This window comes from Streptomyces sp. NPDC091272 (assembly GCF_044757485.1).
Classification (GTDB): domain Bacteria; phylum Actinomycetota; class Actinomycetes; order Streptomycetales; family Streptomycetaceae; genus Streptomyces.
In genome coordinates, this window is record NZ_JBIVVC010000002.1 from 516,437 (window position 1) to 573,131 (window position 56,695).

General features: G+C 71.9%; 50 protein-coding genes (1 of these 50 only partly in view). 26 read left to right on the forward strand and 24 right to left on the reverse strand.

The features are described 5' to 3' along the window. Positions 1–141 precede the first annotated feature (141 nt). From ACIQM4_RS07120 to ACIQM4_RS07140, 5 genes are all read right to left on the reverse strand, one after another. Positions 142–1,401 (reverse strand): Nramp family divalent metal transporter, encoded by a 1,260-nt coding sequence (locus ACIQM4_RS07120; protein WP_401588173.1) that lies wholly within the window; start codon positions 1,399–1,401, stop codon positions 142–144. Between the two features lie 267 nt (positions 1,402–1,668). After that, positions 1,669–3,174 carry a GntP family permease gene (locus ACIQM4_RS07125; RefSeq protein ID WP_401587159.1) on the reverse strand — a complete coding sequence of 502 codons (1,506 nt, stop codon included), beginning with the start codon at positions 3,172–3,174 and terminating at the stop codon, positions 1,669–1,671. 433 nt (positions 3,175–3,607) lie between these two features. Next, positions 3,608–4,021 carry a RidA family protein gene (locus ACIQM4_RS07130; protein WP_401587162.1) on the reverse strand — a complete coding sequence of 138 codons (414 nt, stop codon included), beginning with the start codon at positions 4,019–4,021 and terminating at the stop codon, positions 3,608–3,610. After that, the gene (locus tag ACIQM4_RS07135) at positions 4,018–4,806 is read right to left on the reverse strand and encodes an IclR family transcriptional regulator (protein ID WP_401587165.1); all 789 of its coding nucleotides are present in this window, start codon (positions 4,804–4,806) and stop codon (positions 4,018–4,020) included. The genes ACIQM4_RS07130 and ACIQM4_RS07135 overlap by 4 nt, the downstream gene beginning before the upstream one ends. Continuing rightward, positions 4,803–5,897, reverse strand: a complete 1,095-nt coding sequence (locus tag ACIQM4_RS07140; RefSeq protein ID WP_401587168.1) for a sugar kinase — start codon at positions 5,895–5,897, stop codon at positions 4,803–4,805. Before ACIQM4_RS07140 ends, ACIQM4_RS07135 begins: the two co-directional genes overlap by 4 nt. A 402-nt stretch (positions 5,898–6,299) precedes the next feature. On the opposite strand from ACIQM4_RS07140, the gene ACIQM4_RS07145 reads away from it, so the two are divergent. From ACIQM4_RS07145 to ACIQM4_RS07160, 4 genes are all read left to right on the forward strand, one after another. Further along, positions 6,300–7,595, forward strand: a complete 1,296-nt coding sequence (locus ACIQM4_RS07145; protein ID WP_401588176.1) for an alanine racemase — start codon at positions 6,300–6,302, stop codon at positions 7,593–7,595. Positions 7,596–7,653: 58 nt separating this feature from the next. Continuing rightward, entirely contained in the window at positions 7,654–9,273 is a 1,620-nt protein-coding gene (locus tag ACIQM4_RS07150; RefSeq protein ID WP_401588178.1) for an amidohydrolase family protein, read from the forward strand. 195 nt (positions 9,274–9,468) lie between these two features. Further along, positions 9,469–10,680 carry a pyridoxal phosphate-dependent aminotransferase gene (locus tag ACIQM4_RS07155; protein WP_401587170.1) on the forward strand — a complete coding sequence of 404 codons (1,212 nt, stop codon included), beginning with the start codon at positions 9,469–9,471 and terminating at the stop codon, positions 10,678–10,680. Positions 10,681–10,787: 107 nt separating this feature from the next. Next, entirely contained in the window at positions 10,788–11,186 is a 399-nt protein-coding gene (locus ACIQM4_RS07160) for a hypothetical protein (protein WP_401587173.1), read from the forward strand. Positions 11,187–11,486: 300 nt separating this feature from the next. Here the strand turns inward: ACIQM4_RS07160 and ACIQM4_RS07165 are convergent, their stop codons facing one another. After that, positions 11,487–13,322, reverse strand: a complete 1,836-nt coding sequence (locus tag ACIQM4_RS07165) for a phosphoenolpyruvate carboxykinase (GTP) (protein WP_401587175.1) — start codon at positions 13,320–13,322, stop codon at positions 11,487–11,489. Positions 13,323–13,591: 269 nt separating this feature from the next. Between ACIQM4_RS07165 and ACIQM4_RS07170 the strand changes: the two genes are divergently transcribed. Both ACIQM4_RS07170 and ACIQM4_RS07175 read left to right on the forward strand, forming a co-directional pair. Continuing rightward, positions 13,592–14,272 carry a hemolysin III family protein gene (locus ACIQM4_RS07170; RefSeq protein WP_401587178.1) on the forward strand — a complete coding sequence of 227 codons (681 nt, stop codon included), beginning with the start codon at positions 13,592–13,594 and terminating at the stop codon, positions 14,270–14,272. Positions 14,273–14,611: 339 nt separating this feature from the next. Further along, a complete protein-coding gene (locus ACIQM4_RS07175) occupies positions 14,612–15,259 on the forward strand; it encodes a TetR family transcriptional regulator (protein WP_401587180.1) in 648 nt (215 codons plus the stop codon). Positions 15,260–15,336: 77 nt separating this feature from the next. Here the strand turns inward: ACIQM4_RS07175 and ACIQM4_RS07180 are convergent, their stop codons facing one another. Further along, on the reverse strand, positions 15,337–17,376 hold the full coding sequence (locus tag ACIQM4_RS07180) for a thioredoxin domain-containing protein (protein WP_401587182.1): 2,040 nt from the start codon (positions 17,374–17,376) through the stop codon (positions 15,337–15,339). Positions 17,377–17,534: 158 nt separating this feature from the next. Between ACIQM4_RS07180 and ACIQM4_RS07185 the strand changes: the two genes are divergently transcribed. Next, positions 17,535–20,780, forward strand: coding sequence for a tetratricopeptide repeat protein (locus tag ACIQM4_RS07185; RefSeq protein WP_401587185.1), 3,246 nt, complete (start codon positions 17,535–17,537; stop codon positions 20,778–20,780). Positions 20,781–20,963: 183 nt separating this feature from the next. Here the strand turns inward: ACIQM4_RS07185 and ACIQM4_RS07190 are convergent, their stop codons facing one another. Together ACIQM4_RS07190 and mca are read right to left on the reverse strand one after the other, a co-directional pair. Then, positions 20,964–21,227, reverse strand: a complete 264-nt coding sequence (locus ACIQM4_RS07190) for a hypothetical protein (protein ID WP_401588181.1) — start codon at positions 21,225–21,227, stop codon at positions 20,964–20,966. 18 nt (positions 21,228–21,245) lie between these two features. Continuing rightward, positions 21,246–22,127: a mycothiol conjugate amidase Mca gene (gene mca, locus ACIQM4_RS07195; protein WP_401587188.1), complete on the reverse strand. Its 882-nt coding sequence runs from the start codon at positions 22,125–22,127 to the stop codon at positions 21,246–21,248. Between the two features lie 120 nt (positions 22,128–22,247). Here mca and ACIQM4_RS07200 point away from each other — a divergent pair, with 120 nt between their 5' ends. Both ACIQM4_RS07200 and greA read left to right on the forward strand, forming a co-directional pair. Continuing rightward, positions 22,248–22,679 carry a DUF4307 domain-containing protein gene (locus tag ACIQM4_RS07200; RefSeq protein ID WP_401587191.1) on the forward strand — a complete coding sequence of 144 codons (432 nt, stop codon included), beginning with the start codon at positions 22,248–22,250 and terminating at the stop codon, positions 22,677–22,679. A 201-nt stretch (positions 22,680–22,880) separates the two neighbouring features. Next, entirely contained in the window at positions 22,881–23,378 is a 498-nt protein-coding gene (gene greA, locus ACIQM4_RS07205; RefSeq protein WP_401587194.1) for a transcription elongation factor GreA, read from the forward strand. Between the two features lie 206 nt (positions 23,379–23,584). On the opposite strand, the gene ACIQM4_RS07210 is transcribed toward greA, so the two are convergent. The 3 genes from ACIQM4_RS07210 to ilvA form a co-directional block, all read right to left on the reverse strand. Continuing rightward, complete coding sequence (locus ACIQM4_RS07210; protein ID WP_401588184.1) at positions 23,585–24,397, reverse strand: ABC transporter permease; 813 nt, start codon at positions 24,395–24,397, stop codon at positions 23,585–23,587. Between the two features lie 56 nt (positions 24,398–24,453). Further along, positions 24,454–25,431, reverse strand: coding sequence for an ATP-binding cassette domain-containing protein (locus ACIQM4_RS07215; RefSeq protein WP_401587197.1), 978 nt, complete (start codon positions 25,429–25,431; stop codon positions 24,454–24,456). A gap of 295 nt (positions 25,432–25,726) precedes the next feature. Continuing rightward, positions 25,727–26,959: a threonine ammonia-lyase gene (gene ilvA, locus ACIQM4_RS07220; RefSeq protein ID WP_401587199.1), complete on the reverse strand. Its 1,233-nt coding sequence runs from the start codon at positions 26,957–26,959 to the stop codon at positions 25,727–25,729. 222 nt (positions 26,960–27,181) lie between these two features. Between ilvA and ACIQM4_RS07225 the strand changes: the two genes are divergently transcribed. The 3 genes from ACIQM4_RS07225 to ACIQM4_RS07235 all read left to right on the forward strand — a co-directional run bounded on the left by ACIQM4_RS07225 (position 27,182) and on the right by ACIQM4_RS07235 (position 28,579). Further along, on the forward strand, positions 27,182–27,685 hold the full coding sequence (locus tag ACIQM4_RS07225) for a MarR family winged helix-turn-helix transcriptional regulator (protein ID WP_401587202.1): 504 nt from the start codon (positions 27,182–27,184) through the stop codon (positions 27,683–27,685). Between the two features lie 88 nt (positions 27,686–27,773). Beyond that, positions 27,774–28,328, forward strand: a complete 555-nt coding sequence (locus ACIQM4_RS07230) for a sigma factor-like helix-turn-helix DNA-binding protein (protein ID WP_401587205.1) — start codon at positions 27,774–27,776, stop codon at positions 28,326–28,328. Beyond that, positions 28,325–28,579 carry a hypothetical protein gene (locus tag ACIQM4_RS07235; protein WP_401587207.1) on the forward strand — a complete coding sequence of 85 codons (255 nt, stop codon included), beginning with the start codon at positions 28,325–28,327 and terminating at the stop codon, positions 28,577–28,579. Before ACIQM4_RS07230 ends, ACIQM4_RS07235 begins: the two co-directional genes overlap by 4 nt. Positions 28,580–28,814: 235 nt before the next feature. On the opposite strand, the gene ACIQM4_RS07240 is transcribed toward ACIQM4_RS07235, so the two are convergent. Beyond that, positions 28,815–29,975 carry a cystathionine gamma-synthase gene (locus ACIQM4_RS07240; protein WP_401587209.1) on the reverse strand — a complete coding sequence of 387 codons (1,161 nt, stop codon included), beginning with the start codon at positions 29,973–29,975 and terminating at the stop codon, positions 28,815–28,817. 198 nt (positions 29,976–30,173) lie between these two features. Here ACIQM4_RS07240 and ACIQM4_RS07245 point away from each other — a divergent pair, with 198 nt between their 5' ends. The 3 genes from ACIQM4_RS07245 (at position 30,174) to ACIQM4_RS07255 (ending at position 33,318) form a co-directional block, all read left to right on the forward strand. Next, positions 30,174–31,277, forward strand: coding sequence for a hypothetical protein (locus tag ACIQM4_RS07245; protein WP_401587211.1), 1,104 nt, complete (start codon positions 30,174–30,176; stop codon positions 31,275–31,277). A gap of 158 nt (positions 31,278–31,435) precedes the next feature. Next, entirely contained in the window at positions 31,436–32,134 is a 699-nt protein-coding gene (gene msrA / locus ACIQM4_RS07250) for a peptide-methionine (S)-S-oxide reductase MsrA (RefSeq protein ID WP_401587214.1), read from the forward strand. A gap of 167 nt (positions 32,135–32,301) precedes the next feature. Next, the gene (locus ACIQM4_RS07255) at positions 32,302–33,318 is read left to right on the forward strand and encodes a hypothetical protein (RefSeq protein WP_401587216.1); all 1,017 of its coding nucleotides are present in this window, start codon (positions 32,302–32,304) and stop codon (positions 33,316–33,318) included. Positions 33,319–33,425: 107 nt separating this feature from the next. Here ACIQM4_RS07255 and ACIQM4_RS07260 read toward each other — a convergent pair whose 3' ends face one another. Beyond that, positions 33,426–34,994 carry an MFS transporter gene (locus ACIQM4_RS07260; RefSeq protein ID WP_401587219.1) on the reverse strand — a complete coding sequence of 523 codons (1,569 nt, stop codon included), beginning with the start codon at positions 34,992–34,994 and terminating at the stop codon, positions 33,426–33,428. A 156-nt stretch (positions 34,995–35,150) separates the two neighbouring features. On the opposite strand from ACIQM4_RS07260, the gene ACIQM4_RS07265 reads away from it, so the two are divergent. Further along, positions 35,151–36,074 carry a TetR/AcrR family transcriptional regulator C-terminal domain-containing protein gene (locus ACIQM4_RS07265; RefSeq protein WP_401587222.1) on the forward strand — a complete coding sequence of 308 codons (924 nt, stop codon included), beginning with the start codon at positions 35,151–35,153 and terminating at the stop codon, positions 36,072–36,074. A gap of 69 nt (positions 36,075–36,143) precedes the next feature. On the opposite strand, the gene ACIQM4_RS07270 is transcribed toward ACIQM4_RS07265, so the two are convergent. Beyond that, on the reverse strand, positions 36,144–37,418 hold the full coding sequence (locus tag ACIQM4_RS07270; protein WP_401587224.1) for an Ig-like domain-containing protein: 1,275 nt from the start codon (positions 37,416–37,418) through the stop codon (positions 36,144–36,146). A 382-nt stretch (positions 37,419–37,800) separates the two neighbouring features. On the opposite strand from ACIQM4_RS07270, the gene ACIQM4_RS07275 reads away from it, so the two are divergent. Then, positions 37,801–38,181 carry a cell wall protein gene (locus ACIQM4_RS07275; RefSeq protein ID WP_401587227.1) on the forward strand — a complete coding sequence of 127 codons (381 nt, stop codon included), beginning with the start codon at positions 37,801–37,803 and terminating at the stop codon, positions 38,179–38,181. Positions 38,182–38,233: 52 nt separating this feature from the next. Here the strand turns inward: ACIQM4_RS07275 and hutH are convergent, their stop codons facing one another. Continuing rightward, positions 38,234–39,808: a histidine ammonia-lyase gene (hutH, locus tag ACIQM4_RS07280; RefSeq protein WP_401588187.1), complete on the reverse strand. Its 1,575-nt coding sequence runs from the start codon at positions 39,806–39,808 to the stop codon at positions 38,234–38,236. 176 nt (positions 39,809–39,984) lie between these two features. Between hutH and ACIQM4_RS07285 the strand changes: the two genes are divergently transcribed. Then, positions 39,985–40,383 carry a RidA family protein gene (locus tag ACIQM4_RS07285; protein ID WP_401587229.1) on the forward strand — a complete coding sequence of 133 codons (399 nt, stop codon included), beginning with the start codon at positions 39,985–39,987 and terminating at the stop codon, positions 40,381–40,383. 56 nt (positions 40,384–40,439) lie between these two features. On the opposite strand, the gene ACIQM4_RS07290 is transcribed toward ACIQM4_RS07285, so the two are convergent. The 5 genes from ACIQM4_RS07290 to ACIQM4_RS07310 all read right to left on the reverse strand — a co-directional run bounded on the left by ACIQM4_RS07290 (position 40,440) and on the right by ACIQM4_RS07310 (position 46,278). Continuing rightward, the gene (locus ACIQM4_RS07290; protein ID WP_401587232.1) at positions 40,440–41,261 is read right to left on the reverse strand and encodes a class I SAM-dependent methyltransferase; all 822 of its coding nucleotides are present in this window, start codon (positions 41,259–41,261) and stop codon (positions 40,440–40,442) included. Positions 41,262–41,597: 336 nt separating this feature from the next. After that, positions 41,598–42,737 carry a diguanylate cyclase domain-containing protein gene (locus ACIQM4_RS07295; RefSeq protein WP_401587235.1) on the reverse strand — a complete coding sequence of 380 codons (1,140 nt, stop codon included), beginning with the start codon at positions 42,735–42,737 and terminating at the stop codon, positions 41,598–41,600. A gap of 175 nt (positions 42,738–42,912) precedes the next feature. Next, a complete protein-coding gene (locus ACIQM4_RS07300; RefSeq protein ID WP_401588190.1) occupies positions 42,913–43,710 on the reverse strand; it encodes an enoyl-CoA hydratase-related protein in 798 nt (265 codons plus the stop codon). A 154-nt stretch (positions 43,711–43,864) separates the two neighbouring features. Further along, positions 43,865–45,064: an adenylate/guanylate cyclase domain-containing protein gene (locus tag ACIQM4_RS07305; RefSeq protein ID WP_401587238.1), complete on the reverse strand. Its 1,200-nt coding sequence runs from the start codon at positions 45,062–45,064 to the stop codon at positions 43,865–43,867. A gap of 347 nt (positions 45,065–45,411) precedes the next feature. Beyond that, entirely contained in the window at positions 45,412–46,278 is an 867-nt protein-coding gene (locus tag ACIQM4_RS07310; RefSeq protein WP_401587241.1) for a biotin--[acetyl-CoA-carboxylase] ligase, read from the reverse strand. A gap of 140 nt (positions 46,279–46,418) precedes the next feature. On the opposite strand from ACIQM4_RS07310, the gene ACIQM4_RS07315 reads away from it, so the two are divergent. From ACIQM4_RS07315 to ACIQM4_RS07330, 4 genes are all read left to right on the forward strand, one after another. Beyond that, positions 46,419–48,014 carry an acyl-CoA carboxylase subunit beta gene (locus ACIQM4_RS07315; RefSeq protein WP_401587244.1) on the forward strand — a complete coding sequence of 532 codons (1,596 nt, stop codon included), beginning with the start codon at positions 46,419–46,421 and terminating at the stop codon, positions 48,012–48,014. A 38-nt stretch (positions 48,015–48,052) separates the two neighbouring features. Next, positions 48,053–48,259 carry an acyl-CoA carboxylase epsilon subunit gene (locus ACIQM4_RS07320; RefSeq protein ID WP_401588193.1) on the forward strand — a complete coding sequence of 69 codons (207 nt, stop codon included), beginning with the start codon at positions 48,053–48,055 and terminating at the stop codon, positions 48,257–48,259. 91 nt (positions 48,260–48,350) lie between these two features. Then, on the forward strand, positions 48,351–48,479 hold the full coding sequence (gene mmpB / locus ACIQM4_RS07325) for a morphogenic membrane protein MmpB (RefSeq protein ID WP_401587247.1): 129 nt from the start codon (positions 48,351–48,353) through the stop codon (positions 48,477–48,479). 41 nt (positions 48,480–48,520) lie between these two features. After that, positions 48,521–49,153, forward strand: coding sequence for a Maf family protein (locus ACIQM4_RS07330; protein WP_401587250.1), 633 nt, complete (start codon positions 48,521–48,523; stop codon positions 49,151–49,153). Here ACIQM4_RS07330 and ACIQM4_RS07335 read toward each other — a convergent pair. Beyond that, complete coding sequence (locus tag ACIQM4_RS07335) at positions 49,134–49,664, reverse strand: hypothetical protein (RefSeq protein WP_401587252.1); 531 nt, start codon at positions 49,662–49,664, stop codon at positions 49,134–49,136. The genes ACIQM4_RS07330 and ACIQM4_RS07335 overlap by 20 nt on opposite strands. A gap of 332 nt (positions 49,665–49,996) precedes the next feature. Between ACIQM4_RS07335 and ACIQM4_RS07340 the strand changes: the two genes are divergently transcribed. Together ACIQM4_RS07340 and ACIQM4_RS07345 are read left to right on the forward strand one after the other, a co-directional pair. Beyond that, entirely contained in the window at positions 49,997–51,751 is a 1,755-nt protein-coding gene (locus ACIQM4_RS07340; protein ID WP_401587254.1) for an acetyl/propionyl/methylcrotonyl-CoA carboxylase subunit alpha, read from the forward strand. 548 nt (positions 51,752–52,299) lie between these two features. Beyond that, entirely contained in the window at positions 52,300–52,983 is a 684-nt protein-coding gene (locus ACIQM4_RS07345; RefSeq protein ID WP_401587256.1) for a TetR/AcrR family transcriptional regulator, read from the forward strand. A gap of 9 nt (positions 52,984–52,992) precedes the next feature. On the opposite strand, the gene ACIQM4_RS07350 is transcribed toward ACIQM4_RS07345, so the two are convergent. Continuing rightward, entirely contained in the window at positions 52,993–53,973 is a 981-nt protein-coding gene (locus tag ACIQM4_RS07350) for a DeoR/GlpR family DNA-binding transcription regulator (protein WP_401587259.1), read from the reverse strand. Positions 53,974–54,121: 148 nt separating this feature from the next. Then, on the reverse strand, positions 54,122–55,558 hold the full coding sequence (locus ACIQM4_RS07355) for an NAD(P)H-quinone dehydrogenase (protein ID WP_401587261.1): 1,437 nt from the start codon (positions 55,556–55,558) through the stop codon (positions 54,122–54,124). A gap of 254 nt (positions 55,559–55,812) precedes the next feature. Here ACIQM4_RS07355 and ACIQM4_RS07360 point away from each other — a divergent pair, with 254 nt between their 5' ends. After that, the gene (locus ACIQM4_RS07360; RefSeq protein WP_266659360.1) at positions 55,813–56,250 is read left to right on the forward strand and encodes a gamma-glutamylcyclotransferase; all 438 of its coding nucleotides are present in this window, start codon (positions 55,813–55,815) and stop codon (positions 56,248–56,250) included. Positions 56,251–56,439: 189 nt separating this feature from the next. Next, positions 56,440–56,695, forward strand: partial view of a purine-nucleoside phosphorylase gene (locus ACIQM4_RS07365; protein WP_401587264.1) — the start only. Its footprint extends 554 nt past the window's final position; 256 of the gene's 810 nt are visible here — the first part of the coding sequence; the start codon lies at positions 56,440–56,442; the stop codon falls past the right edge of the window.

Genomic DNA, 56,695 nt, shown 5'->3' on the forward strand with positions numbered 1-56,695 from the left:
GGGGGGGGGGGGGGGGGGGGGGGGGGGGGGGGGGGGGGGGGGGGGGGCGGGGGGGGGGGGGGGCGGCCGGGGGCCCCCCCCCCCCCCGGCTCCGGGCCCGGCCCCGGCCCAGACCCCGACCCCGGCCCCCGCCTCGTACCACTAGAACAGCTCGACGACCTGCTTCACGCACAGCACCACGAACAGCAGTCCGCCCAGTGCCAGCATCAGGTTGCTCAGCCAGCCGTTGCGCCATTCGGCCGGGGTGCGCGAGGAGTTGAGCAGCCACACCAGGGTCAGGGCCAGGAACGGCATGAAGAACGCGCCCAGCACCCCGTAGACCACGACCAGGCCGAACGGCTGGTCCAGCCAGAGCAGCGCCATCGGCGGGAACGTCAGCCAGAGCAGGTACGCGCGGAACGGCAGCGACTTCTCCCGCTTGCCCGCCGCGACCTCCTCGACCATCCCGACCACCGGCTGCCCCGTCCTGCGCTCGCGCTGGAAGCGCTCCACGAAGTCCGCGAACATCAGGCTCACCCCGTGCCACACACCGACCAGCGCGCCGAACGAGGTGGCGAAGAAGCCGATCAGGAACAGCTTCGCGGTGACGACGCCGAACTTGTCCTCCAGCACACCGCCCAGGTCGATCAGGCCCTTGTCGCCCTTGCCGAGCGCGATGCCCGACGAGTGCAGCAGCTCCGCACCGATGATCAGCATCGCGACGACGAAGACGCCGGTGGTGATGTACGCGACGCGGTTGTCGAGCCGCATCACCTTCATCCAGCTGGCGTTCGTCCAACCCTTGGAGTTCACCCAGTAGCCGTACGCGGCCATGGTGATGGTGCCGCCGACGCCGCCGACCAGGCCGAGCGTGTAGAACAGCGAGCCGTCCGGGAGGGTCGGGACCAGGCCCTTGACGGCGTTGCCGAGGTCGGGGGCCACCCGGATCGCGACGTACACGACGACCAGGAACTTCAGGCCGATGACCACCGTCATGAACTTCTCGAACACGGCGTACCGGTTGAACCAGACGAAGGCGAGGCCGAGCAGGCCGCAGAGGATCGCCCAGAACTTGATGCTCGGGCCGTCCGGGAAGAGCGCGACGATCGGCAGCGCCGAGGAGGACATGGCGGTCGCGCCGTACACGAAGCCCCAGACGACCACGTAGACCGCGAAGTAGAGCGTCGTCCACTGGCCGAGGCTGCGCCAGCCCTCGAAGAGGGTCTTTCCGGTGGCCAGGTGCCAGCGGCCGGTCGCCTCGGCGAGCGAGATCTTGACGAGGCAGCCGATGACCGCCGCCCAGAGGAGGGTGTAGCCGAACTGACTTCCCGCGATCAGCGTCGCGACCAGGTCACCGGCGCCCACGCCGGTGGCCGCCACCACGATTCCCGGGCCGACGTACTTCCAACTGGCCTTGCGCATACCGGTTTCCGACAACTCCGGGGTCACCCCGCCACTGCCGTTGCTGCCCTGCGCGCTGTCCGACATGGTGCTTCCCTGCTTCCTGCTCGTCCCCCTGATGATCCGGATCACCAAAGCGGGGGCGGTGCGGGCGGCGCAAGGGGGCGGGCAGGATCGTCTCCGGATCGCAGCGTTACGGGCCGGGGAGGGGCGGGAGGACGCGGGGGGCGCGGCGGGGTTTGTCACGGGGCGCCTGGGGGGCGGCCCCGTGACGAACCGGGCTTGTCCCTAGACGACCAGGCTCAGCAGTGCCGCCACCGCGAAGCCGGCCACCGAGAGGACCGTCTCCAGGACCGTCCAGGACTTCAGCGTGTCGCGTTCCGAGATGCCGAAGTACTTGGCGACCATCCAGAAGCCGCCGTCGTTGACGTGCGAGGCGAAGATCGAGCCCGCCGAGATCGCCATGATGATCAGCGCGAGGTGCGCCTGCGACATGTCCTGGCCGTCGACCAGCGGCAGGACGATGCCCGCGGTGGTGACGATCGCGACCGTCGCCGAGCCCTGCGCCACGCGCAGGACCACCGAGATCAGCCAGGCGAGCAGGATGACCGGCAGGCCGACGTTGTTGAAGGCGTCCGCGAGGGCGTCCGCGATGCCGCTGCCCTTGAGTACCGCGCCGAAGATGCCGCCCGCGCCGACCACCAGCAGGATGTTGCCGACCGGCTTGAGCGAGGACGTCGATACCGCTTCGAGGGACTTGCGCGACCAGCCGCGGCGGATGCCGAGCAGGTAGTACGCCAGGAGCAGCGCGATCGTCAGGGCGACGAAGGGGTTGCCGAAGAACTCGATCACCGAGCGGAGGGTGGACTCGTCCAGTGCGATGGAGGAGAAGGTGGCGCAGAGGATCAAGATGAGCGGCGTGCCGATGATGGCGAGGACGGTACCGAGCGGCACCGGGTCCTCGCGGGGCTCGACGCCGGCCGCCTGCTGCTCGGCCACGACCGCGGCCTTGGCCTCCTCGGCCGCCTCCACCATGTCCTGCGGTACGGGTACGAAGATGCGCTTGCCGATCCAGGCCGCGTACACCCAGGCGGCGAGCACGGCCGGGATGCCGACGGCGAGGCCCATCACGATGACCCAGCCGAGGGAGACCTTGAAGAGTCCCGCCGCGGCGACCGGGCCCGGGTGCGGGGGCAGGAACGCGTGCGTCATGGAGAGGCCGGCGAGCAGCGGCATCGCGTACAGCAGTACGGACTTGCCGCTGCGCTTGGCCGCCGCGTAGACGATCGGCGCGAGGACGAAGATGCCGACGTCGAAGAAGACCGGGATGCCGAAGATCAGGCCGGTCAGACCCATCGCGAGCGGGGCGCGCTTCTCACCGAAGAGGTTCAGCAGGCGGGAGGCCAGGACCTGGGCGCCACCGCTGACTTCGAGTATCGCGCCGAGCATCGTGCCGAGGCCGATGATGATCGCGACGTGGCCGAGGATGCCGCCCATGCCGGTTTCGATCACCGACGGGATCGCGGACTTCTGGACGGTGCCGAACAGTTCGGTGACCGAGAGCCCGGCGCCGAGGCCGACGGCGATGGACACCGCGAGCAGCGCCACGAAGGGCTGGAGCCTGACCTTGATGATCAGGAGGAGGAGCAGGGCGATGCCGAGGACGGCGACCGTGAGGAGGCCGGGCGTCCCGCCGATCAGGGTGAGGAGACCGCCGGTGTGCGGGGTCGCAGGGGGGTCGGCGGCGGCGAGCGCGGCTTGCGGTATCTGGAGGAGAGGTGCTGCGAGCTGCATGTGCGGTCAACTCCGGGCGGTCCGGGGGACGACGGTGTTCCCCGTGGGGGCAGGGGGGCTTCCCGGTGGGGGGAGGCACTGGGGCTTCCCCACCGGGCGGCATGGGGGTGGTGCTTCCCCGTGGGGCGGCAGGGGGGTGCTTCCCCGCAGGACGGCAAGGGGGTGGCGTGTAGTGGGGCGGTCGGCAGGGGGCGGGCCTGCGTGGGGGCCGCCCCCTTGCCCACCCGTTCCGCCCCCGGGGGGCGGCCCCGCTGCCCAAGGAGGCTGGGGAGGAGGGAGGGGTGGGCGGCCCCGCTGCCCGAGGGAGCTGGGGGGAGGGGGGTCAGGGGCGCGGGGAACTGCGCGGGTGGCCACGATGCAGCCGCACGGGCACACGCACCTCCGACGATCGGCTCAGCCAGTCAGCCGGTCAGCCGGTCAGGCGGTCAGCCGGTCAGCCCAGGACTGCGAGGGCGTCGATTTCGATGAGGAGGCCGGCGGGGAGGCCGACGTAGACCGTGGTGCGGGCCGACGGGGCTTCCTTGAGGTCGGCGAAGTACTCGTTGTAGATCGCGTTCATCTCGGCGAAGTGGTCCACGTCCGTGAGGTAGACACGCATCATCATGACGTCGTCCCAGCTCGCGCCGCCCTCTTCGAGGATCGCCTTGACGTTGGCGAAGGTCTGGAGGGTCTGCTCGCGCAGGGTCGGGCCCGCGGGGGTCGGGGCCTGGCCGTCGACGGCCGGGAGGAAGCCGACCTGACCGGCCACCTGGAGCAGGTTGCCCTTGCGCACGCCGTGCGAGAACTTCGCGGGCGGGGCGGTGTGGGTGGCCGGGGTGATCGCGGTCTTCAGGAGCTTGTCGGTCATGAACTTGCCTTTGCGTGTGGGGTGTTCGGGGTACTGGGGATGCCGCCCGTACCGGAGTACTCGCGGCTGATCGCCTCCGCCGTGCGGCGCACCTGCGGGAGGAGGGTGAGAAGTTCCTCCCGGGTGACGACGACGTTCGGTGCGGACACCGACATCGCGGCGACGACCTTGCCGTCCGCGCCCCTGATCGGCGCGCCGACGCAGTTGATGGATTCCTCGTGGCCACCGAGGTCGGTGGCCCAGCCCTGCTCCCGCACCTGCGCCAGTTCCTTGAGGAAGGCCGCGGGGTTGGGGGTGGAGCGGGAGGTGTACTGGGGGTATTCGAGCTTCTCCGCGATCGCCCGCCGCTCGCCGTCCGGCAGGTCGGCGAGCAGGAGCTTGGCGACCGCGGCGACGGTGATCGCGACGGGCTTGCCGATCCGCGAGTACATCCGGACCGGGTAGCGGCTCTCCACCTTGTCGATGTAGAGGACCTCGTTCTCCTCGCGGACGGCGAGGTGGACGGTGTGTCCGCACTCGGCGTTGAGTTCCTTGAGGTAGGGGTGCGCGACGTCGCGCACGTCGAGGTTCTCGACGGCTTCCTGGGCGAGGGCGAAGAGGCGGGCGCCGAGCCGGTAGCGCTGGTCCTGCTGGCGGTGCACGAGGCCGTGCTCGTGCAGGGTGCGCAGCAGCCGCAGGGCCGTCGACTTGTGGACGCCGAGACGCTCGGCGACCTGGCCGAGGTCGGCGGGCCCCTGTGCGAGGAGGGGAAGGATGCTCAGCGCCCTGTCCACCGTCTGACTCATGTGCGTACCTCCTGCTGCGGCCCTGTCTCGGTCCACCCGGGGCTCAGACGAAGTCTCTCCCAGGCGTCCGCGTCGAGAGCCGCCAACTCGTCAGCCAGTCCCTCGGCGGGCACCGCCGCCACGTCGCCCGGCACGGTGAGCGCGGCAGCCGCGGTCAGGTGGCCGTGCCGCAGCCGCAGGGGTACGTCGAGTCCGCGCAGGGTCGCCGAGAGGAATCCGGCGGCGAAGGCGTCGCCCGCCCCGACCGGGGCCACGACGTCGACGCGCGGCGCGGGGACGTGGTGGACGCCACCGTCCGCGAAGACGGTCGCGCCTGCCGCACCCTGCTTGACGACCAGGACGGCCGGCTCCGGCAGGGCCTCGCGGACCGCGTGCACCCCGCCCCGTACGCCCCAAGCCGCCTCGGCCTCGTCCTCGCCGACGAAGACCAGGTCCGCGCCGCGGGCCAGGTCCAGCAGGACGCGGGCGCCCGTCGCGCCGGAGGTCCACAGGCTGGGGCGGTGGTTGACGTCGAAGGAGAGCAGCGGGCGGCCGGCCGCGGGGGTGCAGAGCGTGCGCATCAGGTCCAGGCAGTCCGCGGACAGGGCGGCGGTGATGCCCGACAGGTGCAGGATGCGGGTCGCGTACAGGGAGCTCGGCGGGACGGTGGCGGGGGACATCGCGGAGGCGGCGGAGCCCGCCCGGTAGTAGGCCACCTCGTGGGTGGCGTCGTCCCGGTCGTCGGCGGTGCGGAAGTAGATGCCGGTGCGGCGGTGCGGGTCACGGGTGACGTCGGCCACGTCGACGCCGTACGCGCCGATCGCGTCCAGCAGGTGGGTGCCGAAGCCGTCGTCGCCGACCCGGCTGACCCACTTCGCCCGGTGCCCGGCCAGGGCGAGCGCGCAGGCCACGTTGGACTCGGCGCCGCCGATGGTGCGGCGGAAGGACGGCACGTCGGCGAGACGTCCCGGGCGGGAGGGGAGGAAGGTGACCATGGACTCACCGAGGCAGACGACGTCGGCACCGGATTCGATGCGGGCGTCACCTTCGCCGTGGGCGGTCGGGGTACCTGTACCTGGCTGTTGTGCGGACACGGCTCGGATGTTAGACATCGGTGAGCGATATACGCAATGGGCGTTGCAATATTTGCAACGATCCGGAGGGAGGAACCCGCCATGGGAGCCGAGCAGGGAACACCCGGGGCGCAGCAGCCCGCGCAGGAACCGGCGCGCCGACCCGGCGGGGAGGCGGCGCGCGTGCCCGGCGGGGAGGCACTGCCGGAGCCCGGCGGGAAGGCTGTCGGCGGTCCCGGCGGGGAGCCACTGCCGCAGCCAGGCGGGGAGACGGCTCGACGGTCCGGCGGGGAGCCGCTGTCGCAGCCCGGCGGCAAGGCGCTGCTGGAGCCCGGCGGGAAGGCACTGCCGGAGCCCGGCGGGAAGGCTGTCGGCGGCCCCGGCGGGAAGGCTGTCGGCGGTCCCGGCGGGAAGGCTGTCGGCGGTCCCGGCGGACAGCCCTTGTCGCAGCTCGGCCGCGAGCGGGTGCGGGAGCTCGGCGACGAGCTGGTCACCCACCGCTTCAAGGCCCTCCCGCCGGACGCGGAGGCCGCCGGGCTCACCGTCGGCGACCTGGCGGCCGAGCGCCGCGGCATCTTCGACGGCGGCTTCACCACCCCGCTGCTGGCCCTGTCCGCCGAGTCCCTCGACCACAACCTGGCCCTTCTGGAGACCTACGCCGAGCGGCACGGCCTGGCCTTCGCCCCGCACGGCAAGACCTCCATGTCCCCGCAGCTGTTCGCCCGTCAGCTGGAGCGCGGCGCATGGGGCATCACCGCGGCCGTCCCGCACCAGGCGCGGGTCTACCGGGCGTACGGCATCCAGCGGATCTTCGTCGCCAACGAGATCGTCGACGCCGCCGCGCTGCGCTGGATCGCGGGCGAACTGGACGCCGACCCCGACTTCCGCCTGCTCTGCTACGTCGACTCGGTGCGCGGCGTCGAGCTGATGGACGAGGCCCTGCGCGCGGCGGGCGCCTCCCGTCCGCTCGACGTCGTCGTCGAACTGGGCGCCGGCGAGGGCGCCCGCACCGGTGCGCGTACGGAGTCCGACTGCGCGGCCGTCGCCGACGCGGTGGCCGCCACGGCCACCCTGCGGCTGGTGGGTGTCGCCGGGTACGAGGGCGAGGTGCCGCAGGCCGACGGCGAGCGGGTACGGGCGTGGCTGCGCCGACTGGTGGCGCTGGCGGGCGAGTTCGACGAGGCGGGCCGGTTCGCCGCCGACCTCGACGAGATCGTGCTGAGCGCGGGCGGCAGCGCCTGGTTCGACGCGGTCGCCGATGTCTTCGCCGAGGTACCGGAGTTGTCCAGGCCGGTGCTGAAGCTGCTGCGTTCGGGCGCGTACGTCTCGCACGACGACGGCCACTACAAGGAGCTCACCCCCTTCAACCGCGTACCGGAGGAAGGCGAGTTGCAGCCCGCGTTCCGGCTGTGGGCGCAGGTGGTGTCCCGGCCGACGCCGACGCAGGCCTTCCTCAACGCGGGCAAGCGCGACGCGGCGTACGACCTGCACCTGCCCGAGGCCCAGGTCGTCCGCTCGGCGCGCGACGGCAAGGTGCGCCCTGCGGACGGCATCGCGGTCACCGGCCTCTCGGACCAGCACAGCTGGGTCAGCACCGAGGACGGCGTGCGCCTCGAAGTCGGCGACTGGGTCGGTCTCGGTCTCTCGCACCCCTGCACCATCTTCGACAAGTGGCAGCTGATCCCGGTCGTGGACGCGGACGGCACGGCGGTCGACTTCGTGCGCACGTTCTTCTAGAAGGGCCGCGGTCTCCCCCATGTCCTCCCGTACGTTCTCCCAGAAGGGCCCGCTCGCCATGGATCTCGTCATACGCGGCGCCCAGGTCGTCGACGGCTCGGGCGCCGCCTCCTACCGCGCCGACGTCGCCGTCACCGACGGCCGCATCACCACCATCAGCCCGGAGGGCTCCGGTGAACGCCCGGGCGCCGCCCAGGTGCTGGACGCCGACGGGCTCGCCCTGTCCCCCGGCTTCATCGACATGCACGCCCACTCCGACCTCGCGCTGCTGCGCGACCCCGACCACTCGGCGAAGGCCGCGCAGGGCGTCACCCTCGAAGTGCTCGGCCAGGACGGGCTCAGTTACGCCCCGGTGGACGAGCCCACCCTGGCCGCGGTCCGCACCGCGATCACCGGGTGGAACGGCGACGGCTCGGACATCGACTTCGACTGGCGCACGGTCGGCGAGTACCTGGACCGGCTCGACCGCAACTTCGGCGGGCAGGGCATCGCGGTCAACGCCGCGTACCTGATCCCGCAGGGCACCGTCCGGATGCACGCGGTCGGCTGGGACGACAGGCCGGCCACCCCCGAACAGCTCGACCACATGCGGCGGTTGGTCGCCGAGGGCATGGAGCAGGGCGCCGTCGGCATGTCGTCGGGGCTGACCTACACGCCCGGCATGTACGCCGACGACGCCGAACTGACCGAGCTGTGCCGGGTGGTCGCCCGCTACGACGGCTACTACTGCCCGCACCACCGCTCGTACGGCGCGGGGGCGCTCGCCGCGTACGAGGAGATGGTCGACCTCACCCGCACCGCCGGGTGCGCGCTGCACCTGGCGCACGCCACCATGAACTTCGGCGTGAACAAGGGCAAGGCGCCCGACCTGGTCGCCCTGCTGGACAAGGCGCTCGACGACGGCGCCGACATCAGCCTCGACACGTACCCCTACACCCCCGGCTGCACCACCCTCGTCGCGATGCTGCCGAGCTGGGCGAGCGAGGGCGGCCCGGACGCGATCATGGCCCGCCTCCAGGACGACGGGACCGCCGAGAAGATCCGCCACCACATGGAGGTGATCGGCGCGGACGGCTGCCACGGCGTGCCGATCGAGTGGGACTCCATCGAGATCTCGGGTGTCTCCGACCCCGGTCTCGCGGGCTGCGTCGGCAAGACCGTCGCCGCGTCCGCCCTCGCGCGCGGCGAGAGCCCGTGGACGACCGCCCGACGGCTGCTGATCAACGACCGGCTCGGCTCGACGATCCTCCAGCACGTCGGCCACGAGGAGAACGTCCGCGAGATCATGCGCCACCGCGTGCACACCGGGGGCAGCGACGGCATCCTCCAGGGCTACAAGCCGCACCCGCGCGCGTACGGCACCTTCCCGCACTACCTCGGTCACTACGCGAGGGAGTTGGGCGTGCTGTCCCTGGAGGAGACGGTGGCCCACCTGACCTCGCGCGCCGCCGCCAGGCTCCGGCTGCCCGACCGCGGTCTGGTCCGCGAGGGCTACCGCGCCGACCTGGTGCTCTTCGACCCCGAGACGGTCGCGGCCGGGTCCACCTTCGAGGCCCCGCGCACCCTGCCGACCGGCATCCCGTACGTCCTCATCGACGGAAAGTTCGTCATGGCGGACGGCCGTCGCACGGACGTGCTGGCGGGCCGGGCGGTGCGGCGCACCCCCCGGCAGGGCTAAGTGACGTACGACACCAGGGGCAGGGCCCGCCCGGCGGTTTCTTAACCGCGGGGCGGGCCCGCCTTGCGTTTGGGCGGGCCCCGGCGGGTGTGCGCTTTGCGATGGAAGACGCGGTGCGGGGCTCTCGCGTACTCGCGCGGACGGCCGGGGCGTAATCACGCGCGCGCCGCGTAACCCGGCCGTAAGCTCGCCGTCATGCAGGTGATCCAGTCAACGAAGCTCGCAAACGTCTGTTACGAAATCCGGGGACCGGTGCTTGAGGAGGCGATGCGGCTGGAGGCGGCAGGGCACCGCATTCTCAAGCTGAACACCGGGAACCCGGCGGCCTTCGGGTTCGAGTGCCCGCCCGAGATCCTGGAGGACATGCTCCGCAACCTCGGCACCGCGCACGGCTACGGGGACGCGAAGGGGCTGCTGTCCGCGCGGCGTGCGGTGATGCAGCACTACCAGACCAAGGGCATCGACCTCGACGTCGAGGACGTTTACCTTGGCAACGGCGCCTCCGAGCTGATCCAGATGTCGATGCAGGCGCTGCTCGACGACGGGGACGAGGTGCTCGTCCCGGCCCCCGACTACCCGCTGTGGACCGCGTCCGTCTCGCTCGCGGGCGGCACCGCCGTGCACTACCGGTGCGACGAGCAGGCCGACTGGATGCCCGACCTCGCGGACATCGAGCGCCAGATCACCGACCGCACCAAGGCCATGGTGATCATCAACCCGAACAATCCCACGGGCGCCGTGTACGACGACGAGATGCTGCGCGCGCTGACCGAGATCGCCCGCAGGCACAACCTGATCGTCTGCTCGGACGAGATCTACGACCGGATCCTCTACGACGGCGCCACGCACACCTCGACCGCCGCGATCGCCCCCGACCTGATGGTCCTCACCTTCAACGGGCTGTCGAAGAACTACCGGGTGGCCGGGTACCGGAGCGGCTGGATGGCCGTGTGCGGACCGAAGGCGCACGCCTCCTCGTACATCGAGGGGCTCACCATCCTCGCCAACATGCGGCTCTGCGCCAACATGCCCTCGCAGCACGCGGTGGCCACCGCGCTCGGCGGCCGGCAGTCCATCGACGACCTCGTCCTGCCGGGCGGGCGGATCCTGGAACAGCGCAACACGGCGTACGACCTGCTCACCCAGATCCCCGGGGTGACCTGCGTGAAGCCGAAGGGCGCGCTGTACCTCTTCCCGCGGCTCGACCCGGACGTCTACAAGATCAAGGACGACCGGCAGATGGTCCTCGACCTGCTGCGGGCCGAGAAGATCATGATCGTGCACGGTACGGGCTTCAACTGGCCCGAGCCGGACCACTTCCGCATCGTGACCCTGCCCGCCACGGAGGACCTGGCGGACGCGGTGACGCGGATCGGCAACTTCCTGGACGGTTACGGGCAGCACTGAGCGCGCGCGGCGGGCGGCGCCCGAGCTCTGGCTGTATGCGGGTCAACTTTAGACTTAATCCAAGCTAGGATGGTCTCCTGACTCCATCCGCCAGGAGGCCATCCGTCATGTACGAACCGATCCGCACCAAGTCGGTCCACTCCATGGCCGGCTCCGAAGCCGACCCGCGCTACCCGCACCGCTCACGCGAGGAGGAGCTGGACATCCAGCTCGCCGGACATCTGTCCGCGCTGCTCGCGGTCACCGACGAGCTCGGGCTCGACACCGCGGCCGACCGCATCGCGGTACAGGTCGCGCGGTTGCGCGGCGCGCCGCCCGCCCGGCACGCGGGACACCGTCGCGAGAGCCCGGCCGCGCTGCACCGTCGCGCCCACGCCCTCGCGGGCCGCGCCCTGGTGGTCGCCGCCTCGCGCGCGGACACCGCGGCCGCGATCCTCGCCGCCGAGCGCATGGACGCGCACACCGCGGCGGCCGCCGCTGAACCGGTCGGACCGGTCAGCCTCTGATCGGCCCCGGTCCGCGGCCGTGCAGGCCGCGGACCGGGCGCCACCCAATCGGGCCGAGGAACGCGTCGGCCCCCGGAGCCGTGAGGGGGCTCCGGGGGCCGATTTCCGCTGCGCTCACCGGTGAACCCACAGGTCAGGGCGGTGTCATGACGGTCAGGCAGCGGCCCCCACGCGCTCCCCCACGGGTGTTCGTGCACCCGCAGGGAGAGGCGTGAGGCAGGCCGGAACCGGGGAACAGGCCGGCTCCGGCACGTCTGGTGGTGCGGGACGTGCTCCAGCACGCTGGTGGCGCGGGACGTGTTAGCCGAGCCGCGCGACCAGCGCCCGGTACTCGTCCCACAGCTCCTTCGGCGCGTGGTCACCGAAGGTGTTGAGGTGCTCGGGGACCAGCGCGGCCTCCTCCCTCCACACCTCCTTGTCCACGGTGAGAAGGAAGTCGAGGTCGGACGCGGAGAGGTCCAGTCCGTCCGTGTCGAGGGCCTCCTTGGTCGGCAGGATGCCAATCGGCGTCTCGACGCCGTCCGCCTTGCCCTCCAGGCGCTCGACGATCCACTTCAGGACCCGGCTGTTCTCGCCGAAGCCGGGCCAGACGAACTTGCCCGCGTCGTTCTTGCGGAACCAGTTCACGTAGTAGATCTTCGGGAGCTTCGACTGGTCGGGCTTGTCGGCGCCCACCTTCACCCAGTGGCCCATGTAGTCGCCCATGTTGTAGCCGCAGAACGGCAGCATGGCGAACGGGTCCCGGCGCAGCTCGCCGACCTTGCCCTCGGCGGCGGCGGTCTTCTCGGAGGCAACGTTGGCCCCGAGGAAGACGCCGTGCTGCCAGTTGAAGGACTCGGTGACCAGCGGGACCGCGGTCGCGCGGCGGCCACCGAAGAGGATCGCCGAGATCGGCACGCCCTTGGGGTCCTCCCACTCGGGCGCGATGATCGGGCACTGGCCGGCCGGGACGGTGAAGCGGGCGTTCGGGTGGGCGGCCGGGGTGGTGGACTCCGGCGTCCAGTCGTTGCCCTTCCAGTCCGTGAGGTGGGCCGGGGCCTCCTCGGTCATGCCCTCCCACCAGACGTCGTTGTCGTCGGTGAGGGCGACGTTGGTGAAGACCGAGTTGCCCCACATGGTCTTCATGGCGTTGGCGTTGGTGTGCTCGCCGGTACCGGGCGCGACGCCGAAGAAACCGGCCTCCGGGTTGATCGCGTAGAGCTGGCCGTCCTCGGCGAACCGCATCCAGGCGATGTCGTCACCGATGGTCTCCACGCTCCAGCCGGAGATCGTGGGCTCCAGCATCGCGAGATTGGTCTTGCCGCAGGCCGACGGGAACGCCGCGGCCACGTACTTCGACTCCCCCTGCGGAGGCGTCAGTTTGAGGATCAGCATGTGCTCGGCGAGCCAGCCCTCGTCGCGGGCCATGACGGAGGCGATACGCAGCGCGTAGCACTTCTTGCCGAGCAGGGCGTTGCCGCCGTAACCCGAGCCGTAGGACCAGATCTCGCGGTCCTCGGGGAAGTGCGAGATGTACTTCGTGGGGTTGCACGGCCACGCGACGTCGGCCTCACCCTCCTGGAGGGGGGCGCCCAGGGTGTGCACCGCCTTCACGAAGAACCCGTCCGCACCCAGCTCGTCCAGGACTGCCCGGCCCATGCGGGTCATCGTGCGCATCGAGACGGCGACGTACGCCGAGTCGGTGATCTCGACACCGATCGCGGACAGCGGGGAGCCGACCGGGCCCATGCAGAACGGGACGACGTACATCGTGCGGCCGCGCATCGAACCGCGGAAGATGCCGTCTACGCCCTCCTTGCCCTGGAACAGCTCCCGCATCTCGGCGGGCGCCTTCCAGTGGTTCGTCGGGCCCGCGTCCTCCTCCTTCTCGGAGCAGATGAAGGTGCGGTCCTCCACCCGGGCGACATCGGAGGGGTCGGAGGCGGCGTAGTACGAGTTCGGGCGCTTGACCTCGTCGAGCTTCTTGAACGTGCCCTTGGCGACGAGCTCCGCGCAGAGCCGCTCGTACTCGGCCTCGGAACCGTCGCACCAGACGATCCGGTCGGGCTCGGTGAGGGCAGCGATCTCGTCCACCCAGGAGATGAGCTCCTGGTGGTTGGTCGGGACGGTGGTGGGAGCCGCGATGTCGCGCGCCACGATTGCTCCTTGTTGAGGGGTTTTGTGGTTTGTTGCCCCGTGGGGGCTGCGACCCGGATGCTTCACATGACCTTGAAACTGACCCTCTGGCGCTCATCCGGTGCCGACCGCACTCATTTGATCATCGGGGTGTTCCGCCCATATGTCCAGAGGGCCGCACACGTGAGCATCGCCACTCGGTCCGGTCGGCCCATCCGGGAGGGGAGCCGTGACGAAGGCGACCCCGGTACCGCGCCAGAACCTACGCAACCGTAGGTAGCATTCGGGGCATGACGTCTCACGCCGTGCCCGCCCAGGTCACCGAGATCGACCCGCCCCCGGTCAAGCCGAGGCTGCGCGGCTGGCTGCACGCCGGTATGTTCCCCGCGGTCCTGATCGCGGGCATCGTGCTGATCGCCCTGGCCGACACCGCCGAGGCCCGGGTCGCGTGCGCCGTCTTCGTCGCCACCGCGTGCATGCTCTTCGGCGTCAGCGCCGTCTACCACCGGGGCACCTGGGGCCCGCGCGGCGAAGCCGTGCTGCGCCGGCTCGACCACGCCAACATCTTCCTGATCATCGCGGGCACCTACACCCCGCTCACGATGCTGCTGCTCCCCGAGTCGACCGGCACCACGCTGCTCTGGGCGATCTGGGCGGCGGCCGGAGCGGGCATCGCCTTCCGGGTCTTCTGGGTCGGCGCCCCGCGCTGGCTGTACACCCCCTGCTACATCGCGATGGGCTGGGCCGCGGTCTTCTTCCTGCCCGACTTCATGCGGGCCGGCGGCGTCGCGGTGCTCGTCCTGGTGGTGGTCGGAGGACTGCTCTACAGCGCGGGCGGCGTGATCTACGGCCTCAAGCGCCCCAACCCGTCACCGCGGTGGTTCGGCTTCCACGAGGTCTTCCATTCCCTCACCCTCGCGGCCTTCGCGGCGCACTACGCCGCCATCTCGCTGGTGGCCTATTCGGCCTGACGCCGTGTCGTGCGGGGCAGCCGCCCCCGCCCGGCGGGAGCGCGCGCCCGCGCGCGGCGCCCTGGGCCGCGACGCCGCGGCCACCTGCCACGCGAGCACGCCGACGACGAGCAGCACCAACGCGAGCACCGCGACCGCCCCCAGGGCCAGGAACGCCAGCACGCACAGGACCGCCACCAGCGCGGTCAGCACGTTCACCAGTCTTCTCATGCCTCCCCCTCCCGCCGTCACTTCGCACATCAGTCGCATATCACGGACTGTTCGTCTACCCACAACACATCGTGACATGCCGCACTGACAACCGAGCGGCCGTCAATCCGCCGTCAAAGGTCCGCGAAGATGTCCGACAATGGCGCCATGGCCGCGCCCCGCACCTCCCCCAGCACCCCGGACACCCGCCCCGGCCTGCGCGAACGTAAGAAAATCAGGACCCGGCTCGAAATCCGCCGGGCCACCTTCCGGCTGGTCTCCGCCCAAGGCTGGGACGCCACGACGGTCGATCAGATCGCGGCGGAGGCAGAGGTCTCGCCGAGCACGGTGATCCGTTACTTCCCGGTGAAGGAGGACATCGTCCTCACCGACGAGTACGACCCGGTGATGGAGGGCGCCCTGCGCTCCCGCCCGCCCGGCGAGCCGCTGCTGGAATCCGTACGGGCCGTGGTGACGGCGGCCCTGCGCCGCTCGCTCGACGAACAACCGGACGAGGTGCTGCTGCGCACCCGGCTGATGCTGGAGGTGCCCGCGGTACGGGCCCGCATGGTGGAGAGCGTGAGCGCGACCAGCCGGATGCTCGGCCGGGTGATCGCCGAGCGCACCGGCCGGGACGCCGGAGAACTGGAGGTCCGGATCTTCGCGACCGGCCTGCTCGCCGCAGTACTGGAAACGACGCTGTACTGGGTCGAACGAGGACAGCGGGACGACCTGGTGGACCTCATCGACCGCATGCTGCGGACCTTCGAGGGGGGCCTGGACCTCGGGACCGAATGAGACGAGGCGGGGTCGGGACCGCCCCGCCCACGACGTCAGCCGCCAGGCGCCGGCTGTCCGCCGTCAGCAGTCGGCCGTCAGCCGTCCGCCCGGCCCCGTACCGCACCCACCTGCTCCGCCAGCACCTCCGCGTCCTGCGTAGGGGCCGCGCACACGAACCGGCGGCAGACGTACGCCCCCGACCCCGGCCGGTCCGCCAGCAGGGGGAACTCGTCACTGCCCGCCGTGCCGAACGCCACCACCAGCCCCGGCGCCGTCCCCAGCAGCGCCGTCCGCCGCAGCGCCCGCGCCTCCGGGGACGCCGGGTCCCCGACCACCGCCACCTCCCGCGGCCCGTCCAGCGCGGCCTCGGCCACCGCGAGTCCCCAGCCGATGAAGCGCGGCGCGCGCGAACCCAGCGCCTTGACCACGCCCAGCGCACCCTCGGCCGCCTCCCGGTGCGCCGGCGAACCGGTGTGCGCCGCGTACGACAGCAGCGCACCCGCCGCCGCCGTCCAGCCCGAGGGCGTCGCGTTGTCGGTGGGATCCTGCGGCCTGCGGATCAGCTTCTCCGCGTCGTGCGCCGTGTCGTACAGCGAGCCGCCCTCCCCCACGAACCGCATCAGCACGTGGTCGAGCAGGAACCCGGCGAAGTCGAGCCAGGCCCCCTCACCCGTCACGGACGCCAGCGCCAGGAAGCCCTCCGCGACGTTCGCGTAGTCCTCCAGCACACCCGCGTGGGCACCCGCCACTCCGTCCTTGGAGGTACGCAGGAGGCGCGCGGAGTCGTCCATGTGCACGCGGACCAGCAGATCCGCGGCCTCCGTCGCCCGCTCGACCAGATCGGGACGCTCGAAGTACGCACCCACCTCCGCCAGGGCGGCGATCGCGAGGCCGTTCCAGGAGGCGACCACCTTGTCGTCCCGGCCCGGCGCCGGGCGCTCGGCACGCGCCGCGAGCAGCCTGGCCCGGATCCCGTCGATCTGCCCGGCGTCGGCCACCACGCCCTCGCCTTGCGGGAGTTGGAGCACCGAGGCACCCTCCTCGAAGGTGCCTTCCGCACTCACCCCGAAGTACGCAGCCGCGAGCAGACCGTCGGATTCGCCCAGCACCTCGCGCAGCTGCTCGGGCGTCCAGACGTAGTACGCGCCCTCGACGTGCCGTCCGGACCCGTCGTCGCTGTCCGCGTCCAGGGCCGACGCGAAGCCGCCCTCGCCGGTGCGCAGTTCCGACACGAGGAAGTCGGCGGTCTCCAGCGCGACCCGGCGCGCCAGGTCCGACCCGGTGGCCCGCCACAGGTGTGCGTACACCCGGCACAGCAGCGCGTTGTCGTAGAGCATCTTCTCGAAGTGCGGCACCACCCACTCGCGGTCCACCGAGTACCGCGCGAAGCCGCCGCCCAGTTGGTCGTAGATACCGCCGCGCGCCATCGCCTCGCAGGAGTCGGACGCCATCTGCAGCGCGCCCTCGGACCCGGTACGCGCCGCGTGCCGCAGCAGGAACTCCAGCACCATCGACGGCGGGAACTTCGGCGCCCCGCCGAACCCGCCGTGCCGTGCGTCGTACTCCCGGGTCAGCCCGAGCAGCGCCGTCGCGAGGTCCTCCTCACCCGGCATCCCGGACGCCCCGAACGCCAGCGAGCGCTCGCCCAGGTCCCGCACGATCTTCCCCGCGACCTCGTCAACCTCCGCCCGCCGGTCCGTCCACGCGGCCCGCACCCCGTCCAGCACCTGTGAGAACGACGGCATCCCGTGCCTGGGCTGCGGCGGGAAGTACGTACCGAAGTAGAAGGGCTCGGCATCGGGCGTCAGGAACACGGTCATCGGCCAGCCCCCCTGCCCGGTCGCCGCCTGCACGGCCTCCATGTAGACGGCGTCGACGTCGGGCCGCTCCTCACGGTCCACCTTGACGGCCACGAAGTGCTCGTTCACGAGGGCGGCCGTCGCACCGTCCTCGAAGGATTCGCCTGCCATCACATGGCACCAGTGGCAACTGCTGTATCCCACACTCAAAAGCACCGGCACCCCCCGCCGCCGCGCCTCCTCGAAGGCCTCGGCCGACCAGGGCCACCAGTCGACCGGGTTGTCGGCGTGCTGAAGGAGATAGGGGGACGTCTCTTGGGCCAGGCGATTCGGCATACCTGCCATCCTGCACGACGTCGGCGGCATTGGCCCTCAACCCCTGGCTCCCTCGCGTCCTGCCCCGTCAAGCAGGACACTTGTCGCGTCCGGGCGTCTTCGGCGGGGCCGTGGCGTCCCTGCCGCGTCCGGGACTTGCTGCGGAGGGGGACGCACAGATGAGGGAGAGCCACCGGGCGGATGCCGAGCGGGTGTTGGCGCGGGCCGTCGAGGAAGAGGTGCGGCGGTCCGGGGGGCGGGCCGACGGGCGGTTGCTGCTGGCGCGGGCGGGGGCGGTGCTGGACGAGCTGGTGGCGCCCGCCGCCGAGGAGTACGCCGCTTACGTGTCCGCGCTCGACAGGGCGGGTGCCGGGCACCAGCCCCTGGCGGAACGGTTCAGCAGGACCAGTGTCGGCACCCCCGTGCTCGTGACGGCCGTCGCCGCGCTCGCCGCGTTCGTCGCCGACCTGGCGCTGGGCACGGCCTCGGGGACCGCGTTCGCCGCCGGGGCTGTCGTGGCCGTCGCCGGGGCCACCGCGACCGTCGCCAAGGTGACCGCGGGGCACTGGCCCGCCGCGCACCGGCGGGCCGGGGCGCTGGGGCAGCCCGGCGGCCCGGAGCAGTTGAAGCTCCAGTGGCTGAGCGCGCTGGAGGTACGGGGCGTGCGGCCGTATCTGGACCGGCAGCGGATGGTGGCGGCCGCGACCAGGTCGCACGCGCCCAAGGCGGCGCAGAAGCCGGTGTCCGCGCCGGTGCCGTTGCGGGGCGGGAACCGCAGTGCGGGTGCGCGGCGCAGGACGGTACTGGAGCATTCGTTCGCACAACTGCGCCAGGCGGAGGGGCCGTTCGCGGGTCGTCGGGCCGAGATGGCACAGATCGCACGGTGGGTGCACGCGGCGCGGGCGAGTACGCAGACCCGGCCGACGGTTGTCGTGCTGCACGGCGAACCGGGCTCGGGGCGTTCCACGCTCGCACTGCGGGCGACGCACGGGCTCAAGGACCAGTTCCGGGGCGCGTGCGTGGTCGACCTGCGTGGCGGCGCGCCGGGCAAGACGGAGGTGGCCATCTCGACGCGCGATGCACTGCTGCATCTGCTGAACCGGCTCGGCGCCCCGCGTGAGCAGCTCCTCTTCCGCGAGCAGCACTCCGAACGCGCCACCCAGGAACAGCAGTTGAAGCGGCTCACCGAGCTGTACCACCAGCACCTGACCGGTCTTCCGGTGACCGTCGTCCTGGAGGACGCCACGGATCCCGCGCAGGTGCGCACCCTCGTTCCGGAGCGCTCGGACAGCCTGGTGCTGGTCACCTCGCGCACCCCGCTCGAACTGCCCGCCGACACCCCCGCGTGGGTGCACCAGCTGCCGGTGGAACCGCTCGACGGGGCGGGCGCCGACGAGCTGCTGCGGGCCGTCGCCGGCGCCGATGACGCCCTGTACGACGGAGAATCGGCGGATCTCGCAAGGGAGTTGTGCGGTGGGCTGCCGCTCGCCCTGCGTGTGGCGGGGTCCTCGCTCGGTCCGCGCACCCTGCGCACCCTGGCCGCGGACCTCGGGGCGTACGGGCCGCTGCACCCGGTCGAGCGGGCGCTCTCGCTGCGCTACGCGGACCAGTCGGAGCAGGGCCGGCGACTGTTGCGCAGGCTCTCCCTCGCGGGGCGGGCCAGTCTCGGTGGCGCGGCGGCGGCGGCCCTGCTCGCCACCGACGAGCAGGAGGCCCGGCGGCGGTTGTCCGAGCTCGCGCAGGCGGGGCTGATCGACCACGTCGGCGGCAGCCGTTACCGGCTGCACGACCTGGTGCGTTCCTTCTCGTACGCCCGGCTCCTCGACGAGGAGGCGCCGGCCGAGCGGACGGCCGCGCAGGAGCGTCTCATCCAGAACTACGGCGAGCTCGCCGACTCGGTGATCCGCCTCGTCGACGGCAAGAACTCCACCCGTGCGGACCGGTTCGGCCCGCACGGCTTCACCTCGCTGGACGCGGCGCTGCGCTGGCTGGACGACGAGTCGTCGTTCATCACGGCGGCCCTGCGCCACGCGGAGGGCGTGGATCCGCAGCTGGTCCTCAATCTCCTGGGGGCTCTGTGCGACTACTGCCTGCTGCGTGGCGACCTGTACCGCCTCGGTGAGATCAGTGAGCTGACGCAGGCCGTGGACCAGGGTCTTCTCGTACGTTCTGTGCAGTGGCGCACCGGGATCGCGGCCCGTCAGCTCGGTGAGCTCGACAAGGCGCGTACGACGCTGTCCTCGGTCGTCGATCTCTACTTCGAGGCGCAGCACGAGGCGGGCGCCGCCCGTGCGCTCGGTTCTCTCGGCATCACCCTGCACCACCAGGGCAACCTCACCGAGGCGGCGGCGAAGCTGCGCAAGGCGCTGGACCTCCAGTCCGCCGCGGCCCTGGCGGGCGACCGGGCGTGGAACCTGCACGCCCTGGCGGCGGTGGAGCGCGACCGGGCGAACCTCCGCGAGGCCGTCGCCCTGCTCGACTCGGCGCTGGCCCTGCACCGTGACAGCGAGTCACTGCACGGGCAGGCGTGGGCGCACTTCCAGCTCGGCCAGGTCTTTCTGCGCATGGATCAAGTGGACTGTGCGGAGCGGGAGTTGAATGCGGCTCTCGATCTGTACGGCCGTACCCGCGACGACCGCGGCGAGGCCTGGGCGCTCACCCAGCTGGCCCGTGCCCGGCTGGTCGCGGGCGACCCGGCCCCGGCCGTCGACGGCCTGCGGCAGGCCCTCTCCCGGCATCTCGACAACGAGGACGCGCGCGGTGAGGCGTGGACCCTCTACTACCTGGGGCAGGCCCTGGAGGAGCGCGGCGACCACGACCAGGCGGTCCGCGAGCTGGAACGCGCCCGCACGATGTTCTCGCGGATGCGTGACGTGTACGGGCTGGCCTGCGCCCGCCATCACTCCGGCCGGGTCACCCGGGACCAGCGGGCCGTGCAGACCGGCAACCTCCGCAATTCCGGCTTCGCCCGGCAGCTGCTGATGGACGCCCGGCAGGACTTCCGCCGCATCGGCGTGGCCCACGGTGAGGCGTGGACGCTCCTGGAGCTGGTGGTCGTCGACGCGGGGAATTCGCGTCCGGAGCAGGCGCTGTCCCTGTGCGACGAGGCGGTCGCGCTCTTCTCCTCGTACGAGGACAGGCGCGGCGGCGACTGGGCCCGGTTCCTGCGCTGCACCCTGCTGCCCCTCGCGCACCCGGGCGGCACCGGCACGGGCACGTCCCTCGCGGAGGAGGAGCTGGCCCTGCTCCTCTCGGAAACCCACCAGACCCGCGACGACCGGCTGACGGACTGCGCGCAGGCGTACCGGGTGGTACTCGCGAGGGGCGTGGACCTGACCGCCGGCTGGCAGGCCTGGCGCCTGGGAATGGTCCCCAACCGGCACTCACGGGAGGTGATGGGGGTGCCGGTGGGGGCAGCGAGGTAACCCGTCCGCTGCCCGCCGGCCAGGGGGTCGCCGACCCGCGGGTACCGGCGGGAGGGAGCCAGGCCGCGCGCCGAGCCGGCGGGGACCATTGCCACGCACCGGGCCGGCCGGGTACCAGGGCCACGTACCGGGCCGACCGGAGGCCGGGGCCACGCACCGGCCCGGCCGGGGGGGCCGGGGCTGTTATGCCTTCTTGGCGGGGCCCTCGCCGGTCGGTTCGGTGGTGGCGGGGGTCTTGGGCCTGCCGACTGCCGACGCCTGGGCCGGGACCTCCACGTCCGGGTCCGGCTCCTCCTCGAAGGAGACCTTGCCCATGTGCCGGTTCATCGACTTCATCAGCGCCCACACGCCGATCGCCAGCGCCGCGAACACGATGAAGCCCAGGATTCCCGGGGTCACCTTGTTCTTGTCGAAGCTGTCGGCGGCGAGCGGCACGAGCTGAGTCATTGCCTGGGAAACGTTCACCTACGCATTGTCGCGGATGCCCGCGAAGAGGTCGCTCTCGGGGAGGGACGTGGGGACGAGCGCCTTGGCCAGTTCGTACTCCTCGGTGGGCCAGATCTCCCGCTGGACGTCCAGCGGGATCCGGAACCAGCCGCCGTCCGGGTCGATCTGCGTGGCGTGCGCGAGCAGTGCCTTGTCGCGGATCTCGAAGAAGTCCCCGCAGGGCACGAAGGTGGTCAGCGTGCGCTCGACGCGGTTGAACTCCTCCCACCGCTTCAGCCAGTCCCCGTACGGCGACTCCATGCCGCGGGCCAGCAGCGCCTCGTGCAGCGCGACCGTGCGCGGCTTGTTGAAGCCCTGGTTGTAGTAGAGCTTCATGGGCTGCCAGACCGGGCCGAACTCCTCCTCGGGGAAGGCCGCCGGGTCACCCGCTCCGTCGAAGGCCACCATGGAGATCTGGTGGGTCATGATGTGGTCGGGGTGCGGGTAGCCGCCGTTCTCGTCGTACGTGGTGACGACCTGCGGCCGGAAGGCGCGGATCGACCTCACCAGGCGGCCGGCCGCCTCGGTGACGTCCTCCAGCGCGAAGCAGCCATCGGGCAGCGGCGGCAGCGGGTCGCCCTCGGGCAGCCCGGAGTCGACGAAGCCGAGCCACTCCTGCTTGACGCCCAGGATCTCGCGGGCCTCGTCCATCTCGCGGGCGCGGACCTCGTGGATGTGCTCCTCGATGTACTTGTCGCCCTGGAGCTTCGGGTTGAGGATGGAGCCCCGTTCCCCGCCCGTGCAGGTCACGACATGGACGTCCACCCCCTCGGACACGTACTTCGCCATGGTGGCCGCACCCTTGCTCGACTCGTCGTCGGGGTGGGCGTGCACGGCCATCAAGCGCAGCTGTTCAGTCAAGATTCTGGTCCTCGGTGATCCGGGCGCCCTCGGTGTCTGTGGCGCAACAAGCGACTTCTATGATGACCGAATCGGGGGTGGGAAATATTCCTGACCCCTGCAATGCCGGAGGAACACAGCATGAACGCGGTACGCGACGGAGCTCCCGGCGCCCCCGGCCTCCCGGAGGGGCGGTACGGCGGGTCCGCGGACGCGCGCGCCGACCGCAAGCTGAAGATCATCGGTTCGGTGCTCGGGGTGCTGCTGCTCCTGGTGATCGGCTGGATCGGGTACGGGTACATCTCGAAGCAGGTGATCAGCGCCGAGATGATCAAGTTCGACCTGAACTCCACGCAGAACGAGGTGCGGGTGCACCTGGAGATCCGCAAGGACGCCGACGCCACCGGGACGTGCACGGTGCGTGCCATCGCCGAGAGCGGGGCCGAGGTGGGTCGCAAGGACGTCGCGATCACGCAGCGGGGCACGAGCCGGATCGACGAGATCTATCCGATCCGTACGACGGCGAAGGCGACCAGCGCGGAGCTGCTGAGCTGCACCGCTGACGGACAGTGACCGCCGGCACCTCCCACGCGCCGCCCCACGCCCCTTGCGTACTCCTAACTACACCCTCTGACCTGCACTGATACAGGTCTGACGGTTTTGGTTCTCCCCCTGGGGGCATCGAATTGTTAGGCTCGTGGTTTCGCCCGCCCGTGGAGGCACATCCTTCTGGGTAGGGCGATGCTTTGTTATCCGTAACTTCGAGGAGCACCTGTGACCCAGACCAGCGACGACGTCACCTGGCTGACCCAGGAGTCGTACAACAAGCTCGTGGAAGAGCTGGAGTACCTGTCGGGTCCGGCGCGCGGTGAGATCACTGCGAAGATCGCGGCGGCCCGTGAGGAGGGTGACCTCCGGGAGAACGGCGGGTACCACGCGGCCAAGGAGGAGCAGGGCAAGCAGGAGCTCCGCATCCGCCAGCTGAAGCAGCTCCTGGAGCGGGCGAAGGTCGGCGAGGCCTCGGCCGCGAGCGGCGAGGCGGCGCCCGGCATGGTCGTGAAGATCGCCTTCGACGGTGACGAGAGCGACACGATGACGTTCCTGCTCGCCTCCCGCGAGTACCCGAGCGCCGACATCGAGACGTACTCGCCGCAGTCCCCGCTGGGCAGCGGCGTGATCGGCAAGAAGGTCGGCGAGGACGCCGAGTACGAACTGCCGAACGGCAAGAAGGCCATGGTCAAGATCCTGGAGGCGACTCCCTACCAGGGCTGAGCCGTCGCCCCTGGACGATCGGACGTGCCCCTTCGCGAGAGCCCCCGGCAGCCATTGTGCGCCGGGGGCTCTCGCGTGCGCCGGTGAGGTGGGGGGGCGGGGGCTCTCGCGTGCGCCGGTGAGATGGGGGGCGTCAGGGCTCTCGCGTGCGCCGGTGAGGTGAGGCGCCGGGCCGTCGCCGAGCGGTACCTCCCGGACGGTGGGCGTCAGGCCGTCGCCGAGCGGTACTTGCGGACGGCGAGGGTGCGGAAGACCACGATGATCAGGACGGACCAGATCAGGGACGCCCACACCGGATGCTCCATCGGCCAGGCCCCGGTGATCGAGGTCGGCATTCCCTCGATCGTGTTGCCGAAGAGTTGCCGGGCCGCCTGCACCGTCGCGCTGAACGGATTCCACTCCGCGACGTGCTGCAGGAACGCCGGCATCCCCGTGACCGGCACGAACGCGTTCGAGATGAAGGTCAGCGGAAAGAGCCAGATCAGACCGCCCGAGGTGGCCGCCTCGGGGGTACGGACCGACAGCCCGATCAGCGCCCCGATCCAGGAGAACGCGTACCCCAGCAGGAGCAGCAGGGCGAAGCCGGCCAGCACCTTGAGAATGTTCTCGTGGGTGCGCCAGCCGATCAGCAGCGCGACACCCGCCAGCACCACCAGGGTGAGCGCCGTCTGGACGAGGTCGGCGAGGGTACGGCCGGTGAGGACCGCGCCGCGGGCCATCGGCAGGGACCGGAAGCGGTCGATCAGGCCCTTGTGCATGTCGTCGGCGATGCCGGCCCCCGCACCGGCGGTGGCGAAGGTGACCGTCTGGGCGAAGATGCCGGCCATCAGGAATTCCTTGTAGGCCTGCGCGCTGCCGGCCGGTGCTCCCGGGATGTTGATGGAGCCGCCGAACACGTATGTGAACAGCACCACGAACATGATCGGCTGGATCAGCCCGAAGATGATCATCTCGGGGATCCGCAGCATCCGGATGAGGTTGCGTTTGGCGATCGTCAGCGAGTCGGTGACCGACTGCATGACGCCGCCCTTGGCGACGGGGGCCAGGGTCCTGGTCGTCGTCACGGTGTCGGTGCTCACTTCGCGCCCACCTCCTCCTGGCCCGCTTCCGGTTCCTCGGCCGCGTGTCCCGTCAGCGAGATGAACACGTCGTCCAGGGTGGGGCGGCGCAGTCCGATGTCGTCGATCTCCACGCCGCGCGCGTCGAGTTCGCGGATGACCTCGGCGAGGAGCTTGGCCCCGCCGGTGACCGGGACGGTCAGTTTCCGGGTGTGCTGCTCGACCTTGGTGTCGCCCTTGCCGAAGCCGCGCAGTACCTCATCGGCGGTGGCAATCTGCTCGCGTTCGTGGACGACGACCTCGATGCGCTCGCCTCCGGTGCGGGCCTTCAGCTGGTCCGAGGTGCCGCGCGCGATGACCTTGCCGTGATCGATGACGCAGATGTCGTGGGCGAGGTGGTCGGCCTCCTCCAGGTACTGGGTGGTGAGCAGGAGGGTGGTGCCTCCGGCAACCAACTCCTGGATCACTTCCCAGAGTTGCTGCCTGTTGCGCGGGTCGAGCCCGGTGGTGGGTTCGTCCATGAACATCACCGGCGGGGAGACCACGAGGGCCGCCGCGAGGTCGAGGCGGCGGCGCATTCCACCGGAGTACGTCTTGGCCGTGCGGTCCGCGGCCTCGGCGAGGTTGAAGCGCTCCAGGAGTTCCACCGCGCGGGCCTTCGAGGCCTTGGCGGACATCTGGTAGAGGCGGCCGACCATCTGGAGGTTCTCGCGACCGGTGAGGTATTCGTCGACGGCGGCGAACTGGCCGGACAGACCGATCGAGCGCCGTACTTCGTTGGGGTGCTTCAGCACGTCGATCCCGGCGACGACCGCTTTGCCGCTGTCGGGCTGGAGCAGGGTGGTGAGGACGCGGACGGCGGTGGTCTTCCCCGCGCCGTTCGGCCCGAGCAGTCCGAGGACGGTGCCCTCGGGGACGTCGAGGTCGACGCCTCCCAGAGCCTTCACGTCACCGAAGGACTTGACCAGCCCCTCGGCATAGATGGCGCCTGGCATACGGGGTCCCCCATGTGTGTGGGTGGTTCCTAGGCGAAATTTTAGATTTGCCGGACCTGTCCCGCTCCTCGGGCAGCACCGACGGCCGCCTTCCGTCCTCCGTCACCGGCAAGGACCGAGCGCGAGACACACCATAACGCGATACATCGCGTCCAGAGAAGGTATTTGCCATAGAGGCTCGCGCACACGCGGAGAAGGTATTTGCCGAAGCGGCTCGCGAACACGCGGAGCCGGCGGGGCGCCGGGCGGGCGAACGACTGCGAACAGCCGTCCGGCGAGGGAGGGGTCCCGACGGTCAGGACACCACCAGGTAACCCGCGTCCCGCAACGCCTCCCGTACCTCGGTGCAGTGCTTCGGGCCCTTCGTCTCCAGCTGCAACTCCACCTCCACCTCGGTGAGTCCGAGCCTCGGGCCGGTCCGTGCGTGGCTCACGTCGACGACGTTGGCGTCCGCCACCGACAGCACCCCGAGGAGCGTCGCCAGCGCCCCGGGGCGGTCCGTCAGCCGCAATCGCAGCGACAGATAACGTCCGGCCGCGGCCATTCCGTGCCGCAGAGTGCGCTGCATCAGCAACGGGTCCACATTGCCGCCCGACAGCACCGCGACGACCGGCCCGCCGCCGAACGACTCCGGGGCGCTCAGCAGCGCCGCCACCGGGCTCGCCCCCGCGGGCTCCACCACCAGCTTGGCCCGCTCCAGGCACAGCAGCAGCGCGCTCGACAGCTCGTCCTCGCTCACCGTCCGTACCTCGTCCACCAGTTCCGCCACGATGGCGAACGGCACGTCCCCCGGGCGCCCCACCTTGATGCCGTCCGCCATCGTCTGGAGCGAGACCAGCGAGGTGGGCCGCCCGGCGGCCAGCGAGGGCGGGTAGCAGGCCGCTCCCTCCGCCTGCACACCGACGATCCGCACGTCGGGCCGCACCGCCTTCACCGCGACCGCGATGCCCGCGGCGAGCCCGCCGCCGCCGATGCCGACGACGATCGTGCCCACCTCCGGGCACTGCTCCAGGATCTCCAGGCCGACCGTGCCCTGCCCCGCGATGACGTCCTGGTGGTCGAAGGGGTGGATGAACACCGCCCCGGTGTCATGCGCGTACTCCTGCGCGGCGGCGAGCGTCTCGTCGACGACCTGACCGTGCAGCCTCACCTCCGCGCCGTACTCGCGGGTGGCCGCGACCTTCGGCAGCGGTGCGCCGACCGGCATGAACACCGTGGACCGCACACCCAGGAGCGAGGAGGCCAGGGCCACGCCCTGCGCGTGGTTGCCCGCGCTGGCGGCCACCACCCCGGCCGCGCGCTCCACCGGCGAGAGCCCGGCGATCCGGATGTACGCGCCGCGCAACTTGAACGAGCCGGTGCGCTGGAGGTTCTCGCACTTGAGGTGGACGGGCGCACCCACCAGGTGGGTCAGATGGCGGCTGCCCTCCATGGGCGTGCAGCGGGCCACCCCGGAGAGCATCTTCTGCGCACCGCGCACGTCGTCGAGGATCAGGCTGCGGGCGTCTTCGGGCGTGCGGAAGCTCATGCTCGCAAGTCTCGCAGCTCAGCGCGGGTGGCCGGGGCGGTGCACCTTCCGACCCCGGCGGGCGGGAGGTGCGGTCCACGGGCCCGGCCCCCGCCCGGTATGCCTCCCAGGCGTGCGCACTCCTTACGTTGTCCACAGGTTTGCGCAGCGCCGGTACGTGTGTGCCGGGGTCCGCGTACCCTTGGCCCACCAACCGACCACCGCACGAAGAGAGCCCGAGCCATGCCCCCTACCCAGGACATGACGACCGACCCCGCCGCCGGTCTCCTCGATGCCCTTCAGCACCAGGTGGCCGTCTTCGCAAGGCGAGCGGAGCAGACCCGCCTCGGCGGCGTCGGCCAGGTCCGCAATTCCATGGACCGCGCGGCCTATCTGCTGCTCAACCGGCTGGACCAGGAAGGCCCGATGGGCGTCAAGGCCCTCGCGGCCGGCATGGGCATCGACTCCTCGACGGTGACCCGCCAGGTCGCACCGCTCGTCGACTCCGGCCTGGTCAAGCGCACCTCGCACCCCGAGGACGGTCGCGCGGTCGTGCTCCAGCTCTCCCCGCGCGGCCACGCCCGCCTCGACGAGGTGCGGTCCTCGCGGCGCGAGTTGATGGCGCAGGTGACGGACGGCTGGAGCGAGGACGAGCGCGAGGCGTTCACGACCCTGCTGACCCGCTTCAACGGCGCCCTCTCGGCCCGCCAGGTGGCGGTCACGGGCGACGTGCCGCCCGCCGGCTGAGTCCGCCGGACGGCTCCGCCCCGCCGAACCCTTGACCTGACCCCCGCGCTGTCCTCATATGAGGACAGGGCGCGGGACAGGAGGCACGGTGCGCGAGCGGGAGGCATCCCAACAGCGGCGGCGCGGCGGGGAGTTCGAGGTCTTCGTGGCCGGTGCGGCAGGCCGGCTGCTGCACACCGCCACCCTGCTCAGCGCCGAGCCGCCGGACGCCAACCCGCGCGCCCAGCGGCTCCTCACCGCCGCACTCGCCGGCACGTACGCGCGCTGGGAGTCGCTGCGCGGCGAGGATCCGTACGACCGCACCCGGCAGGAACTCGCCGCGCGGTTCGCACGTACCGCCTGGCACCACCGGTACCACGTCCCTCGTGCGCTCCGGCTGCCCCGCAGGTGGCAGCGGCGTCCACCGCCCCGCGCCGGTGGCGGCGTGCTGGCACCACTGACCCCGCAGGAGCGGCTGATCGTGGTGCTGCGGCTGTACGAGGGCGTACCCGAGGAGCAGACCGCCGCCCAGGTCGGGCTGCCGGTGCAGCGGGTGCGGGCCCTCTGCGCGCGCGCCGTCGCCGAGGTGTACGCGCAGGTGTACGAGGGCGTACGGGAGCCGCGGCCACGCGCCACGCGTGGGCGGGCGGTGGCCGCGCCGTGAGCCCGCGCCGGCAGAAGGAGGACGAGGTCCGGCAGATCCTGGAGCGGGCCCCGCACCCGCCCGTACCGGCGGATCTGCTGGTACGGGCCACCGAACGCGGGGCACGCGGCCTGCGCCGCCGCCAGGCGCTGCGACGGCTGCTGTGGGCGGTCGCGGTGGCGGCCACGATCGCGTTCCTGGTGTGGGCGTCGGTCGCCCAGCCGTGGCTGCTCCCACCGGCGGACAGCACCCCGCCGGTGGACGGCTTCTGACGCCTGCGCCGGCAGCGGCCCTGACCGGTCGGCCGCGGTCCCGCCGTAGGACGCATTCAGACGCCCGTACAGGACAGCGACCCGGCCAGGCGCAGGTCCGCCTGACCCGGCCAGGCGCAGGTCCGCCCACCGGTGCGGGCGTAAGAGTTCGCCCATCGCCGGGCGGATTCTTACGCCCGCACCGGCAGCGGCCGGACCGGCCGGGGCGCGGCCCCGCCCACCGGCGGACGGGTTCCTAGCCCAGTGCCTGCTTGAGGTCGGCGAGCAGGTCGTCGCCCGACTCGATGCCGACGGACAGCCGGACCAGGTCGGCGGGCACCTCCAGCGCGGAGCCGGCCACCGAGGCGTGCGTCATCCGGCCCGGGTGCTCGACCAGCGACTCGACGCCGCCCAGGGACTCCCCCAGCGTGAAGAGCCGGGTCCGGTTGCAGACCTCGACCGCGGCCTCCTCGCCGCCCTTCACCCGGAAGGACACCATCCCGCCGAACGCCTTCATCTGCTTGGCCGCGACCTCGTGGCCCGCGTGCTCGGGCAGCCCCGGGTAGAGCACCTGGGACACCTTGGGGTGTGCGGTCAGCATGTCGGCGATCCGCGTCGCGTTCTCGCTGTGCCGGTCCATCCGGACGGCGAGGGTCTTGACGCCGCGCAGCACGAGCCACGCGTCGAAGGGCCCGGCGACGGCGCCCATGGCGTTCTGGTGGAACGCCAACTCCTCGGCGATCCCCGCGTCGTTGGTGACGAGCGCACCGCCCACCACGTCCGAGTGCCCGCCCATGTACTTGGTCGTCGAGTGCACGACGACGTCCGCCCCGAGCGCGATCGGCTGCTGGAGGTAGGGGCTGGCGAAGGTGTTGTCGACGACGAGCCTGGCCCCCGCCGAGCGGGCGATCTCCGCGACGGCGGCGATGTCCGTGATGCCGAGCAGCGGGTTGGACGGCGTCTCCACCCACACCACCTTGGTACGGGGCGTGAGCGCGGCCCGTACCGCGGCCGGGTCGGAGGTGTCGGCGACCGACCACTCCACGCCCCACCGCGAGACGACCTTCGCGAACAGCCGGAAGGTGCCGCCGTACGCGTCGTTGGGGATCACCACGTGGTCGCCCGGCGACAGCAGCGTCCGCAGCAGGCAGTCCTCGGCCGCGAGCCCGGACGCGAAGGCGAGACCGCGCCGGCCGCCCTCCAGGGCCGCCAGGTTCTCCTCCAGGGCGGTGCGGGTCGGGTTGGCGCTGCGGCTGTACTCGTAGCCGCCGCGCAGCCCGCCCACCCCGTCCTGCTTGTACGTCGACACCTGGTAGATCGGCGGCACGACGGCGCCGGTCAGGGGGTCGGGGGTGTTGCCCGCGTGGATGGCGAGGGTCTCGAAGGCGCGGGCGTCACGGCTCTGCTCATCAGTCATGGGGCCGAGGGTAGTTCTCCGAGCGGTGTGCCGAGTCCGGTCTCCGGGACAACGGCCGGTCCTGCCGGTCGGACCGCCGGGCCTGCCGGCGGCTCGAAGACGGCGGGTGGACCGCGCGCCCGGCCGGCCCGGAACGGCGGCAGGCCCGGCCCGCGCCGGGCCGCTCCGGGACATCCGCCGGTCCGGGACAATGGGCGTATGGAGATTCTCTGGTTCCTGATCGCGGCGCTCATGCTGGGCGCCGCCCTCGGTCCGTTTCTGCTGCGCAGGCGCGGCGGCATCCGGCTGGCGGCGCCCGGTTCGCCCGACGCCGCCGACCCGGAGGACTACGGCTTCGTACGGCAGGAAGTCCTGGACGTACGGCTGCCCGGCCCCGACCAGGACCTCCTGGACGTGCTCGACGTCGTCCAGCGCACCCAGGACTGGCGGGCCGCGTCCCAGCTCCTCGCCGGTACGGCAAAGGAGGGCGAGGTCCGCTGGCAGCGCGTGCAGTCGTTCGCGGGCGCGGCCTCGCTGGAACTGGCCCGGCGCCCCGGCGAGGGCGGCCGCTGGCTGCGCGACTGGCGGTCAGAGGCGCCCAAGGACGCGGGTGGCGCGGAAGTTCACGCAGAGTTCTTGGTGCAGCAGGCCTGGCGCTCGTCGGCGGCGGGCAAGGACGACTTCCGGATCATCCTGGAGGAGGCGAAGGAGCTCTGCGGGCAGGCCGCGCTCCTCGCTCCCGGCGACCCCGTCCCGTACATCGTCGAACTCTCCATCGCGCGCGGTCTTGGCTATCCCCGGGCCGAATTCGACCAGCTCTGGGCGAAAGTGATCGACCGCGCACCGACGCACATGGGGGCGCACCTGGTCGCCCTGCACTACCTCTCGGAGAAGTGGCACGGCTCGCGCGCCGAGGCGGACACCTTCGCGACCCACGCCGCCTCCCGCGCCCCCCGGGGCTCCCTGCTGGCCGCCCTGCCGCTCTTCGCGGTCCACGACCATCTGCCCGACGTGATCCTGGTCAACGACTTCTACCGGAGCGCCGTGGTCTCCCGGGCGGTCGAGGGCGCGCTCTTCGCGGTGCACGCCGCCCGCCCCGACGACCCGATGCTCGCGCACGTACGCCATCTCCTGATCCTCTTCCTGGTCCGTTCGGAGCGCTGGGCCGAGGCGGTCAAGCAGATCGCGGCGGTGGACGGCTACGTGGGCGCCCTCCCCTGGACCCTCGACCCGGACCCGGCCGCCGACTACACGCTGCACCGCAACCTCGCGGTGGCCGGGTACGAGGCGAACGGCGGAAACCCGGCGACGCTGCGCGGCTGACCCGTGGCGGGGGCGCGGGCTCGCGACCGGGGGCGGGAGGGCTCGCGACCCGGGGCGGGGGTGGTGGGCAATCCCCGACGCGGCAATCCCCGCCGCGGGAATCCCCGCCGCCCCCGCTCTGTTGTACGGACGACTTACCAGTTGTCCCTGGAGGAACCATGCTCTTCGGCCGTACGCCGCAGCTCCCGACCCCCGAGCAGGCCCTGAAGGGCCGCGTGACCCCGGAATTCGAGGTCCCGTCCCGGCACACGGTCCTCGGCAACCCCCTCTCCGGCCCCTACCCCTCGCACCTGGAGGTCGCGGACTTCGGTCTCGGCTGCTTCTGGGGCGCCGAGCGGAAGTTCTGGCAGACCGAGGGCGTCTGGACGACGCTGGCCGGCTACCAGGGCGGTACGACCCCCAACCCCGCCTACGAGGAGGTCTGTTCCGGCCTCACGGGTCATACGGAGGTCGTCCGGGTCGTCTTCGACCCCACGGTCGTCTCCTACCCCACCCTGCTCAAGCTGTTCTGGGAGTCCCACAACCCCACCCAGGGCTTCCGCCAGGGCAATGACGTGGGTACCCAGTACCGCTCGGCGATCTACGCGCACTCCCCGGAGCGCCTGGCCGAGGCGGAGGCGTCGCGCGACGCGTACCAGGAGGTGCTGACGCGCTCCAACTTCGGGAAGATCACGACGGAGATCCTGCCCGCCGTCGACAACCCGTTCTGGCCCGCGGAGCCGTACCACCAGCAGTACCTCGACAAGAACCCGGACGGCTACTGCGGCATCGGCGGCACGGGCGTCACCCTGAGCGCCCCCTCCGAGACCAACTGGGGCCGGTCCTGCCCGACGGGCATCGCCCCCGCGGAGAGCTGACGGCCGACGCGAACGCACCAGACCCCGGCACCGGTGTGCCGGGGTCTTCGCATGGCGCCGGCGGGTCCGGCCCGCCCCCGCCGATGTGGGCCCATGTAAAGGGGGCGTGAAGGCCGACATAGCATGTGACCAGCTATTTCAGCTTTTTCAGCAAGTGGGGGAAGCACGTGAAGTTCACACGCGTATCGACGCTCGTCGTATCGGCGGCCATCGCGCCGGCCGTTCTGCTCGCCTCTCCGGCGTTCGCCGCCGAGGTCAGGGCGCCCGCCGTCTCCGTACCGGGAGCCGGGGCGAAGGCGCCCGCGCAGCAGGAGGAGGACGACCGGGCCGAGATTCTGCGGCTGATGGCGGCTAAGGACGCCGGGTGGGGGATCAAGGAGGCCGGCAGCAAGGCCATCGACGACGGCCCGGCCGCCATGCGCGAGTTCCTTGAGGTGGGCCAGTACGAGGCCCGCGCCACCGACAACCGGGTGCTCGTCGGCAGGATCGTCAGCGAAGGCGGCCCGGGTGTGCGGGAGGCCGGCAAGAAGGCTCTCAAGGGCACGCCCGAGGACGTCCAGGCCTTCCTCGACAAGGGCCAGTACGAGGCCCGTGACATGGACAACCGGGTACTCGTCAGCAAGATCGTCAACGACGGCGGCCCGCATGTGCGGGAGGCCGGCAAGAAGGCTCTGGAGGGCACACCCGAGGAGGTCCGGGCCTTCCTCGACAAGGGCCAGTACGACGCCCGCAAGAGGGACGAGGCCGACGCCGCGGGCGACAAGGACAACGGCAAGGGCGAGGGCGGCAACGGGAGCGGGGGCGGGGGGAACGGCGCCGACTCCGGCGGCCAGGACAAGCCTGGGCCCGGCCCCTCCAAGGACACCGACAAGGACACCGAAGCCGACCAGGGCGCCGGGAGCGGTGACGGCACGGACGGCGCGAAGGACCAGTCAGGGTCCGCGACCGCTACCTCCACCGGGCCGGGCAAGGACTCGGCCGGCCCCGGTACCGCCACCGCCGACCGGGGCGGCAAGCCGGTGACCGACGGGAACGCGCCCGCCCCCGCCGCCGACGGTGCCCCCCTCGCCTCGACCGGAGCCGGTTCCGCTCTGCCGTGGGCGGCCGGCGGCACCGCCGTCGCGCTCGCCGCAGGCACGGCGCTGCTCGTGGCCACACGCCGGCGGCGGTCCGCGGAGCGCTGACGGGGCTGCCCCACCTGGCCCAGGGGGCAGGGGCCTTCGGCGGACGGTCCAAGGCACGGTGCGGCCGTTCCCGCAGCCCTCGCCCAAGCCCGTCCGCTCCCTGCCCCTCATCCCCGCGCCGACGCCGGCTTCCCGCCGGTGGACGGTGCGGGGGGCCTGCGGTCGTGCAGCAGGGTGGCGACCAGTAGCGCTGCGGCCAGCATGACCACGGCTGCTCCTCCGGCCGCCCAGTTCAGCCCGTCCGTGAAGGCGTCGCGAGCCGTGGCGAGAAGTGGGTGTGCCTGTGCGGACGGGAGTTGCTGCGCGGTGGCGAGTGCGCCGCCCAGCGTCTCCCGCGCCTGGGAAGGTTCCACGCCGGTCATGCCCCGGAGGTAGACGGCCGCTCCGATGCTGCCCAGGACCGCCATGCCGAGCGCGCCGCCGAACTCCGTGCCCGACTCGGCAACCGCCGCCGCCGAGCCGGCCTGCTCCGGCGGGGCCGCGCCGAGGGCCATCTCGTTGGCGAGGGTCATCACGACGACGATGCCTCCCGCGTACAGTGCGCAGCCGGTCAGGACGTACCAGAGCGGTGAGTCCACCCGTACCTGGGTCAGCCAGAGGAAACCGCCCGCCGCGAGGGCGAACCCGCCGGTCATGACGTACGCGCGGTCGGCACGGGAGGCCAGTGCGGCCCCCGCAGGGGCGAGGACGAGGACGGCCGCGGAGGGCACGAGGCTCCAGAGGGCCGACTCCAGTGGGTGCATGCCGCGCACGGACTGGAGGTACTGCGTGAAGAAGACCGCGAAACCGACGGTGGCGAACATCGCGACGACGTTCGCCATGACCGCGCCGCCGAACATCCGGCGGCGGATCAGCGTGAGATCGATCATCGGGTCGGCGAGCGTGCGCTGGCGGCGGACGAAGAGCGCGCCGAACAGCAGGCCTGCGACGACTGCCAGGACTGCGGTCAACTCGGGCCCCTCTTTGGCGAGTTGCTTGACCCCTTGAACGACGGGGAGGACGGCGGCGAGCGAGAGCACCGCGCTCAGCACGTCGAAGCGTCCGGCCGTCGGCGCCTTGAACTCCGGGAGGAAGAAGGGGGCCAGGACCAGCAGAAGGAGCATCGCGGGGAGGTTGATCAGGAAGACCGAGCCCCACCAGAAATGCTCCAGGAGCACCCCGCTGAGGACCGGGCCGAGGGAGATTCCGGCCGTCATGACCGCCGTCCACAGCGTGACGGCCTTGGCGCGCTGGCCCGCGTCGCGGAAGAGGTTGCGGATCAGGGCGAGCGTGGAGGGCATCAGGGTCGCGCCACCGATGCCGAGCAACGCCCGTGCGGCGACGAGCATTTCGGGCGTCGTGGCGTACGCGGCGACCACCGACGCCGCACCGAACGCCGCCGCACCGCTCAGGAGCAGCTTGCGCCGCCCGACGCGGTCGCCGAGTGCGCCCATGGTGATGAGGAGCCCGGCGAGCACGAAGCCGTACACGTCCAGGATCCAGAGCTGCTCGGTGGCGGTCGGGGCCAGGTCGCGGCCGATGAAGGGAATCGCGAAGTAGAGGACGGAGACGTCCATGGAGACGAGGAGGAGGGGCAGCATCAGGACGCCGAGGGCGGTCCATTCGCGGCGGCCCGCGAGGGGGGCCGGGGCCGACGAGGGTGCGGTGGTGGTCACTGCGGGCTCCAGGGGGGGCATAGGGTGTCTGTACGTCGTACGCGAGGACGCTGCGTACGAGGTAAACACCGCCCCTTGGGCCCGGCAATCAGCGATCTAGTGCACCTTGCAGTAGGGCGCCTTGCCCGCAGGCGCATCAGCGAGTGCACTAGCGAGGTGCACTAGTACGCTGTCGCCGTGACCCGTGAGACGCCCTCCGCCCGCATCGCCGACGCCCTACGCCGCCGGATCGCCTCCGGCGACCTGTCCCCGGGCGACCGCGTGCCCTCGACCCGGCAGATCACTCGGGAGTGGGGCGTCGCCATGGCCACCGCGAGCAAGGCCCTCACCGCCCTCGCCCAGGAGGGGCTGGTCCGCGCGGTGCCCGGCGTCGGCACGGTCGTCGCCGCCCCGTCCGCGCCGGGCCGTCCCGACGTGCGCGTTCCGGGCGGCCTCACCCGGGAGCGCGTCGTGCGCACCGCCGTGGTCCTCGCCGACGCGGAGGGCCTCGCCGCTCTCACCATGCGCCGGGTCGCCACCGAGCTCGGCACCTCGACGATGGCCCTGTACCGGCACGTTCCCGGCAAGGCCGACCTCGTCCACCTCATGTCGGAGGTCGCCTTCGCGGAGCAGCCGCTCGACGCACCCGGGCTGCACGGCTGGCGGCCCCGACTCGCGCACGCGGCACGGTGGTTGTGGCGGATGTACGGCCGGCACCCGTGGATGGCGCAGGCCATGGCCGCGCTCACCCGCCCGCAGGCGGCCCCGCACGCGATGCGCTACACCGAGTGGGTGTTGCACTCGCTGAGCGGCCAGGGACTCACCGCACACGAGGCGATGCACGCCCACCTCACCCTCTTCGCGCACGTCCAGGGCCTGGCCGGAACCCTGGAACTGGAGAAGCGGGCCCGGCAGGACACCGGGATGAGCTCGACGGAGTGGATGGCCATGCAGGAGGCACGCACGGAGGAGGTGCAGGCGTCGGGCAGCTTTCCGCTACTGGGTACGTACTTCGTGCGGGACGACTTCGAACTGGACCTGGACAGCCTGTTCGTGTTCGGGGTGGATCGCGTCCTGGACGGGCTGGAGGTGCTCATCTCCCGTAAGAGGCAATCGACTTGAGGGCACGAAGGAGGGCGGGCGCCACCCCTGCCGGGTGGCGCCCGCCCTTGTCCGTACCGTCCGGGGCCGTCAGGCCTCCGAGCCCGCCGTCCACTGCGACCAGTCCAGGTTCCAGCCGTTGAGGCCGTTGTCCGGCTTGATGGTCTTGTCCGGGGAGTTCTTCACGACGACGACGTCGCCGACCATCGAGTTGTTGAAGAACCACGCGCCGGGCGTGTTCGGGTCGTTGGCGCCCTTGGCGTCCGACAGGCCCACGCAGCCGTGGCTGGTGTTGGCGCTGCCGAAGATGCCCTTGCCCCAGTAGTTGCCGTGGATGAAGGTGCCCGACGTGGACAGCCGCATGGCGTGCGGGACGTCCTTGATGTCGTACTCGCCCTTGCCGTCGTCGTCCGTGAAGCCGACGGTCGAGCCGTCCATGCGGGTCTCCTTGAACTTCTCGGAGATCACCATCTTGCCGTTGTACGTGGGGTTGTCGGGCGAACCGGCGGAGATCGGGATCGTCTTGATCACCTTGCCGTCCTGGGTGACGGTCATCTGCTTCGTCTTGGCGTCGACCGTGGAGACCTGGTTGCGGCCCACGGTGAACTTGACCGTCTTGTCCTGGACGCCCGTCACGCCGTCCGCACCCTCGACGCCGTCCAGCGCCAGCTTCATGGTGACGGTGGAGTTGCCCTTCCAGTACTCCTGGGGGCGGAAGTCGAGGCGCTGCGAGTCGAACCAGTGCCCGACCACCTCCTGGCCGCTGCTGGAGGTGACGGTGATGCCGTCCTGGACGGCCTTCTTGTTGGTGATCGCCTTGTCGAAGCGGAGCGAGACCGGCATTCCGACGCCGACCGTGGAGCCGTCCTCGGGCGTGAAGTTGCCGATGAAGCTGTTCTTCGGGGAGACGGTGGTGAAGGAGCGGTTCTCGTGGGCGCTGCGCTTCTCCGCGTCCTGGGCGGTGGCGCTGATCTTGTAGACGGTGGCGCGCTCCAGGCGGCCGTCGGGCTGCCAGCTCCTGCCGTCGGCGGAGATGGTGCCCTTGACCTCCTCGCCGGCCGCGTCGGTGAGCTTGACCTCGGTCAGCTTGCCGTCGGCGACGGTGACCTTGGCGTCGTTGTTGATCCCGACGTTGGTGGCACCGGCCTTGGGAGTGATCTCTATTCGGGCCTTGGAGGTGTCCTTGGCGGCTGCCGCGTCGGACTGCTCCTGCGACTTCTTCGAACCGTCGGCAGCACCGGTGCCGCCGCCGTCGCTCTTGGCGTCGTCACTGCAGCCCGAGAGGACCAGTACGCCGCCGAGCAGCACGGAAGCGGCTGTCAGGCCTTTGCGCCGCTTGCTGTTCGTGATCACACGCTTCTCCATCGTTGCCGCTTCCCACGCGTTCTTCCCGGCCCCGCCGGGGCTTGCCCGGGTCGCACCGGGCAGCACATCCCCGTCAATGCAGTAACAACCCTCGAACCGGCGCCTCCGTTCCAACTTCGCGGAAAGTGTGGGCAACGCCACTCGCGGACGGGGTCACTCGACACCTGTTCGCTTCTGACGCTACGCCGCCCCTTTTGCCCCTGCTCGGGCGGGGTCATGCATGGGAACGTGAGGTTCCGCGAGGGAGGGAAGTCCGTTTCCGCACCGTTTCAGGGGGCGGAACGCAGAGTTCCACCCCCACATCCCTTTCCCTGGGCCCGCTGCTTTCATTAACATCGGCGCGCACGACCAATTCGCGAGTGCCTCAAGGGGGATCGATACCGTGGCAGCACTCCGACCGCTGCTGACCGCCACCGCCGCAGGCGGCCTGCTGGCCGCACTGTGGTTCGTACCGTCTGCCAACGCGACAGTGGAGGCTCCGGAGCGGACGGGCCGGACGACCGGCGGGGCCCAGGCCCAGCAGGTTTCCGGGACCGCCGACACCACCGGGCCCGACACCACCGGGCTCGCCCGTACGACCCAGGTCTCCGACCCCGCCGAGGCCGCGGCCGGGTCACCGGACGCGAGCCTCGCGCTCGCCGACACCGGCAGCGTCGACACCACCCCGTACGTCATCGGCGGCACGGCGTTCCTGGGGATCGGTGCGGGCTTCGTGACGTACTCGGTACGGCGCAAGGGCGCGGACGGCCCGGCGCCGGCCTGAACCGGCCGGCCGCCCCGCCGCGCCCCACTGATCGCGCCGGGGCGGGCTGCCGCTAGGCCAGCTTCCCGGTGACCGGCTCGACGGCCGCGACGAGTGCGCCGCTGCGCACGAACGCGTCCGCGGCGGCCAGGTCGGGGGCCAGGAACCGGTCGGGGCCGGGCCCCTGCACGCCCGCGGCCCGTACCGCGGTGATGGCCGCCTGCGAGGCGGGCGCCGGGGTCAGCCCGTGCCGCAGCTCGATGCCGCGGGTGGCCGCGTACAGCTCCACCGCCACGATCCGCGTCAGGTTGTCGATGGTGGTACGCAGCTTGCGCGCCGCCGACCAGCCCATGGAGACGTGGTCCTCCTGCATCGCGGAGGACGGGATGGAGTCGACGGAGGCCGGGTTCGCGAGCCGCTTCATCTCGCTGACCAGGGCGGCCTGCGTGTACTGGGCGATCATCAGGCCCGAGTCCACGCCTGCGTCGTCCGCGAGGAAGGCGGGCAGCCCGTGGCTGCGGTTCTTGTCGAGCAGCCGGTCGGTGCGCCGCTCGGCGATCGAACCGAGGTCGGCGGCGGCGATGGCGAGGAAGTCCAGGACGTAGGCGACCGGTGCGCCGTGGAAGTTCCCGTTGGACTCCACCCGGCCGTCCGGCAGTACCACCGGGTTGTCGACGGCGGCGGCCAGCTCGCGCTCCGCGACGGTGATCGCGTACGAGATGGTGTCCCGGCCCGCCCCCGCGACCTGCGGCGCGCACCGCACCGAGTACGCGTCCTGGACGCGCGGCGCGTCCCCCGCGATCCCCGAGTGCCTGCCGGTCAGCCCTGAACCCTCCAGCACCCGCAGCATGTTGTCGGCCGAGGCGCCCTGCCCGGGGTGCGGACGGATCACGTGCAGCTCGGGCGCGAGCACCTTCTCGGTGCCCAGCAGCGCCTCCAGGGTGAGCGCGGCGGTGATGTCGGCCGAGGTGTACAACCGCTGGAGGTCGGCGATCGCCATGATCAGCATGCCGAGCATCCCGTCGGTGCCGTTGAGCAGGGCGAGGCCCTCCTTCTCCTTCAGCTCGACGGGGGCGATGCCGTGCGCGGCGAGCAGCTCGCCCGCCGGACGGACGACTCCGTCCGGGCCCTCCGCGTCCCCCTCCCCCATCAGCGTCAGCGCGCAGTGCGAGAGCGGCGCGAGGTCACCCGAGCACCCCAGCGAGCCGTACTCGTGGACCACCGGGGTGATGCCGGCGTTCAGCACGTCCGCCATGGTCTGCGCGACCTGCGGACGTACGCCGGTGTGCCCGGACGCGACGGTCTTCAGCCGCAGGAACATCAGCGCCCGCACGACCTCACGCTCGACCCGCGGCCCCATGCCCGCCGCGTGCGAGCGCACGATGTTGCGCTGGAGCTGCGCCCGCTGCTCGTGGCTGATGTGCCGGCTCGCCAGGGCGCCGAACCCGGTCGACACCCCGTACACCGGCTCGGGCTTGGCGGCCAGCGCGTCCACGATCTCGCGGGACGCGGCGAGCGCCGCGACGGCGTCGGCCGACAGCTCGATCCGGGCGTTGCCCCGGGCCACCGCGATGACGTCTTCGACGGTGGTCCCGGAGGTGCTGAGCACGACGGTGGCGGGGTTGGCGGGCGTTACCAGGGTGTGCATATCCATATTCAGGAGCCTACGTTTTGAATGTCTGCCTGTCACTAGTGAAGCGGCGGCGGGCCCCTTACCGAATCCGCGCGACCCCCGTTCGATCCCCGTTGATCTTCGGGCGGTCCCCGCGCGCGGCAGCGGGTAGGTTCGCCTCGCCGGATCCCGATCACCGAAGGGAAGAGCCAGTGCAGCACTTCGTACGCCCGGAGGGGGCCCCGCCCGTCAAGGGCTACAGCCTCGCCGTCTCGTTCACCGGCGAGATGGTCGCCGTCTCCGGGCAGGTGCCGTTGGACCGCGAGGGCCGGCTGGTGGGCGAGGCGGACGCCGAGGCCCAGGTACGGCAGGTCTACGCGAACCTGGCGGCGGCGCTGAAAGCCGCGGGCTCGGGCCTCGAACACGTCGTCAAGCTGACCGTGTACCTGACCGACCTGGACGATCTGCCGGCCTTCCGCAGGGTCAGGGACGAACACCAGGATGCGGTGCGCCCGCCGGCGTGCTCGCTGGTGCGGGTGGCCGGCCTGGTCGACCCGGCGTTCCGGGTCGAGATCGACGCGCTCGCGGTGGTCCCGGTCTCCGGGGACTGAACCGGGCCCGCCCCCTCGCCCCTGCCCGTCCCTCAGGGACGAGCAGGTCCCCTGCCTCAGCCGCGCTGCTCCCGGCGGAACAGCGCGGCCCACAGGAAGGGCTCGCCGAAGTGCGGGGAGTCGGCGGGCTCGTCGGTCATGCGGCGGAGTTCGCGTACGGCGAGCCCGGGGAGCGTTTCGAAGATGCGCCGGAGCGCCTGCGGGGTGTAGGCGAGGCCGCCGTGCAGCTGCGGGCGGGCGGCGCCGTACAGCTCCGCGTCCGGGAGTTCGCATCCCGACCCGCCCTCACCCGCCGCGAAACAGGTGAGCGTGAAGTGGCCGCCGGGGGCCAACAGGCGGTCGAGCAGCGCGAGATGGCTGACGCGGCGGTGCGGCGGCAGGTGGTGGAAGCAGCCCGAGTCGTTGATCAGGTCGTACGGGCCCTCCAGTTGCGCCGCGCCGGGTGCGAACGCGTCGGCGCAGTGGAACCGGACCCGGGAGGCGATCCGCGGACCGGCTTCGCGGGCCCGCTCCGCCGCCCAGCCGATCGCCGCGGGAGAGAGGTCCACGGCGTCCACGTCGAAGCCGGCGGCGGCCAGGTGAAGGGCGTTGCGGCCGGGGCCGCAGCCGAGGTCGAGGGCCCGGCCGCCCGACGGGACCAGTCCGCTGTCGAGCCAGGACACCAGGTTCTCGTCGGGCTTCGCGGCGAAGAAGGGAACGGACTTGCCGCGGTCCGCGTAGAAGCCGTCCCACCAGTCCCCCGCTCCCTCGGTCCAACGGTCACCAGCCGCCCCGAACAGGCCGTCCAGCAGCGTCAGCACGTCGTCGAAGGTCGCCACGGAACGCGGCTCACCACCGTGTCGCGCGGGCGGACTTCCCTGGTGCGTCGCGTGATCCATCAAGCCCCCAGTCGCGTGATCCATCAAGCCCCCAAGTGGTCTTTCGCGTACGGGAAATTTTACCGAGGGAGCGGGTGGAAGCCCAGGCCGGAGGGGGTTTGGGGGTACGCCGCCGAGGCCACGGACGGCCCTGGGACGGGCTCCGGGCGGGCGGGTCACCCCCACCGCATCCCGGGGCGGGCGGGTCGCCGCCCTGCCCCCGCCAGGCCCCGGGAAGGGGCGTCGCGGGGCACGGCGGGGGCGACTTCTCTGACGAGACCTGGCGCCGGGCAACTGCCCCTGACGTGAGCTCCCGAGGCGACTTCCCTGGCGAGGCCTCGACCGGGCGACTCCCCCCTACCCCGCCCCCCTGAATCTCCTGCGGTCGCCCGTTCGGGGCGGAAGGTTGTGTGGGGACTCCGCCAGCGGGAGGACCTCTTCGTCGCGGCCGGCGACGACCGGTTTGTTGGCGCGGGCTGCTTTCGCCCGGTACTGGGCCGCGTCCGCCAGGCGGAACAGGCGGCGGGCCGAGGTGATCTCGCCGATCGGGTCGCCGGTGGAGGCGACCCCGCAGGCAACCCCGGCCCCGTACTCCAACTCCGCGGCGCGCGCGCAGAGTTCGTCGGCGGCACGGACCACCTCGTCCGCCGTGGGGCCCACCGACAGCAGGCAGAACTCGTCGCCGCCGAGGCGGGCGGCCAATGTCCCGGGCAGTATGGCGCCGCAGCGCGAGAGGACGCAGCCGAAGCGTTCCAGGAGGCGGTCGCCGGTGGCGTGGCCGTGGGTGTCGTTGACCTGCTTGAGGCCGTTCACGTCACAGACGACCAGGCTGACGACCGCCTCCGACACCCGGTGCGCCTCCAGCGCCTCGTCGAGGCGTATGTCGACCAGGCGGCGGTTCGCGAGGCCGGTGAGCGGATCGGTGAAGGCGAGGGCGCGGGCCTCTTCGAGGCGCTCGGTCTGGACGATCCCGGCGGCGACGACGGAGGCCAGTACCGTCGCGAAGTCGGCGTCCGCCCGATCGAAGACCGGCTGCCCCTGCGCCCTGGCCACGTACAGCTCGCCCCAGGCCCTGCCGTGCAGCACGATCGGCGCGACCACGCAGCAGCCACGGCCCCGGCGGCGCAGTGCGGCGACCCTCTGGTGGCAGTAGCCCGGACGGGGCGACGCCGGCCCTTCGGCCGTCTCCACCCAGGCGTCCGGTTCGCCGCCGCCGGCCCACCTCTCGTGCAGGAACTCGGTGATCTCGGGGAACTGGTGGACGGGATAGGACTCGTCGTCCGGGAACTGGGCCTCGCCCGGCACCCGGTCGCCCTCGTTGACGAGGACGCGCAGCCGGCCCGCCTCCCGCTCCCACACCGAGAGCGCGGCGAAGCTGCCGCCGAGCGCGTCCCGCGCGCCCAGCGCCGCCGCCCGCCAGGTCCCGCGCGGATCGGGCGCGGCCGCCATCGCCTGTGCCAGCGCGACCACGGCCCGCACTCGTACGTCCTCACCCATTCGTACAGGTTAGGCAGGTTTCGTACGAAGTTTCGCCCGCAGGCCCCCGGGCCTCACCCGCAGGTGACCGGCCTCACCGGCAGGTGCCCGGCCCTCACCCGCAGGTGACCGGCCTCACCGGCAGGTGCCCGGCCCTCACCCGCAGGTGCCCGCCCTCACTCACCGGTGCCCGACCTCACTCGCCGGGCCACTGCGGTTTGCGCTTCTCGTTGAACGCGGCGACGCCCTCGGCCCGGTCCCCGGAGAAGGCCACCGCCCGCCAGGCCGCGTCCTCCACCTCCAGCCCGGCCCGCAGGTCCAGTCCCTGCCCCAGGCGCAGTGCCTTCTTCGCGGCGCGCAGGCCGACCGGGGAGTTGGCGGCGATCCGGGCCGCCAGCGCGAGGGCGTCCTGCCTGGCGTCCGCCGCCAGTACGTCCACCAGGCCCAGCTCGGCGGCCTCCGCGGCCTCCACCCGGCGGGCCGTGAAGACCAGCTCGGCCGCCCGCGCCGCCCCCACCCGGCGGGGCAGCAGCTGGGTGCCGCCGCCGCCCGGAATGACGCCCACGGAGACCTCGGGCAGGCCGACCACGGCCGTCGCGTCGGCGACGATCACGTCGCAGGCCAGAGCCAGCTCGTAACCGCCACCGAGTGCGAAGCCGTGGACGGCGGCGACCGCCGGCATCGGAAGGTCGAGGACGCCGGTGTACGCCGCCCGGGAGGCAGGCCGCTGGCGCACCATGTCGGCGTCGGTGAAGGAGTTGCGCTCCTTGAGGTCGGCGCCGACGCAGAAGGCGCGCTCGTTCGACGAGGTGAGGACGGTCGTACGGACGCCGGCGTCGGCGGCGAGGGCCGCGCAGGCCGCCTCGATGGAGGCGGCCATCGACAGCGACACCGCGTTCATCGCCTTGGGGCGGTCCAGGACCAACTCGGCGACGTGACCGCTCTCGCCGTGGCGCCGTACCGCCACGAATTCCCCGTACCGCTGCTCGTCCATGTCTGCCACGGCTGCACCCTCCCGGTTAACGATCGTTTCCGGAAGGATCCTAGGCAGGAGGTCAAGGGGGCGGGAAGGGGCGCGGGGGCAGCGCAGGGCTCGTGCAGGGTCCAACCGGGCCCCGGGCCGGACCCGGGCGGGACCCGGGCAGGACTCAGGCGGAGTCGGGCTTTGTGCGGCGGCCCAGCATCCAGGGTTCCACTATGCCGAGGCCGCGCACCGGGCGCTGCCACATCGGCTGGAGGCCGAAGCGGTAGGTGGGGGCCTGGGTGCCCTCCTTCGCCGCCTGTTCCGCCTCGGCCGCCGCCTCCGCCTCGGAGACCGGGGCGTCGCCGGTACGGGACAGCTCTTCGGCGAGCGCCCCGTCGACCAGGACGGTGTCCTTGGGAGCTATCGAGGTGAGCCGGCTGGCCAGGTTCACCGTCGTGCCGAAGACGTCGCCCATCCGGGTCGTGACGGTGCCGAAGGCGATGCCGACGCGCAGGGCGGGCATCGTCTGGTCGTGCGAGAGGGTCTCGATGAGGCGCAGCGCGATCTCGGCGGCCGTACCGGCGTCGTCGGCGCAGTAGAGGACCTCGTCGCCGAGGGTCTTGATGAGCCTGCCGCCGTGCGCGGCGACCAGGTCGGCGCAGGTGGTCTCGAAGGCCTCCACCAGTTCGCCGAGCTCCTCCTCCTCCAGCCGGCGGGTGAGGCGGGTGAAGCCGACCAGGTCCGCGAAGCCGACGGCGAGCCGGCGGTCGACCATCTCGTCGTCGTCGGCCGCCTGGACGACGCGGCCGGTCGCCGCCGCGAGCTGGCGCCGCCACACGTAGACGAGGAACTCCTCCAGCTCGGGCAGCAGCAGCTCGACGAGGGGGTACGTCACCTCGGTGCGCGTCATCCCCGGCTCGGGGGGCTCGGTGAGTCCCTCCAGGAAACTGTCGATCTGCCATTCCGCCAGCCGGGCGGTGGTCTGCCCGGTGGACCGGGCGACCTGGACCGCCATCGGCTCGCTGAGCAGACCCGCCTCGACCAGGCCCGCGAGCCGGCGCAGGGCGAGGACGTCGGCCTCGGTGAGGGCCTTGGCCTGGCCGATGTCGGGGAAGCCCATGGCGCGCCAGAAGCGGGAGGCGAGGTCCATCGACACACCGGCCGTACGGGCCGCCTGGAAGGCGGTGTAGCGGCGCTCGGCGCCGAGGATCAGCTGCTCCAGGCGGATGGCGAGCGGGTCGTCGGAGGGTTCGGCGGTGTGGTCGACCTCGTGGAAAACGGGGGCGGCCGGGGCCTGGTGCGGGCTCTTGGGGGTCTCCGGCGTCGCCGGAGTAGAGGGGCGGGGGTCCGAGTCCCCGTCGGACGTGGTGTCGTCGACGGTCACGTGCCGCCTCCTGCCCGTTCCCTGCGCACTGCCCTGCCGCCCTGTCGGTCTTCTCGCGCGTCCTGCGCGGTCCGCCCGTCACGGACCGCGTGCCGCGGGTCGCCCCAACGATACGGCAGATGTGCGCTGGCTCACTCCCTGTCCCGGGGGACACATCACCACGATCCCCCGCCCGGCCCTCCACCCAGCCTCGGGCGGCCCTCCCGGGCCCGTGGGGGAACGGGTGGACAGCGCTTTCCGGATCGGACGGCACATTCCCGGCGCGGCAGGCACCCGCCCTCACCCTCCGAACGGCGCCGTCCGGAGCCAGGGAGCCTCCCGGCGGCGCCGTCCCGCGCCCGGCCGGCTCAGCCCGCCGGGCGCAGGTGGACGATGTCGCCCGCGCCCACCGGCTGCTGCACGCCGTCCGCCGTGCCGATGACCAGGCGGCCGTCCCCGTCGACGGCGACCGCCTCGCCGGTCAGGACGTGGCCGCCCGGGAGCTCGGCCCTGACCGTGCGGCCCAGCGTCGAGCAGCCCGCCGCGTAGGCCGCCTGGAGCCTGCTGCCCGCCGGGTCGCCCGCGGCCCCGCGCCAGTCCTCGTACCACTCCTCGACGGAACGCAGGACGGCCCGCAGCAGCGGGTCCCGGTCGAGGGTGGTCGCGCCCGCGAGGGCGAGCGAGCCGGCCGTCGGGACGGGGAGCTCGTCGGCGCGCAGGGAGACGTTGAGGCCGACGCCGACCACGACGCCGTCGGGCACCCGCTCGGCCAGGATGCCGCCCGCCTTGCGTTCCTCGCCTTCGACGGTGAGCAGCAGGTCGTTGGGCCACTTGAGGGCGGTGTCGACCCCGGCCGCCTTGGACAGCGCGGTCGCGACCGCGACGCCGGTCAGCAGGGGGAGCCAGCCCCAGCGCTCCACCGGGACGGCGTCGCCCGGCTTGAGGAGCACGGAGAAGAACAGCCCCGAGCGGGCGGGCGCCGACCAGCGCCGGTCCAGGCGGCCGCGGCCCTGCGTCTGCTCCTCGGCGACGAGCACCGTGCCCTCCGGCGCGGAGTCCGCCCGTCCGGCGAGGTCGCTGTTGGTCGAGCCGGTGGCGTCGACGACGTCGAGCGACTTCCACAGCCCGCCCTCGCGGACCAGCGCGCGGCGCAGTCCCGCGACGTTGAGCGGTGGCCGGTCGAGGTTGTTCCAGCGGCTGCCGGAGGGACTGTCTGGAGCATCGGGAGGCGTCATGCAAGCCAGCGTAGGTGTGGCAAACGACGCACTGCCGCCCGGCGGTCCCGCCGTTACGCTACGGACCAGTAGCCGTCCGTACTGTCGCCGTTGACACCGTGCGTGCCGTTGACGCAGTCGAAGCAGGGAGCCGCAGCCCCGTGTCCGCAGAATCCGCAGAGCCCGCAGCAATTGACATCCGTACGACGTCCGGCAAGATCGCCGATTTGCAGCGCCGCATCGAGGAAGCCACCCACGCGGGTTCCGAGCGCGCGGTCGAGAAGCAGCACGCCAAGGGCAAGCTGACGGCGCGCGAGCGGATCGAACTCCTCATGGACGAAGGCTCCTTCGTGGAGCTGGACGAGTTCGCCAGGCACCGCTCGACGAACTTCGGCATCGAGAAGAACCGCCCCTACGGCGACGGCGTCGTCACCGGCTACGGCACCGTCGACGGCCGCCCCGTCTGCGTGTACTCGCAGGACTTCACCATCTTCGGCGGCTCCCTCGGCGAGGTGTACGGCGAGAAGATCGTCAAGGTCATGGACTTCGCGCTGAAGACCGGCTGTCCGGTCATCGGCATCAACGACGGCGGTGGCGCCCGCATCCAGGAGGGTGTGGTCGCGCTCGGCCTGTTCGCGGAGATCTTCCGGCGGAACGTGCACGCGTCGGGCGTGGTCCCGCAGATCTCGCTGATCGTCGGGCCGTGCGCGGGCGGCGCCGTCTACTCGCCCGCCATCACCGACTTCACCGTGATGGTGGACCGGACCTCGCACATGTTCATCACGGGTCCCGACGTCATCAAGACGGTGACGGGCGAGGACGTCGGCTTCGAGGAGCTCGGCGGCGCGCGCACGCACAACACCACCTCCGGTGTCGCGCACCACATGGCGGGCGACGAGAAGGACGCCATCGAGTACGTCAAGTCGCTGCTGTCCTACCTGCCTTCGAACAACCTCAGCGAGCCGCCCGCCTTCCCCGAGGAGGCGGACCTGGAGACCGGCGACGAGGACCGGGAGCTGGACACCCTCATCCCGGACAGCGCCAACCAGCCGTACGACATGCACACGGCGATCGAGCACGTCCTGGACGACGGTGAGTTCCTGGAGACCCAGGCGCTGTTCGCGCCGAACATCCTCACCGGTTTCGGCCGCGTCGAGGGCCACCCGGTCGGCATCGTGGCCAACCAGCCCATGCAGTTCGCGGGCTGCCTCGACATCGACGCGAGCGAGAAGGCCGCGCGGTTCGTCCGCACCTGCGACGCCTTCAACGTGCCCGTCCTCACCTTCGTGGACGTCCCCGGCTTCCTGCCGGGCGTCGACCAGGAGTACGGCGGGATCATCCGGCGCGGCGCCAAGCTCATCTACGCGTACGCGGAGGCGACCGTCCCGCTGATCACGGTCATCACCCGCAAGGCGTTCGGCGGGGCGTACGACGTGATGGGATCCAAGCACCTCGGCGCCGACCTCAACCTGGCCTGGCCGACGGCCCAGATCGCCGTGATGGGCGCCCAGGGCGCGGTCAACATCCTGCACCGCCGCACGATCGCCGCCGCACAGGACCAGGAGGCCACCCGCGCGGAACTGATCGCGGACTACGAGGACACCCTCCTCAACCCGTACGTGGCGGCCGAGCGCGGCTACGTCGACGCGGTGATCATGCCGGCCGAGACCCGCCGCCACATCGTTCGCGGGCTGCGCCAGCTGCGTACCAAGCGGGCCTCCCTGCCGCCGAAGAAGCACGGCAACATCCCCCTCTAGGAAGGGACCTGGTGATCCTCATGAACGCGATGAACGACATGATCCGAGTGGTACGGGGAAATCCGACCCCGGAGGAGCTGGCCGCCGCACTGGCGGTGGTCCAGGCCCGCGCCGCGGCCTCGGGCACCGCGGCGGAGGGTCCTTCCGCGCCACGCCCCGCCTGGTCCGACCCGGCCCGGGTCGCCGCCGACCGGCTGCCGCACCCGGGGCCGACCGCGTGGGGACGCACCTACTGGCCGTCCTGAGGGCCCGGTAGCGAAATTAGTCATTCCGTGCGGTGGCGCCTGAGTACGTGTACTCAGGCGCCATGGCCGCACCGGCAGCACTATCGAAGTCATGTTGTGGTCCGACCCGAAGGACGAGCCCCCCAAGGACCTGCGTGACGTGCAGATCATGATGCGCCGCGCGGGAGTGCTGCTGGCGCTGGCGATGGTGGTGGCGATGTTCGTGGCGGGGGTGCGCTGACCCGGGTGCGGGTGGGCGGCGGTACTGGCTACTCTGCCCGTATGACTGCCAGCTCTCCCGCCCTTCCCGCCCCGGCGCCTGCCCGCCGCCTCGTTCTCGGCTCCGCCTCCCCCGCCAGGCTCGGCCTGTTGCGGCAGGCCGGGCTCGCGCCCGAGGTGATCGTCAGCGGGGTCGACGAGGACGCGCTGAGCGCGCCGACCCCGGGCGAACTGGCGCTCGTGCTGGCCACGGCGAAGGCGGACGTGGTGGCCGCGCTCCCCGAGACCGCGGGCGCGCTGGTCATCGGCTGCGACTCGGTACTGGAACTCGACGGTCAGGCGCTCGGCAAGCCCGACGACGCCGAGGACGCGACGGCCCGCTGGAAGGCGATGCGCGGGCGGTCCGGGGTCCTGCGGACCGGGCACTGTGTGATCGACACGGCGGACGGGCGGCGTGCGAGCGCGACCGCCTCGACGACCGTCCACTTCGCGCACCCCTCGGACACCGAGATCGCGGCGTACGTGGCGAGCGGCGAACCGCTGCACGTGGCAGGGGCGTTCACCCTCGACGGCCGTTCGGCGCCCTTCGTGCGCGGCATCGAGGGCGACCCCGGCAACGTCATCGGGCTCTCGCTGCCCCTGCTGCGCGACCTGCTCGCCGAACTGGACGTGGCGATCACGGACCTGTGGGCCTGAGCTCCCCTCCGGCGGCCGGCGGGCCCGGCGGCGGACCCGCCGGCTTCGCGGGCACCGCGGTGTCCCGCGGCAGACGCTCCCGCGTCCCGTACAGCAGCAGGCTCAGTACGAGCAGCCCGAGCACCACCATCATCCAGGCGAACGCCCACCAGCTGACCAGACCGACCGCCGCCGCGCCCAGCACGCCGTGCAGCACCGCGCAGACGATCAGCAGGATGCGTACGAGCCGGGCGGGCGCCCGGTCCTGGACCGCGGTGATCAGCAGGAACACCCCGCAGACCGCGAGGAAGAGACCGGCGACGCCGCCCAGTGCCCAGGCGCCGGTGGCCATCGCACCCGGGTCGAGACCCGCGAGCGACATCGACTGTCCGTCCACGACGCGGCCCAGCACGTAGTTGACGAAGACGACGCCGACCGCCTCCACGAACAGCACCACGGCGGTCACCGCTGCTATCGGCCTGCGCGCCACGGCGCCCACCCACTTCCGTACCGGAGTTGCGGTTCTCGTCAACGGCGCACGCTACTAACCGGTAATGCTCACGACAAGGGGTCCCGCACAACCGCCGGGCCGGGCCCCGCGTACGGCAAGGAACGGCACGCTCCTTCGTGGGGACCCGACAAAAAAACCCCTCGTCCCCCTGGCCACCAGGACAGAGACCTTGACCACACCACGGGGCTACTGTGCGATGAGGTAACCCGTCGTACCGTGGTGCGACAAGGGATTTCGCGACTCGAGCACGCCTCGAATCACGCTCCGTGTGGGCAAGCTCACCATTGGGGACGGGTCGTTTGGCCGTGTAGGCAGTCCCTAAACTCAGCTTGTTTCAGAAGGAGGGAGCCATCGTGCGCAAGGTGCTCATCGCCAACCGAGGCGAAATCGCTGTCCGCGTCGCCCGGGCCTGTCGGGACGCCGGGATCGGGAGCGTAGCCGTCTACGCCGATCCGGACCGGGACGCGTTGCACGTCCGCGCGGCCGACGAGGCGTTCGCCCTGGGCGGTGACACCCCGGCCGCCAGTTACCTGGACATGGCCAAGGTGCTGCAGGCCGCGAAGGACTCCGGCGCGGACGCCATCCACCCGGGCTACGGATTCCTCTCCGAGAACGCGGAGTTCGCCCAGGCGGTGCTGGACGCGGGGCTGACCTGGATCGGTCCGCCGCCGCAGGCCATCCGCGACCTCGGCGACAAGGTGGCCGCCCGCCACATCGCGCAGCGCGCGGGCGCCCCGCTGGTCGCGGGCACCCCCGACCCGGTCTCCGGCTCGGACGAGGTCGTCGCGTTCGCCCGCGAGCACGGACTGCCGATCGCGATCAAGGCCGCCTTCGGTGGCGGCGGTCGTGGCCTCAAGGTCGCCCGCACCCTCGAAGAGGTCCCCGAGCTCTACGACTCCGCGGTCCGCGAGGCGGTCGCCGCCTTCGGCCGTGGCGAGTGCTTCGTCGAGCGCTACCTGGACAAGCCGCGGCACGTCGAGACGCAGTGCCTGGCCGACAGCCACGGCAACGTCGTCGTCGTGTCGACGCGTGACTGCTCCCTGCAGCGCCGGCACCAGAAGCTGGTCGAGGAGGCTCCGGCGCCGTTCCTGAGCGACGCTCAGAACGCCGAGCTGTACGCCTCGTCGAAGGCGATCCTGAAGGAAGCCGGCTACGTCGGCGCGGGCACCGTCGAGTTCCTGGTCGGCGCGGACGGCACGATCTCCTTCCTGGAGGTCAACACCCGCCTCCAGGTCGAGCACCCGGTCACCGAGGAGGTCTCCGGCATCGACCTGGTCCGCGAGATGTTCCGCATCGCGGACGGCGAGGAGCTGGGGTACGACGACCCGGCCTCGCGTGGTCACTCCTTCGAGTTCCGTATCAACGGCGAGGACCCGGGCCGCGGCTTCCTCCCCGCTCCCGGTACGGTCACGGCCTTCGCCCCGCCGACCGGTCCCGGTGTCCGGCTGGACGCGGGCGTCGAGTCCGGCTCGGTCATCGGCCCGGCGTGGGACTCCCTCCTCGCCAAGCTGATCGTGACGGGCGCGACCCGTGAGCAGGCGCTCCAGCGGGCGGCGCGTGCGCTGGCGGAGTTCAACGTCGAGGGCATGGCCACCGCCATCCCCTTCCACCGCGCCGTGGTGGTGGACCCGGCGTTCACCTCGGACCCCTTCACGGTCCACACCCGGTGGATCGAGACCGAGTTCGTCAACGAGATCCCGGCCTTCACGGTGCCGGGCGCGGAGGGCGACGAGGACGAGTCGGGCCGCGAGACGATCGTCGTCGAGGTCGGCGGCAAGCGGCTTGAGGTCTCCCTGCCGTCCTCGCTGGGCATGTCGCTCGCCCGTACCGGCCTGGCTGCGGGCGCGAAGCCGAAGCGCCGCGCCGCGAAGAAGTCCGGCTCGGCCGCCTCGGGCGACAGCCTCGCCTCGCCCATGCAGGGCACGATCGTCAAGGTCGCGGTCGAGGAGGGCCAGGAGGTCAACGAGGGTGACCTCATCGTCGTCCTGGAAGCCATGAAGATGGAACAGCCGCTGAACGCGCACCGCGCGGGGACGGTGAAGGGGCTCACGGCGGAGGTGGGCGGCTCCGTCACCTCCGGAGCCCTAATCTGCGAAATCAAGGACTGACCCCCTTCCCCACCCTGCACAGCTCCGGGCGACCCCGCTCGGGCCCTGGCCCCGCGCCGGGCCCTGCTCCCTCCGGGCCCTGCTCGCTCCGGGCCCTGCTCGCTCCGGGCCCTGCTCGCTCCGGGCCCTGGCCCCGCTCCCAAGCTCCCTTGGGCAGCGGGGCCGCTCTCTTCCCCTCCCCCCTAGCCTCCTTGGGCAGCGGGGCCGCCTGTCCCCTTCCCCACCCCCCAGCCCTCTTGGGCAGCGGGGCCGCCCCCCGGGGGCGGGACGGGTGGGCAAGGGGGCGGCCCCTCGCGCGGAGCGCCCCCTCTTGCGCCGGGCCGACCTTGCGGGGTGCGTTTCCTTCGCGCGGGCGCGTCGTGGCTGGTCGCGCAGTTCCCCGCGCCCCTGGGAGGTGCCCCCTGGGCGTAGGTGGGGACTGTGCGGGCGCGTCGTGGCTGATCGCGCAGTTCCCCGCGCCCCTACGGGGGCGCGCCCCCCTGGGCGAGGGGCAGGCAGGTTGGGGCTGGGCGCGTGAGGGGCCCGGGGCCCAGTGGCATGCTGGGGGCATGGCGACCACCAGTCCCCCCACCGTCCCCGCTCCCCGCCCCGCGCGGGCCGCGCGGGCCATGCGGGCCGATGCCCGTCGTAACTACGACAGGCTGCTGGCCGAGGCCAGCGACGCGTTTGCCGCGCACGGCACGGATGCCTCGCTGGAGGAGGTCGCCCGCCGCGCAGGCGTCGGCATCGGCACCCTGTACCGGCACTTCCCCAGCCGCCACGCCCTGATGAGCGCGGTGTTCCAGGACGCCGTCGACGAACTTCTCTCCCGCGCCCAGGAGTTGGCCGAAGCCCCGGCACCCTGCGAGGCCCTGGTCGGCTGGCTGCGCGCCATCATCACCCATGCGAGTGAGTACCGGGGCCTGGCCCGCGCGCTCATGTCGGCGTCCGGCACCGACGCTGACACCGACACCAGCACCGGCACCGGCACCGACGCCGTCAAGAACACCGCCGCCTCGGCAATGTCCGCCTGCAGCATCCCGATGCGCGAGGCCGGCACGGTTCTGCTCGTACGCGCCCAGCATTCCGGCGCCGTACGGCCGGACGTGTCCATCCGGGACCTGATGCAGCTCACCAACGCGATCGCGCTGGCCGCCGAACAGTCCCCGGACGACCCGGAGCTGGCCGACCGGCTGCTCTCCCTCGCGGTACGAGGACTCCGCCCCCGTACCGACGAGACGTGCACCGGCTGAGGGCCGACGTCAGCGACGGCGCATATCGGCCACCCGGGCCCGCTCCCCGGACGACTGCGCCTGCTGCTCGGCGATCGAGGCCGCACTGCGCAACTGCGAACCGGGGCCGCCCGGGTGCTGCCTGCGCTGGCCGGGCAGTGGCATGTCCCGGCGGGGCTGCGGACGCCCCGTCGGGACGCCCTCACCCGCGGAGCCGGACGCTCCGGCCCCGGGTCCCGCGACGGTGATCTGCACGCCCTGGTCGGCGAGCGCCTGCAACTCCGTCGCGGCACGCTCGTCGTGGGGCGGCGGCTCGTCGGTGACGAGCCGGGTGATCACGTCGGTCGGCACCGTCTGGAACATGGTGTCGGTGCCGAGCTTGGTGTGGTCGGCGAGGACCACCACCTCGGCGGCGGCCTGCACCAGGGCCCGGTCGACGCTCGCGGAGAGCATGTTGGAGGTGGAGAGGCCTCGTTCGGCGGTGAGACCACTGCCGGACAGGAAGGCGCGGGTCACCCGCAGCCCCTGGAGGGACTGTTCGGCGCCGCTTCCCACCAGGGCGTAGTTGGAACCGCGCAGGGTTCCACCGGTCATGACGACTTCGACACGGTTGGCGTGCGCCAACGCCTGGGCGACCAGCAGGGAGTTGGTGACGACGGTCAGCCCGGGGACCCGGGCCAGCCGTCTCGCCAGCTCCTGCGTGGTCGTACCGGCGCCGACGACGATGGCCTCCCCCTCCTCCACGAGCCCCGCGGCGAGGTCGGCGATGGCCGTCTTCTCCGCGGTCGCGAGGTGGGATTTCTGCGGAAAGCCGGATTCACGGGTGAACCCGCCCGGCAGTACCGCACCGCCGTGCCGGCGGTCGAGGAGTCCTTCTGCCTCCAGCGCCCGCACGTCCCGCCGTACGGTCACTTCGGAGGTCTGGACGACGCGGGCGAGCTCACGGAGCGAAACCGCCCCGTTGGCCCGCACCATTTCGAGGATCAATTGACGACGTTCTGCAGCGAACACGAAACTGACAGTAACCTGACCGGCCGATAGTTTTCAGCAGTTTGCGCCGAATAACAGAAGTTGGTCGCAAACAGTACTCAGGAGTGGTATACGGCCCCGGCCGGTGGCGAGTTCACGCCCCGGCCGGGTGACTCCCGGGGCCGTGACGTCAGTTGTCGCCCGTCTTGCGCGTGTGCAGCTGGCGCGCCACCTCGGCGAGCGAACCCGACAGCGAGGGATAGACCGTGAACGCCTTCGCGATCTGCTCCACCGTCAGGCTGTTGTCGACGGCGATCGAGATCGGGTGGATCAGCTCGCTCGCGCGCGGCGCGACGACCACGCCGCCCACCACGATGCCCGTGCCGGGCCGGCAGAACAGCTTCACGAAGCCGTCCCTGATGCCCTGCATCTTGGCGCGCGGGTTGCGCAGCAGCGGCAGCTTGACGCCGCGGGCGTCGATCCGGCCCGCGTCGACGTCCGCCTGGGTGTAGCCGACGGTCGCGATCTCGGGGTCGGTGAAGACGTTGGAGGAGACCGTCTTGAGGTCCAGCGGGGCGACCGCGTCACCGAGGAAGTGGTACATGGCGATACGTCCCTGCATCGCCGCCACGGACGCGAGGGCGAAGACGCCGGTGACGTCTCCCGCCGCGTACACCCCGGGCGCCGAGGTCCTGGAGACCCGGTCGGTCCAGATGTGACCGCTGTCCTTGACCTTGACCCCGGCCTCCTCCAGGCCCATGCCCGCGGAGTTGGGGATGGCGCCGACGGCCATCAGGCAGTGCGACCCTGAGATGACGCGGCCGTCCGCGAGGGTGACCTCCACCCGGTCGCCGACGCGCTTGGCGGACGCGGCGCGCGAGCGCGCCATGACGTTCATGCCACGGCGGCGGAAGACGTCCTCAAGGACGGCGGCGGCGTCCGGGTCCTCGCCCGGCAGCACCCGGTCACGCGACGACACGAGCGTGACGCGCGAGCCCAGCGCCTGGTAGGCGCCCGCGAACTCGGCGCCGGTCACACCCGACCCGACCACGATCAGCTCCTCGGGGAGCTCGTCGAGGTCGTACACCTGGGTCCAGTTGAGGATCCGCTCGCCGTCCGGCTGGGCGTCCGGGATCTCCCGCGGGTGGCCGCCGGTGGCGATCAGCACGGCGTCGGCGGTCAGCCGCTCCTCGGTCCCGTCGGCGGCGGTCACGACCACGGTCCGCGAGCCGTCGTTGGCCTGCTGCCCCTCCAGCCGGCCCCGGCCGCGCAGCACGCGCGCACCGGCCCGGGTCACGGAGGCGGCGATGTCGTGCGACTGGGCGAGCGCGAGGCGCTTCACCCGCCGGTTGACCTTGCCCAGGTCCACGCCCACGACACGCGCGGACTGCTCCTCGGGCGGGGTGTCGTCGGCCACGAGGATGCCCAGCTCCTCGTACGAGGAGTCGAAGGTCGTCATCACCTCGGCCGTGGCGATCAGGGTCTTGGACGGTACGCAGTCGGTCAGCACCGACGCCCCGCCGAGTCCGTCGCAGTCGACGACGGTCACCTCTGCGCCGAGCTGGGTGCCCACCAGGGCCGCCTCGTACCCGCCGGGTCCGCCACCGATGATCACGATCCGGGTCACGAAAAGTCCGCCTCGCGTTCGCTTGAGCTGAGTCTGGGTCGTTCGCTTGGTGCGCTGCGACTGTGCCCGGCCCGTCCTGCCTGCCCCGGCCGGGGTTCCGGAGGATCGCCCCGGAGGAGTGCAGTACGTACTTCATTGTCCCGCACGCGGGCACGGGCTTCGCCCCGGGGCCCTCCATACGGGAACCGATCTCCGCCGGTACGAGATCCCTGCCGTCCGTACGGGATCGGCGGGCCTCCCGTACCCTCGGAGCCATGTCGCTCTACGCCGCGTACGCCGGCAACCTCGACGCGCGGCTGATGTCCCGCCGCGCACCGCACTCGCCGCTGCGCGGCACGGGCTGGCTCAACGACTGGAGGCTGACCTTCGGCGGCGAGCAGATGGGCTGGGAGGGCTCGCTCGCCACGGTGGTCGAGGCCCCGCGCTCCCAGGTCTTCGTGGCGCTGTACGACATCGCTCCGATGGACGAGGACTCCATGGACCGGTGGGAGGGTGTCGGCCTGGACATCTACCGCCGGATGCGGGTCCGGGTGCACACCCTGGACGGCGAGGAAGCCACCTGGATGTACGTGCTCAACGGGTACGAGGGAGGCCTGCCGTCCGCCCGCTACCTGGGTGAGATCGCGGACGCGGCCGAGTCGGCGGGCGCCCCGCACGACTATGTGATGGAACTCCGCAAGCGCCCCTGCTGAGCCTTCCGGGGGCCTTCCGGGGCCGCCCGGGGACCGTCCGGGGGCCGCCCGGGGGCCGCCCGGGGATCGTCCGGGGCGGGGTCCACGGCCGGCCCGTGGTGGGTTCGTCGCATCCTCCAAGGCAACAATCGCGTTGCCGTCCGCCGTGACATCTACGCGCGTAGGGCGGAAGCGGCTACCCTCTTCCGCGTGAACGCATCTGTTATTTCGGACCCCCAGGCCGCCGCCGACGCCGCGGCCGCTCGCCTGCGCGAGCTGACCGGCGCCGAGACCCATGACGTGGCCCTCGTAATGGGCTCCGGCTGGGCTCCCGCCGTCGACGCCCTCGGAGAGGCCGAGGCCGAGTTCCCGGTCACGGAACTGCCCGGCTTCCCGCCGCCCGCCGTCGAGGGTCACGGCGGCAAGGTCCGCTCGTACAAGATCGGCGACAAGCGCGCGCTGGTCT

Excerpts from the sequence above, each read along its gene's own strand:
- ACIQM4_RS07180 (WP_401587182.1), bottom strand. The coding sequence starts at position 17,376 with ATGCCGAATCGCCTGGCCCAAGAGACGTCCCCCTATCTCCTTCAGCAC.
- ACIQM4_RS07185 (WP_401587185.1), top strand. The coding sequence starts at position 17,535 with ATGAGGGAGAGCCACCGGGCGGATGCCGAGCGGGTGTTGGCGCGGGCC.
- ACIQM4_RS07225 (WP_401587202.1), top strand. The coding sequence starts at position 27,182 with ATGCCCCCTACCCAGGACATGACGACCGACCCCGCCGCCGGTCTCCTC.
- ACIQM4_RS07135 (WP_401587165.1), bottom strand. The coding sequence starts at position 4,806 with ATGAGTCAGACGGTGGACAGGGCGCTGAGCATCCTTCCCCTCCTCGCA.
- ACIQM4_RS07120 (WP_401588173.1), bottom strand. The coding sequence starts at position 1,401 with ATGCGCAAGGCCAGTTGGAAGTACGTCGGCCCGGGAATCGTGGTGGCG.
- msrA (WP_401587214.1), top strand. The coding sequence starts at position 31,436 with ATGCTCTTCGGCCGTACGCCGCAGCTCCCGACCCCCGAGCAGGCCCTG.
- ACIQM4_RS07320 (WP_401588193.1), top strand. The coding sequence starts at position 48,053 with ATGATCCGAGTGGTACGGGGAAATCCGACCCCGGAGGAGCTGGCCGCC.
- ACIQM4_RS07240 (WP_401587209.1), bottom strand. The coding sequence starts at position 29,975 with ATGACTGATGAGCAGAGCCGTGACGCCCGCGCCTTCGAGACCCTCGCC.
- ACIQM4_RS07130 (WP_401587162.1), bottom strand. The coding sequence starts at position 4,021 with ATGACCGACAAGCTCCTGAAGACCGCGATCACCCCGGCCACCCACACC.
- ACIQM4_RS07260 (WP_401587219.1), bottom strand. The coding sequence starts at position 34,994 with ATGCCCCCCCTGGAGCCCGCAGTGACCACCACCGCACCCTCGTCGGCC.
- ACIQM4_RS07150 (WP_401588178.1), top strand. The coding sequence starts at position 7,654 with ATGGATCTCGTCATACGCGGCGCCCAGGTCGTCGACGGCTCGGGCGCC.
- ACIQM4_RS07345 (WP_401587256.1), top strand. The coding sequence starts at position 52,300 with ATGGCGACCACCAGTCCCCCCACCGTCCCCGCTCCCCGCCCCGCGCGG.
- ACIQM4_RS07170 (WP_401587178.1), top strand. The coding sequence starts at position 13,592 with ATGACGTCTCACGCCGTGCCCGCCCAGGTCACCGAGATCGACCCGCCC.
- ACIQM4_RS07295 (WP_401587235.1), bottom strand. The coding sequence starts at position 42,737 with ATGGGTGAGGACGTACGAGTGCGGGCCGTGGTCGCGCTGGCACAGGCG.
- ACIQM4_RS07200 (WP_401587191.1), top strand. The coding sequence starts at position 22,248 with ATGAACGCGGTACGCGACGGAGCTCCCGGCGCCCCCGGCCTCCCGGAG.
- ACIQM4_RS07245 (WP_401587211.1), top strand. The coding sequence starts at position 30,174 with ATGGAGATTCTCTGGTTCCTGATCGCGGCGCTCATGCTGGGCGCCGCC.
- ACIQM4_RS07310 (WP_401587241.1), bottom strand. The coding sequence starts at position 46,278 with ATGACGCCTCCCGATGCTCCAGACAGTCCCTCCGGCAGCCGCTGGAAC.
- ACIQM4_RS07270 (WP_401587224.1), bottom strand. The coding sequence starts at position 37,418 with ATGGAGAAGCGTGTGATCACGAACAGCAAGCGGCGCAAAGGCCTGACA.
- hutH (WP_401588187.1), bottom strand. The coding sequence starts at position 39,808 with ATGCACACCCTGGTAACGCCCGCCAACCCCGCCACCGTCGTGCTCAGC.
- ACIQM4_RS07175 (WP_401587180.1), top strand. The coding sequence starts at position 14,612 with ATGTCCGACAATGGCGCCATGGCCGCGCCCCGCACCTCCCCCAGCACC.
- mmpB (WP_401587247.1), top strand. The coding sequence starts at position 48,351 with ATGTTGTGGTCCGACCCGAAGGACGAGCCCCCCAAGGACCTGCGTGAC.
- ACIQM4_RS07190 (WP_401588181.1), bottom strand. The coding sequence starts at position 21,227 with ATGACTCAGCTCGTGCCGCTCGCCGCCGACAGCTTCGACAAGAACAAG.
- ACIQM4_RS07140 (WP_401587168.1), bottom strand. The coding sequence starts at position 5,897 with ATGTCTAACATCCGAGCCGTGTCCGCACAACAGCCAGGTACAGGTACC.
- ACIQM4_RS07215 (WP_401587197.1), bottom strand. The coding sequence starts at position 25,431 with ATGCCAGGCGCCATCTATGCCGAGGGGCTGGTCAAGTCCTTCGGTGAC.
- ACIQM4_RS07300 (WP_401588190.1), bottom strand. The coding sequence starts at position 43,710 with ATGGACGAGCAGCGGTACGGGGAATTCGTGGCGGTACGGCGCCACGGC.
- ilvA (WP_401587199.1), bottom strand. The coding sequence starts at position 26,959 with ATGAGCTTCCGCACGCCCGAAGACGCCCGCAGCCTGATCCTCGACGAC.
- ACIQM4_RS07210 (WP_401588184.1), bottom strand. The coding sequence starts at position 24,397 with ATGCAGTCGGTCACCGACTCGCTGACGATCGCCAAACGCAACCTCATC.
- ACIQM4_RS07290 (WP_401587232.1), bottom strand. The coding sequence starts at position 41,261 with ATGGATCACGCGACGCACCAGGGAAGTCCGCCCGCGCGACACGGTGGT.
- ACIQM4_RS07160 (WP_401587173.1), top strand. The coding sequence starts at position 10,788 with ATGTACGAACCGATCCGCACCAAGTCGGTCCACTCCATGGCCGGCTCC.
- ACIQM4_RS07360 (WP_266659360.1), top strand. The coding sequence starts at position 55,813 with ATGTCGCTCTACGCCGCGTACGCCGGCAACCTCGACGCGCGGCTGATG.
- ACIQM4_RS07125 (WP_401587159.1), bottom strand. The coding sequence starts at position 3,174 with ATGCAGCTCGCAGCACCTCTCCTCCAGATACCGCAAGCCGCGCTCGCC.
- ACIQM4_RS07330 (WP_401587250.1), top strand. The coding sequence starts at position 48,521 with ATGACTGCCAGCTCTCCCGCCCTTCCCGCCCCGGCGCCTGCCCGCCGC.
- ACIQM4_RS07155 (WP_401587170.1), top strand. The coding sequence starts at position 9,469 with ATGCAGGTGATCCAGTCAACGAAGCTCGCAAACGTCTGTTACGAAATC.